The organism is Paraburkholderia dinghuensis (assembly GCF_003837865.1).
Lineage (GTDB): Bacteria > Pseudomonadota > Gammaproteobacteria > Burkholderiales > Burkholderiaceae > Paraburkholderia > Paraburkholderia dinghuensis.
Window position 1 is genome coordinate 57,672 of record NZ_RQIS01000009.1, and the last position, 56,597, is coordinate 114,268.

Consider the following 56,597-nt stretch of genomic DNA (forward strand, 5'->3'; position numbering starts at 1 on the left):
CGTTGTTCGTGCCTTCACGTTCGACGAGATAGGGCACGGCATCGAGGCGCAGCCCGTCGATCCCCATGTCGAGCCAGAAGCGCATGATCTGCAGCACTTCGCGCAGCACGGCGGGATTGTCGAAGTTCAGGTCGGGCTGGTGAGAGTAGAAGCGATGCCAGTAGTACGCGCCCGCGACGGGATCGTGGGTCCAGTTCGACGGCTCCGTATCGATGAAGATGATGCGCGTGCCGGCGTATTTCGCGTCGGTGTCGGACCACACGTAGTAGTTGCGATGATTCGAGCCCGGCCTCGACCGGCGCGCGCGCTGGAACCACGGGTGCTGATCGGACGTGTGGTTGATGACGAGTTCGGTGATCACGCGGATACCGCGTGCATGCGCTTCCTGGATGAAGCGGCGCACGTCCGCGAGCTGGCCGTAGTCGGGGTGGACGTTGCGGTAGTCGGCGATGTCGTAGCCGTCGTCGCGGCGCGGCGACGGGTAGAACGGCAGCAGCCAGATCGCGGTGACGCCCAGTCCTGCGATGTAGTCGAGCTTGGCGAGCAGGCCCGGAAAATCGCCTACGCCGTCGTTGTTCGCGTCGTAGAACGATTTCACGTGCACCTGGTAGATCACGGCGTCCTTGTACCAGAGCGGATCGTCGGAGAGGAACGACGGCTTGCCGCGCCGCTGCGTCGCGGCAAGCCCACCAGCTTCGCCAGGCTCGCCGGGTGCCGTGGAGTCGTGCGTGACTTCGCGTGCGGACGGTGCGTGAGTGGGGGAATCGCGTTTCATGTCGCACCTGCGAGCGGGAAATCCGTGTCCAGTTCGGGGTGGCCCGCGACGTGCGCGTCGGGCGATTCGGGGAGCGGCTCGTCGCGCGGCAGGCCGCGTGCGGGCTCGATGCGCCAGATCGCAAAGGGCCGCGTGTGCGGATCGAGGTGCAGATGCTGCCAGCGGCCGTGCCATTCGAAGCGCTGGCCCGTCAATTCGTCGGTGACGGCGAGCGTTGCACCATCGTCGATCCGCCAATGGTGGAACGTGTGCCACGACAGCTCGAAATCGGCGCGCTGTTCGCCGTAGGGATCGAGGCTGATTGCGACGACTATGACGTTGTCGCGTGCGGGCGTGGCCTTTTCGAAGCAGAGAATCTGATCGTTGTGCGCGTCGAGGAATGTGACGCCGAGATGCGTCTGCAGTGCCGGATTCGCGCGGCGGATGCGATTGAGCGCGGTGATTTCGCCGACGATGTGGCCATGGCGGTTCCAGTCCCATGCGCGCAACTGATATTTTTCGGAGTCCATATATTCTTCGCTGTCAGGCAGTGCTCGGCCCTCGCAAAGTTCGAAACCGCAGTAGACGCCCCACACGCCGGAAAGTGTCGCGGCAAGCGCGGCACGGATCATGAAACTTGCGCGCGCGCCCGTTTGAAGATGGCGCGGATTGATATCCGGTGTGTTGACGAAGAAGTTCGGGCGGTAGAAGTCGCGTACCGCCGTCTGGGTGAGTTCGGTGAGGTATTCGGTGAAATCGCGCTTCGACTCGCGCCAGGTGAAATACGTGTACGACTGCGAGAAGCCGAGTTTCGCGAGCCGATACATGAGGCGCGGCCGCGTGAAGGCTTCGGAGAGGAAGACCACGTCGGGATGGCGCGCGCGCACGTCAGCAATCATCCATTCCCAGAACGGCAGCGGCTTCGTATGCGGGTTGTCGACACGGAAAATACGCACCCCCGCATCGACCCAGAACAGGATCGCGTCGCGCAGCGCGAGCCACAGGCCCGGCTTCGAATCGTGCGCGTAGAACTCGGGATTGACGATGTCCTGGTACTTCTTCGGCGGATTTTCCGCGTAACGCAGCGTGCCGTCGGGACGCCACGCGAACCAGCCCGGATGCGCCTGCAGCCACGGGTGATCGGGAGAGCATTGGACGGCGAAATCGAGTGCGATTTCCAGGCCGTGCTCGTGCGCGGCGGCCAGCATGCGGCGGAAATCGTCGAGCGTGCCGAGTTGCGGGTGTATCGCCGTGTGTCCGCCAGCGGCCGCGCCGATCGCATACGGGCTGCCGACATCGGTTGGTCCCGCCGTGAGCGTGTTGTTGCGGCCCTTGCGGTTGGCAAGGCCGATCGGGTGGATCGGCGGGAAGTACAGCACGTCGAAGCCCATGTCGCGAATGCGCGGCAGCTTCGCGATGACGTCGTCGAAGGTGCCGTGGCGCGCTTCGTCGTCGCTCATGGAACGCGGGAAGATTTCGTACCAGCTCGCGAAACGCGCGGCGCGGCGTTCGGCATCGACGCGGCGCACGTGAGCGTCGCGCGAGAGGAATGGCCGATGACGCGCGGCGCGCACAGCGGCGGCCGTCGCGGGGGCCGCGAGCAGGGCGCAGCGCGTGTCCGTGTCCGCGCCGATGAAACGCTTCACGATCGCGTCGAGTGACGCGTTCAACGCGGTGTCACCGCCGTTCGCTTCATCCGGTGTGTCGGAGGTTTCGGCCGTCGCCAGCACGAGCGCGAGAAGACGGCTCGCTTCTTCCATCTCCAGATCGACGTTCTGGTTCACCGCGCGCTTCTTTTGAACGTGATCGACCAGCGAAGCGAAGTCGTCGCGCCACGCGACGACGACGAATTCGTGGCGCCCGATGCGATCGAGCGGGAAGTGTCCGCTCCACATGTCGGTGCCAGGCGGCAGCACGGGTGCCATCGGCGACTCGTGCCACGCGGTTTCGTCGGCGGCGCGCCACAGCACCGCCGCGTCGATGCGGTCGTGGCCATCGGCGAAGATCGCCGCGCACACGTCGACACGCTCGCCCACGATGCGCTTCGCCACGAAGCGGCCTTCGTCGACCGAAGGCGTCACGCTTTCGATGGCGATGCGCGGGGCGAGGAGCGCATCGGCCACGGTCTTGTGACCGCTCGTGCGGCCCTTGGCGATGTCCTCGCGAGGCGCGAGCAAGACCGCCGGCGCTGCGAGCGCGCGGAACATCCAGCACGCGCCCCCGGGCAGCGCGAAATGGTCCGGCACCGCGCTGGCGTCGCGCGCGGGCGCGCCGTGCGCGCCGCGTAATGTTTCGGCGTCGAGCGGTGAAAAGCGCGTGAAGCCGCCGGGCACGGCGTCGAGCAGATGCGCCATGTTCACGCGCACGGGTGCGGCGAGCGCGGGGTTGATGAGCGTGAGCACGGCATCTTCGGCGTCGCGCAGGTCCGCGCGGTCACCACGCAACAGCGCGACAACGGGCGCGCCCGGTCCGTTCATCGCGCGCAGTTCGCCATTGCACTGCAAGACCCACGTCTCGCGCTGCAACGCGTTGGCGTGCGCAATGTCGGCGGAGAGATCGAACGGTGCACGCGCCCTGGCCGCTTCGAAGTCCGCCGGGGCGCCGCCCGCGTGCTCGACGGATTCGGCCACGCCGTATTCGAAGCCCATCGGCACGAGCCATCCCGTGCCGAGTGCGGCGGCCGCGCGCAACATGCGCCGGTACGCGCGCTCGATCGCGCGCGCATCGGCGGCGCCCTCCTGGTCGTGTATGAAGCGCTTGCCGTAGGGCGCCTCGGGAAACGCCACTGGCGAGCCCACGCGACGCAGTACGTCGTGCTCCTCGAGCATCCAGCTCGACGCAAAGTCCCACCAGCGCAGCGACGTGAATGCCGCATCGAATCCCGCGCCTTCCAGCCCGGCGATGGCCGGGCGCGCGAGCCCGGGTGTCGCGGCGAGCCAGCGTGCGTCGCGATGGCGTTCGCGGACGACATCGAAGATGCCGCGCAGGACGTTCGCTGGCGTGCGATGTGGCGACTCGATACGAAAGCCGCCGAGCCCCGACTGCACCAGTTCGATCATGCGCTGCGACCACCACGCGGCGAGCGGCGCGCCCGCGCGCTCGAAGTCGGCGTAGGCGACATGCGCGTCGCTATGGCCGTGGCGCGGATCGAGCCGCGCATCTTCCGGCTCGAACGGATGAAACCATTCGCGATGCGCAGCGTAGAGCACGCCGTCGGCGGCGGCGCGGTCGAGCGTGAGATCGGCGAGCAGCGTGATGCCACGTTCGCGTGCGGATTGCGCGAGCGTGCGCAACGCAACGTCTGCGGATTGTGACGTTTCGAAGGCGGGATTCAGACGCGCATGATCGGCGACGATGCGGCCGTCGCCTGAAACGCCCGGCGCGAACAACGCACCGATCAGCACATGATCGAAACCGAGGGACGCCGCGTGCGCGAAGACGGCTGGCCACGCGTCGAGCGGACCGACATGGACGGAATGGACGAAGTAGATCCGCGGCGCATAGGCTTGAGGCGCTTCCATCGGTCGTCTTCCAGATACGTCGGGCAAGTGGATGCGGGCTTGCTGCGATCACGTTGCCCGGAAAGTGCCGGAGCGTGCCGCGCTGCGCTCGTGGCGGCGCGTCCTGTTCAATGTAGTGCAGAAGCAGGCCGGAACCAAACTGCGAACGCAGCCAGGCGTCTTGCGGGCAGGTTCAGCAAGGGCCATGCCCGAAGTTGGGGCGAGGACCGTCGCGATGGACGCGACCTGGAAGGTTTGCGGCGGGGAACGGTGGCGGGGTCAGTTTCCAACCATGCTCGCGGCGATGTTCACGCACAGGCCGAGCACGGCGACGTTGAAATAGAACGAGAGGACGGATTGTGCGAGGACGCTGCGTCGCGCGCTGCGTCCTCGCATGCCGATGTCGGCGGTCTGCGACGCAACGGCGATCGTGAACGAGAAGTACAGGAAGTCCCAGTAGTTGGGCGTGAGGTCGCGATCGGGGAAGACGAGCGCGGGCGCGCCCGGTTCGGAGTCGTAGTAAACGCGTGCGTAGTGCAACGTAAAGATGGTCGGAATCAGGAACCACGCGCCGACCAGCGTGAGGCCCGTGATGACCGAATGCAGCACCTTGGATGCGATGCCGAGGTCCTTCGTCGTGCCGAGTTCGAGCACGATGGCGACGATGCTCGCAACAGCCGCCACGCAGATCACGAACAGGACCGTGACCGCGTTTTCGTCGTCGCGCTGCGCGTGGCTGCGCACGCCTTCTTCGGTGGTGAAGGCCATGTGAAACCAGATGAGGACGAGATACACCCAGACCGCGGCGTCCCAGCCGAGCAGGACGCGCGCGGTAGGCGTGAGCCGGGCCGGCGACAGCAGGGCGACCAGAAGGCCGGCGGCGAGGCCGAGCATCATGTGTGGACGGTTGCGAAGCACCTGCGGGATGAGGTTCATGTCGTCGGAATCTGAAGCGTGGGCGGGGTGGCGGCGATTTTACCGCGCGCATCCGGTGATGCGGAGCGATATGTCCTGCTGTGTGGCTCGTCGGATCAGGAAAGGCTATATTGCTTGCGCGGCGGGCCATCGTCGCCTTTCACCCCGGAAAGGTGGCCCGCGTTCTGCAACACGATCGCAAACTTCATTCGCATCGCCCCGGACCCGGCGCGCCATCCCGTTGCCGGTTTGCATGAAACTCGTCTGGAGTACGCATGACAAATGTGATGCAGGACGGGATGCTTCAATCATCGGGCGCGCGGCCCGGCCGCCGGCAGTTCGTGATCGGCGCCTGCGCGGCTGCCGCAGTGCTTGCTTTCGCCGTGGCCGGTCGCTCCGGTTCGCCGCTGGGCTTCGGTCGCGTTCTTGCGGCGACGCCTGCCGATAGTGGCTACGACGCGTTTCTCGTGCTCTCGCAGCGCCTCACTGGACGCTCGACTTTCGACCAGCCGCTCGGCCAGCGCGTCTATGTGGCACTCGCGCGCGCGAACAGTCAGTTCGGGCAGAACGTCGGCGCACTCAATAGCTGGCTCCAGAACCACGGCGGCGTCCCATCGGACACCGTGACAGAAGCGCTCAAGAGCGACCAGCCGGAGCTTGCGACGACGGTCGGCAACATCATGCGCGCGTGGTATCTCGGTCTCGTGGGCGACTCGCCCCACGTTCAGGTGGTGGCCTACGAAAAAGCGCTGATGTTCGACCCGGTCAGCGACGTGCTGACCGTTCCGTCGTATTGCCGCGACGTACCGTTCTATTGGACGAAAAAGCCCGGCATCGGTCAGGCGCCGGCGTAGTTCGGCTGCTGACGCAAGACCACGCGTGTGAAGTCTCCCGCACAGCGGCTGACGTCGTGTCCCTGCGACGCGGCGCCAGTGCGCCAGCATCACAAGTCATCAAGCCGCGCACGGTCCCTGCGATGAAAGCCAGAACAAGAGGACGACAATGGCGATAGAAAATTCTGCCGACGTAGTCGTGGTCGGCTCGGGTGTGGCGGGCAGTCTGGTCGCGCATCAGATGGCCGAGGCGGGCGCTTCAGTGATTCTGCTCGAAGCGGGTCCGCGGCTTGCGCGCTGGCAGATCGTCGAGAACTTCCGCAACTCGCCCGCGAAGGCCGACTTCGCGACACCGTATCCTTCGGCCCCCTACGCGCCGCATCCGGAGTATTCGCCGCCCAACGACTATCTGGTCCAGAAGGGCGAGTACCCGTACAACTCGCAATATCTGCGGCTCGTGGGTGGCACGACGTGGCACTGGGCCGCCGCCGCGTGGCGTCTTCTGCCTTCCGACTTTCGCCTGAAAACGCAGTACGGCGTCGGCCGTGACTGGCCGTATCCCTACGAGACGCTGGAGCCGTGGTATCAGCTTGCCGAGGTCGAACTGGGCGTGTCCGGGCCCAACGCGCCATACGATCTCGGCTCGCCACGCTCGCAGCCTTACCCGATGGCCATGCTGCCGCTCTCGTACATGGACCAGCGCTTTTCGGACGTGCTCAATGCGAACGGCTTTCACGTCGTTCCCGAACCGGTCGCGCGCAACAGCCGTCCCTACGATGCGCGTCCCACCTGCTGCGGCAACAACAACTGCATGCCGATCTGCCCGATCGCAGCGATGTACAGCGGCGTGATCCACGCCGACAAGGCGGAGCGCGCGGGCGCGAAGCTCGTCCCGCAGGCGGTGGTCTATCGCATCGAGGCGAATAGCAACGGGCAGATCACCGCCGTCCACTGCAAGAGCCCCGATGGCAACAGTACGCGCGTGACAGGCAAGATTTTCGTGCTTGCCGCGAATGGCATCGAAACGCCCAAGCTCATGCTGATATCGACGAGCGATGCGTTCCCGCGTGGCATCGGCAACCGTTCCGATCAGGTGGGACGCAACCTGATGGATCACCCGGGCACGGGCGTCACGTTCCTCGCCAACGAGCCGTTGTGGCCCGGACGCGGTCCGATGGAAATGACGTCGGTGGTGAACTTCCGCGATGGTGCGTTCCGTTCCGAATACGCGTCGAAGAAGCTGCATCTCTCGAACGGCGTGAACACGATGGCCGTCGCCGCCGCGCTCATCAAGAACGGCCTGACCGGCGCCGAACTCGACAGGCAGATCCGCGAGCGCGCGTCGCGCACGCTCACCATCAACAGCTTCCATGAGCATCTTCCCGAGCCGCAGAATCGCGTGCTGCCCTCAGGCGAGCACAAGGACGCGCTCGGCATTGCGCAGCCCGAGATCCACTACTCGATCAACGATTACGTGAAAAAGAGCGCGGCCAACACGCACGATCTGTACGCGCAAATTGCGCAGCTTTTTGGCGGCACTGAAGTTGCGTTCGACGACACGTTCGCGCCGAACAACCACATCATGGGCACGACGATCATGGGGACGAGCGCCGCGGACTCGGTCGTCGACGCCGACTGCCGCACCCACGATCACTCGAACCTGTTCATCGCGAGCAGCGCGGTGATGCCGAGCGCGGCATCGGTGAACTGCACGCTGACGATTGCGGCGTTGTCGCTGAAGCTTGCCAACAAGCTGCGGCACGAGCTGTGACGCGCAACGGCCGGCCGGAGACAGACGATGAGCGAACGAAAGGCCCCGCGCATACGTACCGATGCGCCAGCCCGCGCGAAGCCCATGCGCAGCACGCGTGCGGCGTTTTCGACGATCTTCTTCTGCGCGTTCGCGCTTTATATCGCCTGGCATGCGTCCCACCACAGCCCGTCTGGTCCGCTCGATGAACTGCCGCTGCCTGCGGCGCACGGCGATGAGTCGAACGCAGGGGCCGCTGCCACGGAGGCGAACGCGCCGGAACTCGTGAAGCGCGGCCAATATCTCGCGCGCCTCGGCGACTGCGCGGCGTGTCACACGTCCGACAAAAGCCGCCCATTTGCGGGCGGTCGTGCGATTCCGACGCCCTTCGGCGCGATCTACTCGCCGAACATCACACCCGATCCCGACACGGGCATCGGCCAGTGGACCGATGCCGACTTCGTGCGTGCGATGCATGAGGGCATCGGCAAGGGCGGGCAGCGGCTCTATCCTGCGTTTCCGTACGTCGCGTTCACGCGCGTCACCGAGCGCGACGTGCTCGCGATCCGCGCCTACCTGAACACGGTCGCGCCGGTCCACTACAAGCCGCCGCCCAACGAACTGCGCTTCCCGTTCAACTGGCGCTGGCTGATGATCGCCTGGAACCTTTTCAACTTCGACGAAGGGCGCTTCGTGCCCGATCCGCAGAAAAGTGCCGAATTCAACCGCGGCGCGTATCTGGTCGAAGGACTCGCGCATTGCGAGGAGTGCCACACACCGCGCAACTTCATGCAAGGTTTGCGCAAGAACGAGCGGTTCGCGGGCGCGACGCAGGCTGGTTGGCAGGCGTACAACATCACGCCGGACCCCTTGAGCGGCATCGGGGGCTGGAGCGACGCTGCGCTCCGCGCCTATCTCGTGACGGGCGCCGCGGACGGCCACGGCAGCGCGGCTGGCCCGATGGCCGAAGTCGTGCAGAACTCGACGCAATATCTCACCGACGTAGACGTGCGTTCGATCACGACCTATCTGCGTGTGCAGCGGCCGATCCGGGGTGGCGTGACGCGTGCGCGCGACACATGGGGCCAGCCCGTCGCCGACGACGTGACGACGCTGCGCGGCACGTCGATCACGAGCGTGAACGGTGCGCAGCTTTTCGTCGCGAACTGCGCGAGCTGCCACAACTGGACAGGCGCGGGAGTGGGCGCGAGTGCGCCGGGCGCGTATCCGTCGCTGGTTCATAACAGCGTGGTGGGGGCCGCGAGCCCGAATAACCTGGCGATGGTGATTCTGCACGGCGTCACGCGCAACACGTTGCAGGCCGATGTACTGATGCCCGCGTTCGACAGCGAACTGACCAACGATCAGATCGCGGCGATCTCGAACTACGTGACGAAACAATTCGGCGATCCGCATGCGACGATCACGCCTGACCAGGTCGGCGCGCTGCGTGCCGCACAGCAGTAAGGTTGCTGAAATAAGCCGCGAACGCTCGTGCGGCGAGAGCGGCGCGTCGCGCATACGGGAGTCGCGTGCCGGACTATTATGAGGAAATGACACGCGTTACTGTTCCTGTCGTGCAGCATCACGAGAGCAACCGTGCCGGCCGCGATTTTGTGATCGGCGACCTGCACGGCTGCGTGGATGCGCTGCGTTATCTGCTCCGCGAGGCCGGCTTCGACCCGTCGCGCGACCGTCTTTTTTCCGTCGGCGATCTCGTCGACCGCGGCGACCAGAGCGAGGAGGCGCTTGCGCTCATCGACGAGCCGTGGTTCTTTCCGGTGCTCGGCAATCACGAAGACACGATGTGCGGCGTCGCCGAAGGACGCCTGCCGCGCTACCGCTGGTACGGCATCGGCGGCGCCTGGGCCGAGAAACTGGCCGACGGCGAACTCGTGCGCGAGGCGGAGCGGTTGCGCCGGTTGCCGCTCGTGCGCGTGGTGGGCGCGGGCGCTGAGCGCTTCAACGTGCTGCACGCGGAATTCTTCGGCGACGACAACGACCTCGACGCAGGCCGTTTCAACGACGCCGTGCGCGAACGGATGCTGTGGGGCCGCGAACTTGCCCTCGGCACGGTCAAGCCACCGAAGCGGGCGCTCTCGCTCACGTACTGCGGGCATACGCCCGTGCACGAGGTGAAGCAGATCGGCTCGCAGATGTTCATCGATACCGGCGCATTCATCCCTGAGGGCCGGCTCACGATGGTCGAGGCGCTCACGACGCGGAGCTGGTCCGTGTCCACGATCGACGCGCGAAAAGCGGGCGCGGCGGACTTCGCGCTGCCCTGAACGCGCCGTTCGGCGCGGCTCAGCGCAGTTCACACTCCCGGCTTCAAACGATTCGGTTCAACTCGAACACCATGTCGATGGTGTGACCGTTCCAGTTGTATTCCAGATACGCGGCGTGATGGCACGCGCGCACGAGCGACGTGCGCAGCGCCGCGAGACATTCGCCGCCTGCATCGCGCACGGACGGATACGCGATGCCGGGCGCCCCCGCCTCGCGTGCCGCGCGGCCGAGCGCCTGGCCCGCCGAGTAGTCGTCCGGAGAGAGCACCGCGGGATTGAGCGCGGGATCGCCGCGCAGATCGACCACGTCGCCTTCAGCCGCGACGGTGTAGAGACGCATCTGCTGACGCAGCGGCGGCTCGTCGGTCGCGGCGAGAAAACGCCCGGCGTGATAGCGCGTCTCCGCGATCGCGGTTTCGCGCGAGCGCGCGCAATAGAACACGCCATAGGTGCCGTCCGAAAAGCGGCTGCCCAGCGGATTCAGGTGGGTGAACGCCGCCATGATCGGTCCGTAGCCGGGCCCGAAGCGGCGCTCCTCGCGCGGCACGAGATCGAGGTCACCGGTTTCAGTGCGCAGGCGGTCGTTGGTCAGCGCTTCGAGCGCGTAGAGGGCGTCGAAGTCCTCTGGCGACGCTACGCGGTCGAACAGATTCACGGCGGGAAAGCGCGTGGGAATCACACGGTACGCGGGCGTCCACGCGAGCGGCGCGCTGCGCCAGCGGTCTTGCCAGTTCGCCTGCGTCACGCCCATGAGCCCCGCATCGCATCGAGATACTGACGCACGGCCACGAGATCGCTGATATTGCCCGCCAGCATGCGGTCGAGCGCGCGCCGGCCGCCAAACGGCGGCGCGCTGTTGGGACGCTTGACCCAGGCATCGGCGGCGGTGGGCTGCGGCAGCAGGATCTGCAGCGCCTTGTAGATGCCGAGCAGCAGCGACAGGCGCTCGAGCGTGTCGCGGCCAAGGCGCGCGCTTTCCGGCGCGTGCTTCCACTTGAAGAACGTCGAGCGGCCCGGCGAACCGAGCAGCACGATCTGCTCGTCGACGCCCAGATCCCAGTCGTGCGCGATTTTGAAGAAGGCGCGCAGGCCGGCAGCGGACATCTCCGTGACCGAGGGTTCTGCACCTGGTCGTCGAGCAGGCGTAGCTGACGAAGCGGCGGACGCGTGCGGCATGATTGAGTCCTAATATGAACTTTTGATAAATATTAGTCCATATATGGATTATTGCAAGGTTGGGATGGGTATAATCGCCGCCCTTAGCTGACGGATTTTGACGGGTGTTCAGGAGGGGCGTCGTGCGGGCAGTAGCAGTGTTGGTCGCGGCAATGTGGATGTCGACGGCGATGGCAGCCGGGCAGGTCAAGGAGACCTGGAACCCGCCTGAGTCTCGCCACGGGGTGGCGCATGCAGGCAAGCATGGCGCGCAGGTGCATGCACGGAATGGCAGTGCGCATCACGTGACGCATAGCGACCGCAGCCATGGCGGGAAGTCGGCCGGCAAGGCGAAGAGCAAGGCAGCAGGTACCGCCACGACGGCTGCGAAGAAGGCGGGCGGGCACAAGTCACCGGGTTCCGGAGAGCGACGCGCCTCGGCCGCGCACGGCGATCCGCAATCTCGCAAGGCTCACGCCGTCGCACGGCACGCCGAGCCTCACGCGAGCGCGACCCGGGCGAGCGTACAAGACGCGCCGCAAGTCCACGCCAACAGGGCGCGTTCAACCCGGCAACAACCGGCTGCGAGTCCGGCGCATTCCGTGCCCTCACACGCGCTGGCTACTAACGCGTCGAAGCCTGCTGAAGCGCTCCCGGCGCATCATGACAAGGTTGTCGCCCAGACGCCTTCCGCACCGGCTGTTCAGCCGCATGGTCCCGCGATCGCGCAACCGCAGGCACTGCCGCCGATTCTGCACTGACGATACGAGCGCCGGCGCGCGCTCACCCTGCCTCCAGACCGGCCGCAAACAACTGCAGCGTGGCCGCTGAACGCGGCTCACGCAAGCGCGAGTACATCAGCACGCGCGAAGCGGGCAGCGTGGGCAATCCGAACCGCGCGCCGACGTCGACGAGCCCACGGGGCGCAACGCGCCGCGCGAGCGGCGAAATCGCCAGCCCCGCCTCCAGCGCCGCGCCGATCGCGGCCACCCCACCGCCCACGAACACCTCGCTCCAGCCGATTTGCGCAGCGTCGAGCGCGCGGATGGCGGTCGCACGTACGGCACACGGCCCCGCAAGCAGGGCGAGCGGCAGCGGCGTGCGGCCGGGTTGCCACTGGAACCCGGGCGCCGCGAGCCAGACGAGCGGCTCGGCGAAGAGCGGCTGGGCGTCGGCACGCGGCATCTCGCTTTCCTCCTGACGCACGATCACCGCGTCGAGCCGCCGCTCGTCGTACTGCGCCACTAGCGCTGCCGAGAGGCCAAGATGCAGTTCGATCACGAGTCCCGGATCATGGGCGCGCAAGCTCGCAAGCTGACGCGCGAGCTGCGCGTCGGCGACGTGCTCGCTCAGGCCTAGCGAGAGCCGCCGCTCATTGTCGGCTAGCGTGCCGAGCGCTCGCTCGTGCGCGCCCAGTAGATCGCGTGCTGCGCCGAGGAACGCGAGTCCATCCGCCGAAAGCCGCACGACGCGCGGCGTCCGTTCGAGCAATCGCCTTCCGAGGTGGCCCTCGAGGCGCTTGAGCTTGAGACTGACGGCCGATTGCGTGGTGTCGAGCGCGTCGGCGGCGCGCGTGAAGCTGCGCAGCTCGGCGACCAGGACAAAGGCTCGCACCGCATCGAGGTCGAGTGTTTTCATTTCTTATGTAAATGGATGAAATAGCAAATCATGGCTGTTTATTATGATAGTGCTCGCCTAAGCTCCTGTCATGTTCCGTTACCCGAAGGAGAACGACATGCCATTTACCCGGATCGCTGTTCGCACGGGCAAGTCAGCCGAATATCGCCAGGCGCTGGCGCAAGGCGTGCACCGCGCGCTCATGGAAGTGTTCAAGGCGCCCGAGGACGACATCTTCATGCTCGTGAACGAGCACGACGCCGATAACTTTTTCTTCGGCCGGCATTACCTCGGCATTGAGCGCAGCGACGACCTCGTGATGATCCAGATCGCGGTGAGCAACACGCGCGGACAGGACCAGAAAAAAGCGCTCTTTGCGCAGATCGCGCGCAATCTCGCGGAAAGTTCGGGCGTGCGGCCCGAGGACGTGTTCGTCAATCTCGTGGACGTGGCGCGGGAGAATTGGTCTTTCGGTAATGGCATTGCGCAATATGCGACGTGAGCGTGAGTGGGGCGCTGCATCGTCGATGCTTCGCAGTTGCGATTGGCTCAGTCGATCGAAATGGTTGACCGTGGCCGGGCGGCCAGTCGCGCCGCTCGTGTGTGTCACCCCGCGGCGGGCGACGAGTTTGCGGTAGCGGTGTCCTCATGTGACCGATGAGGCCACGCCCAGCGAATTCGCCACAGCAGGCGACGCCACGCTGGAGCAAGGGGTCTATGTAGCGCCGGGCTTCATGTTTTCGAACTCGAATCGATTCGATCGCTTCCTGCGCATCAATTGCGGCACGCCGCATTGCGAGGAACTCGAAAGCGCTATGGCGACCGTTGCGTCCATTGTGCGGCGACTCGCCCGGGCCTGGAAGGTGTTATGCACTTTTGTTAAGGGCTGCAAAGTGGGCAAGCATAAGCACGGAGAACACGACGAAATGCAGACCAGCCAAGGTTTCGGGCAAACGCTCGTAGTCTCCTGGTCTGGCGGCGGAAGCGGTTGAGCCAGCCGAAGCTACGCTCCACCACCCAACGACGCGGCAGCAGTACAAAGCCTTTTTTCGCCTCCGGCAACCTGACCACCTGAAGCTCGATGCCTTCGTCGTGCGCGGCCTCTGCAGGCTCTTCGCCGGTATAGCCCTGGTCAGCGAACGCGATTCTCACTGTCTGCCCTGTGGCCTGCTGGACCTGTCGCGCCAGTTCCCCGACCTGTGCACGCTCCTGTTCATTGCGGGTTAGCGACGCTAATTAAATAACATTCCTAACCACCAGCGATGAACGTGGCGTAGTTATCTGCATTGTTCAACGCGGCCTTGGCGTTATCCAGTGCGAGGTATTGGTCGTGGTCAGCGCCGTACGTATTGTCCGCGGTGTTGCCGATGGTGCTGAAGTGACTTAGCTCGTGAACAAACGTGTGTTCGATTGTATTTGGGCCATATCCGTGACTATAGCCATCGCTAAAGATGCTTGGCGAAATAAAGATCTGTCCATCCCGATAGCGAAACACGTGTGCTAAAGAACCAGGCGATGAATCAGCCGTCACTGTGTACTGGTTGTGTGCGAGCGCATGCTGCATTTTGCTCAATACCTGTTTCACGTGCTCTACGTTTTCAGGTTCCGGTGCTCCGAACCAGCGTACAAAATCGCGGTCGGGACCATGCGTGACGAGCTTGTCGAGTTTTTCGTCAATCATGCGCCTGGCGTTCTGATACGCCTTTCGCAGCGTCTCTTGTTGCGCGGCGTTAAAACCCTCGAAAACTGGCTCGCGTGGTCGTGCGGAAGGTAATGTCGCCGCGCCGAGATTGCCCAGAATATTGCTGCTATTGCCTCCCAGATCCGCCCCTCCAGGGGCATTGCTTCTTCCACTGTTTGTGGAAGTGTGCTGGGCAATGCCATCGTTGATGCGGTAGATATGATTGCCATCCCGGCCCCTGATGCCTCGCAGGTGATTTCCCGCGATATCCCATGTATCGCGTGTGGCGTTACCCGTCTTGTGCCATGCGTCGCGTATGTGGTTACCTGCAGTGCCCCATGTGTCGCGTGTGATGTTACCTGCTTTATCCCATGATTCGTGTATGTGGTTACCCGCCTTATCCCACGTATCTCGTGTTGAGTTGCCCGCTTTATCCCACGATTCGTGTATGTGATTACCCGCCTTATCCCATGTGTCGAGCAGTATGTTGCCCGCCTTGTCCCGCGTGCCGCGTATATGCTTGCCCGCCTTGTCCCACGTATCGCGTATTGCGTTACCCGTTTTGTCCACGGAGTCGCGAATGCTGCAATCGCTGGTCTCTGTATCGCGTAGATCGTCTGCCTCAGGCACTCCGGCACGGGGTTGCGGACAAGAAACGGCCGCCCCGGTTGTAGGTCCGCGTTCAACTGCCGAACGGCCTCGAGGTTCGTTCGCTCCGGCACGATCAGCTTGCAGCAGTGTCGGACCGCTATTTCCGGGACTGCACACGGAATGAAAACTGGAGGGAGGGTAGATGTCCATAGGTTTTCCGATCAAGTAGCTGTAATTTGCGCGCGACAGGAACACGGAGGTAACGCTCCGGTATGTCTTTCGCCCGGTTACATCGGGGCAACTGCTTGCGGTGCATGTGACGCCGGCCAATGAACAGGAGCGTGCACAGGTCAGGGAACTGGCGCGACAGGTCCAGCAGGCCACGGGGCAGACAGTGAGAATCGCGTTCGCTGACCAGGGCTACACCGGCGAAGCGCCCGCAGAGGCCGCGCGCGACGAAGGCATCGAGCTTCAGGTGGTCAGGTTGCCGGAGGCGAAAAAAGGCTTTGTACTGTTGCCGCGTCGTTGGGTGGTGGAGTGCAGCTTCGGCTGGTTCAACCGCTTCTTTAACAACGACCGCTGCGAAGCGCGATGGACGAGTCATGCCGTCCATTGGCTTGTGCCGTTGCCGATGCGGCGTTCCAGTCATATTCAACCGCGCGGAATTCGACTTTCCAGTCCAGTCCGGTTTTGACCACAAAGGCATATCGCGCGTGGGGCGAACCCATTTCCACGCGATGAGGAAAGGGCTGGTCATCGTCGTACGCCTGAAGGCCGACACTGCCTGGATTCACGATCAGTCGCCCGTCATCGAGTTTCATCGAGCGCTGCACGTGAGTGTGACCGCAAAGAATCAGCTTCGAAGCCGTATCCCCTGCGCGAAGTTTGACTTCATCGTGCGTCGCCTTCCTGCATCCGGCGTCCGCTACGGTTTCCAGAAAGTAGGTCAGATCATCTTTCGGCGTTCCGTGGACGAGGAGAATATTTTCGTCAAGCGACAACGTGTCAGGCAATCCGGCGATCCAGGCCAATTGATCCGGACGCAGGCAATCGAGCGCCCAGCGGTCGGACAGACGCATACGCTCGCGATCGACCGTCAGCACTTGTCTTTCATGATTACCACGGATAGTCGGAAAATCGAGAGCCATTAATCGATCTGCGGTCTCGCGTGGATGCAACGCACCGGAAAGAATGTCGCCGAGATTGACGATCAGGTCTGCGCCAGCGGAGCGAATATCTTCCAGCACGGCGTCTAGCGCAGCGAGGTTACCGTGAATGTCGGATAACACAGCGATTTTCATGGCGATAACGGGTGTAGTCGAAGGCAGCCGTATTGCTGCAAAAACCCGGGGGTTAGCTGGCGAGTCGACTGAAACGCTGCTCGATCACTTCCGTGCCCCATTGCGTACCCGCAAATTCATCGGTCAGCGTAAAACCGGACAGCTCGTACAAATGGCGTGCGGCATCCAGTCCCTTGAATGTCCAAAGGTACGTCTCGCGAAACGGCTGCTCGTCCACGAAGCGCATTGCTCGCGTCATGAGTTGCCGACCAATGCCCGTGCCGCGCAATGAATCGTCGACGATGAACCAGCGCAAACGTGCGATTCCAGACACGACGTCTCCATCGATGGCGAGAGAAGCGAGCGCGCGACCGTTCTCGAGATAAAGCCAAAGCGCTTTGCCGTCGGCGGGGAGTGCGTCCGCGAATTCCGCGAGTTCAGTTGCGACCTTCTTCTCGAAGTACGAACCAAACCCCCAGTGCTCTGAACAAAAACGCGCATGCAGGCTCGCAATATCGCCGATGCAACCGGGTCGATAACCTTCGACAATAGGCGTCGCATCCAGCTTCGTGCCGGTCGCCGCGATGTCGTTGTCTTTCGCCAAGGCATCGGCGTACAGCGCGAGGGAGCGAAGCAGGGCTTGCTGGTCGGAGGGAATCATGCGTCGGAGGGCGTTGGACACCTGATCCGTAGCGAACTGGTCAATCTTCTTGCGGAGTTTCTTTCCTTCAGCCGTCAGGTACAACTCGGACGCTCTCGCATCGTCGCTGGATACGCGACGCTCCACGTATCCGGCCGCTTCAAGGCGCCCAACTTGCCGGCTCGTATTCGATTTATCCAGACGCAGGATGTTTCCCAGTTCCTTCGCGCTAATGCCTGGCCTCATGCCAATTTCAAGGACAGCGTGAACTGCCGAAGGTGCCAGGTCACTATTGGCAAGGGTCGCGCGCATGAAGCCCAGTTCGCGAACCAGCTTGCGGGAGAAATCGCGGAGTTCGAGGATTGTCGTGTCGCGGGGCTTCGCGGGAGCATCAATGAGATCCATGGCTCGTCCAGAAAAGTTGCGATTCGCAAGTAATATTAGTTGCGATGCGCAACTCGGTCAAGGCGGGTTTTACCGGCGTGTGAATCCACCGCATGACGCTGTTCGCGTCGTTGAGGATGTGGGGTCCGGAGCACTCTGACGAGTACCGTTTTGACAATTCCAGGTATTCTTCAACTCGATACTTGCGTACTGCCTCATTCGCACGCCAGGCGAAAAGCACATCATTGCTTGCTCGTCTGCACTCGTCGACGCATACCATTTTCCCCTGCCAGGCTGGCAGAGCCCAAAGGAGGCAGCATGAAGACAAGCGGCGCGGGCGGAATAATCAGAGCAATGTCCTTTGCGGCCATCGCGAGTTGTGCAACGTATGCGAACGCTCAAACGGATGCGAGCACCCCGGCCGGGGCGGCCGTGCAAAGGGTGGCTTCGACGTCGCCGCCTGGCACCAGGCCGGACACGTCGATCATTCGCGACGTTCGCCGTGCCCTCAGGCGCGTACCGGATCTGGATGATTCAGAGATTCACATCAGGGCGCGTCTCGGCGTCGTGACGCTCACCGGGTGGGTGCCGGAGAGCTGGCAGATCTCGCGCGCTGGCATCGCAGCGAGAAACGTGCTCGGAGTGAGGGCCGTGTCGAACAGATTGAAAGCGCGCGATGAGGATTCAGCGAGTTGAGCAACGTCCTGTTGCATCGATCGGTTGAACCCACGGAACGATGGAATCGATCGAGGACCCGTATTGCAGTGATCGCGAATAGCGGTGCGGGAGACCGATTCACATCAGGCCTTAACAGAGGCTTAAGAACAGCGTTAAACGAAAAAAATATACTTCTCAAGCGTTATAAATTGAGGCCGATAGATAGAACGCAGTACCCACATCTTCTATCGGGAGAATCAGATGTCCATTCAGGCCATTACTCAAAATACCGCACAGGCGACAGGTCAGTCCGTCACGTCGAGTTCGGGTTCGGCGTCGACGGCTGCAACGTCCGGCACCAGCTCTTCTTCGAAGACGGGATCGAGCACCAGCGCGCCCACGTCATCGACTACGGTCAGCATTAGCAGCGCTGCGCGTGCGTTACTGGCGGAAGCCACGGAGACCTCCGTTCAAACCGCGCAGGAAGCCGCAAAGGGGGATCGGCAGGCGCAGCGTCTGCTTGCAAAGGAGACGGCTAACAAGGTGCAGTAAGCGCGCAGGACTGAACGGCACAGGGTGTCTGCAATCGTCGATAGCAGAATAGATTTCCAGACCTGTGCTCCAGTCGTTGTGGTGCCCGCCGTTACGGCGGGTACCCATCAACGCTTGAACATAGCCTTCGTTGTATCGAGTTCGATTGGCGAGGACGAATGCTGGTGGACGATCTTCCACGCGTCGTCCTTCTGCCTGAGCGTTACGGTCAGCCGGTTGTCCATTGAACGCAAAACCGCGCCGTCGTCGGTAACAGCTTTGTACGTCACGAAGGCGTGAACAGCGGCGAGGTCCTGCGAGGTGATCGTCTGCACTTCGCTGAAATCCACGATTACGCTTTCTGCGCCCAGCGAACCGAACCAGCCCGCCACCATGCTGCGCCACGCCGTGATGCCGTTGTATGACCAGACACCCCACATGTCGAAGACCGATACGTCCCGGTCGTACAGGTCGACAAAACCCTCGACGTCTTTTGCGAAAACCGCGGCTTTGTAGTCGTGCAGGACCTGCAGGATTGGATCGGCGAGTTTGTCCACAGTGTTTTCTCCTGGATCAGATTGCGATGGCGGTTAGAACCCGGTTGGCACAGCAAACGTTCGTCAAGCGCAAATCAGACTACTGCAAAACACGGCTTAACGCTCGCTTTGGCGATGTGGCGCATGAACAGTCCTCGTGTCGAAATGCAATTTCCGGGTGACTGCTTATGCATGACTCATACTGCAGGCGCTTGCAGGCGCAATTAGCTGAATCGCCGTTCAGGTCGCGGACGTTACTGCAGGCAGGCGATACTTTCCGCTCGACAAAACGGCATCGGGAAGTCAGGCACGCGGAATCAGCGTGAACGTGACTGGGTCAGCGATCAGGTCGAACCATGGGCTGGAGAACAGCGTGTCGGTGTTGGGCGCGGTTATCAGACCGACCGAGACATCGGCGACATGCAGGCGAGCGTAGAGGACGTTGGATTCGGCGCCTTTCGCCAGTGTAAGTGCCCGCGTGGCCTCCATTGTCAGGAGCGGCAGTACGTACAGGTAAGCGTCGTGGGCCGTCGCGCTCGACGCACCCAGCTTCAGGCAATCGCGCCGTTTCATGGCAAAACACCGGCGAGCGCCGACGATCGCAGTACGCGATCGGGTGGCCCGGTCGCAGCAAGAATTCAGACGCGCCGCATGCGCTTGGGCACGCGGCGCCAGTGCGCGCTACAGCGCGCGGCTCACGAGCAACGGATCGACGGATCCGATCGCTTTGCTATCGCGGCTGGTGTAGGGCAGCTTGTGCAGCACGTAGCGCATTGCGTTCAGGCGTGCGCGTTTCTTGCAGTCCGAGCGGATCACGGTCCAGGGCGCGTCCGCGGTGTCGGTCTGCGAGAACATCGCTTCCTTGGCCACCGTGTACTCGTCCCACTTGTCGAGCGACGCCAGATCGACGGGGCTCAACTTCCACTGCTTCAGCGGATGAACTTTGCGCTCCTTGAAGCGGCGTCGCTGCTCCGCGCGACTTACCGAGAACCAGAACTTGATCAGATGGATGCCGCTGCGGATCAACTGGCGCTCGAATTCCGGTGCATGCTGCATGAACTCGGTGTATTCGGTGGGCGTGCAGAAGCCCATCACGCGCTCGACACCCGCGCGGTTGTACCAGGAGCGGTCGAACAGCACGATCTCGCCCGCCGAAGGCAGGTGCTGCACATAGCGCTGGAAGTACCACTGGCCGCGTTCGACCTCGGTGGGTTTCTCCAGGGCGACGACGCGCGCGCCGCGCGGGTTCAGGTGTTCCATGAACCGCTTGATGGTGCCGCCCTTGCCGGCCGCGTCGCGGCCCTCGAACAGGATGACTACGCGCGCACCGGTTTCCCGCACCCACGCTTGCAGTTTGAGCAGTTCAACCTGCAGTCGGTATTTCTGGCGTTCGTACGCGCGTCGTGACATCAGGTTGCGGTACGGATAGTTGCCTTCGCGCCAGCCCGCCGCGAGCTCGTCGTCGGGATGGCGCGAGCGTCCGTTGATCAAGTCGGCAGGATTACCCTCGAGAATCAGGCTGCGCAACCGGGCGGCTTCGTCCGGCGACATGCCTTTCATCAGCGCCGTGATCGAATCGAGCACCGACGTGGATGGCGTGTGCGCTGTGTTCTCCGCTGCGACGACATCCCCCATCGCGCCTGCATTAACCTGCGTGGCCGCTTCCACAGCATCCTCGACCGCGTCCTTTTCGACTTCCTGTGCCGTGACGGACACGAGCCGCCCACCTGGGCTGGTGTTTCGCTGCGCGCGCACGATGGTGGGCTCGTTGGGCTCTTTCGAGGAAGAGGATGTTTCCGTGGCAAGTTTTGGCATAGGTATTTTTTTTAAGATTACGGAAAGGCAAGGAAGCCTGGTGGCGTCGTGGTCCCTTCGTTGTTGCAGGCGTCGATGGTTGGCACGGGAGCGGCAAATCCGCCCTTCAATGCCAGCCACCGCGCCGGCTACCGCGCCAGTGGCCCTGCTGGCGCGGTACAGGAGCGCGCCAGCGCATGCTCATGCGCTGGCGGCGACCATGTAGTACGTGCACCGTGCTCCGACGCACGGCGAAATTCAGACGTTCGAAGCTTTGCGGAGGATCTGGTAGAGCGAGTCTTTGAGCTGAAGTTTTTCCTTCTTCAGGTTCTCGATCGTCATGCCGTCGGCCGGGACGATACCGGCCTCCATGTTTTTGATCTGCTGATCGAGATCGTTGTGGCGATCGAAGATTCGTGCGAAATGCTCGTCCTCGATTTTGAGGCGAGAAATCAGGTCTCTGTATTCGGGAAACACTCGATACTCCTTGCAAACATCAGATTTGTAGGAACAATACTGTAAGCATTTTTTCATTGCCGCCAAATTGCTGACTTGATAATAGTCAAGATGTCAGGGTACGGAAGAGTCAGTGCGCGTAATCGACGTGTGCGCCACCCAGAGCTGTCAGACGGCCGTATAGTATTGGGGACAGTAAGTCTGATTTATGTCAGTGTCACGCCGTTTCGATTTTCCCCGGTCCTTGTTTGGCGCGTCCTTTCGTTCGTGGAGCGTTCATGGTTCGTGTTCTCGAAATCGCGCTGGAAATCGTCCTTTCCGCGTCGCGTGACCGGATCGCCGATGACCGGCATTCCCGTGACCGAACCACTACGGCCCTCGCGAAGACACTTGCTGATGCGCTGCCGCAACTCATTGCGGTGTCGTGTGAAAAAGAGCGCGTGACGACAATCACGTTCGATCAGGATGCCAGATTGACTCGCGCGGGCTGGCGGGTTGCCGTCGAGACCCGCGGCGACCGGCAACAGGTCGTCGTGTCGAATCGTCAGCGTTGTACGCCGGGCATCACGACGCTCACGTCCATCTTCGAGGCGCCGCTCGACGCGAGCGGGTTCGCCACTTCACTGTTCGACACGGCACCCGAGCCATTTCGGGAAGTGCTGGCCGCAGCAGGCGTGCCCGTGCCAGCCGCCGAGCTGCACGGCGAGCGCAGTTGCTGGCGGTGGACGCGGGATGGTATCGACGCCGAACTCATACTGGACGCCGGTCTTCACGATCCGAACCATGCGGGCGACGAGTCTCCGTGGCCGAACGAGCTTCGCGTGCGCGTGCCGTGGCCCGAGGGGAGCGATGACGCACCGATCGTGGACACCTTGTTCGCCTGCGCACACGATCTCGTCGATGCGCTTCCTTCCAGCGTGTGCGCCTTCGTCCGTATGACCGATGCACTGGAGCGTGCGGCCGGGCGCCACGAGCGCGGCCTCGCCGGTGACGACGAAGCCGTGCGTGCGGAACCCGTCGACCTGGGCGGCGTAACCACCGCCGACGCCGCGCTCGTGGTGATCGGCCGCAACATCAGCGCGCAGTGGTTCGGCAACGACGCGTTCGTGCACGATTCGGCCAGGACCGAGTTCATCCATCAGATGCGCGTCGCGCAGCGGCGGCTGAGCACCGCGATGCGGATCTTTTCGCACTGGCAGGACGCGATGTGGGCCGAACGTATCAAACCGGATCTGAAGTGGCTGGGCGGCCTGCTGGGCGACGCACGCGATCTCGACGTGTTCGTCGAGTCGACCCTGGCCGCGCTCGCCGCCGCCGACACCGATGCCGCGCGCTGGGACGCCGTGCGCGAAGAGGCCGAAACAGCGCGGCGCGCGGCGCGTGAGCGGGTGCGCGAGGCACTGGCTTCGCCGCGCTATGCGCACGTCGCGCTGGCGTGGCTGCAATGGCTGGCGGCGCTGGCGCGACGCACGCGCGCAGACGCCGGGAACGCCCGCCCGCTGCATGCGCATGCGGCCAGGCGCGTGCGCCGCTATTACTCGCGCCTTGCCAGGACGCAGAAGCTCACGGCAATCGACGAGTCGAGCCGCCATCTCGCGCGTATCAACGCCAAGTATCTGCGTTACACGCTGGAGTTTTTCGAGTCGATCACCTCGCGTCGCACGCGCACGGAGACCGTGCGCACGCTCACCCGTCTGCAGACGGTTCTGGGTGACGGCAACGACGCGGCCGTTGCGCTGCGCTTTCTTCAGATGATGGAGGTCGAGCCGTATCAGATCGGGTTCGCGCGTGGGTGGTGCGAAGCCGTCAAGCGCTACACGGCGCGCGAAGGCGAGCGACTGCTGCGCGAACTGCACAAGCCGAAAGTCTCCGGCGGCTGAGTCGTTGTTGCCCGTCCTCTCTATAATCGAACGCCCAATCCCCATCAGCCCTGCATCACGCCATACCGCGATGAATCCTTCCTCACAGTCCTCTTCAGACACCGGGGCTTCCGCGCATGACCTCGGCGTCGGCGGTTCGGTCTGGCTTCAGTCCGGCCAGCAGATGCTCGGCGGCGCTACGCGTATCGCGCTGCTCGCTGCGATCGGCGAAACGGGCTCGATCACGGGCGCCGCGAAGGCGGTCGGTATGAGCTACAAAGGCGCGTGGGACGCCATCGACGCAATGAACAATCTCGCCGGCGTTCCGCTCGTCGAGCGGGCGGCTGGCGGCAAGGGCGGCGGCGGAACGACCCTGACGCCGCGCGCACTGCGCCTCATCGACACCTGGCGTGCGATCGAACGCGAGCATCGGCGTTTCCTCGAACGGGCGGCTGCGGCCAGCGGGCTCGGCGGAGCCGATTCCACGCAGGCGTTCGACAGCGACTGGGCACTGCTCAGCCGCTTCAGCCTGCGCACGAGCGCACGCAATCAGCTCTACGGCACCGTGGCGGCCATCGAGTACGGCGAGGTGAACGACGAGGTGTCGATGACACTGCCGGGCGGCCAGACGGTGGTGGCGGTCGTGACGCGCGAGAGTACGGAGGCGCTCGGGCTGGCCGTTGGCGCGGCAGCGGTTGCGCTCGTCAAGGCTTCGTCAGTTGTGCTGGTTGCAGGGGAGGAGGCCGCAACGCGGCTTTCGGCGCGCAACCGTCTCGCGGGTGCGGTCGGCCACGTGCGGCGCGGCGCGGTGAACGCCGAGGTGACGCTCGATCTCCCGGGCGGCACGGTGATCGCAGCCGTGGTGACCGATGCGAGTGTCGACGCGCTCGGCCTGGTCGCCGGCGTAGCCGCGACGGCCGTATTCAAGGCTTCGAGTGTGATTCTGGGTGTGAGCGGCTGAGTCCGCTCTCAGGCGTGACTCGGCACGGGAAGCGTAACCGTTCTGTGGGTCTGCGAGATCGGCGACGCCGGTGAGTGCGGCACGCGGTTGGCCTTCCAGCGGGCGCGCACATACGGCCGCTCGTGACCGGAGACCGTTAGTGCGATATCCGTGACCCAGCGATGCGTCGGCACGCGCACATCGTGCAACGCGAACGTCAGCGCGGCGAGACTCAACGCGACCACCGACGCCGTCAGCCGGCCCGTCTGCGCGTTCCACCAGTAGCCAATGAACACCAGCGCCGTCAACGCACCGACCAGGCAACCGGTAACGGACTCGGACGGCGAATGCGCTTCCAGCACGACGCGCGAGCATCCCACCGCAACCCCCACAGCCAAGCCGATGAGGACACCTGCGATCCGCACCGGCGTGCGCACGCCTTGCAGCATCAGGAAAAACGCAACCGGATAGACGGCGGTGGACAGCATGGCGTGGCCGCTGAAGCCAGTGAAGTCGAGATCGCGCACGCCCACGCCCCAGCCGAGGAACGCCACCTTCGTGGCGGTCACGAGAACGACGGCCCCACCAAGCAGCAGCAACCAGCTTGCCGCCATGCGCCAGGAGTAGCCGGTCACAAGCCAGAGGGCGATCGCGAGCGCGAGCGGCAGGGTGAGGCCCGCGCCGCCGAGGTTCGTGATCGCATACCACAGGTGAACGGGTAGGTCTGGCATGAGTCAGCGCCGTCACGGCGCATTGGAAAGGGTTACTTGTTTAACGCACGAGCGCGCGGAGGGACAGACACGCACGCCTCATATTTTTGAAGTATAGCCGCGCGCGACGGGCGCGGCGGTTCGGGTCCCGCCAGGGTCCAGGATGCACTGCACGATTGTCCGTCAGGGTTTGCGTACACAGATCTGCAACCTCGTCTGTTTGATGCTATGGTGCAATGCACAACGAAGCGGCGCGGTGGATTGCCGCACCGTATCCGACCCTCTTTCACGAGGACGACGATGACGAATAATCTGACGAAGTTGTGGGCCACTAGCGTGCGACGTCTGCTCGCCACCCAGACCCGGGCTGCCCGCGCTGTAATGCGCGAGGCGGACCGGCATACGAAACATCCCCAACCACCGTGGCGGGACGCGCAAACCGGGACAGCGCCAGCGCCTGGCAAGGGCGCCGCGCCTGCGGCGGCCGCCTCCGCCGTAGCGCCGCATCAGGCGACATCCCGAGTGACACCCCAGGCGACGCCTGCGCGCGAATCTCGCGTAGGCCCGCGTGCGGCTGCCTGGGCCGCCGGCGAGTGGCGTCGCGCCGAGCACATCGTGCCAGCCACGCCGCAACGCGCATCGCGCGCACTACATCACGGTCTCTACCTGCCGGCGAATCGTCACACGGCGGGGATGCCGCTCGTCGTCATGCTGCACGGCTGCAAGCAGTCGATGGACACGTTCGCCGAAGGCACGCGCATGAACCTGCTCGCCGACCGGTACGGCTTTGCCGTGGTGTATCCCGAACAGTCCGAATTCGCGCACCCGCACCAATGCTGGCAGTGGTACGACGCGCGCGACGAGGCTGGCGGCGGCGAGGCGGCGGCGGTCGTCTCGCTCGTCGATGCGCTCGTCGACGAGTATGGTTTCGACGCTTCGCGCGTCTATCTCGCGGGGTTGTCGGCGGGTGCCGGTCTCGCGGCGCTGCTGGCCGTTCGCGCGCCCGGGCGGTTTGCGGCGGTCGCGCTGCATTCGGGCCCGGCATTCGGAGAGGCCAGATCGGGTGTCACCGCGCTCGATGTCATGCGGCGGGGGCTTCACACGGACCCGGTCGAACTGCTCGAACGGCATCTCGGCGACGAGGCGCATCCTGGCATGCCCGCGATCGTCGTGCAGGGCGACGACGACGCCGTGGTTGCGCCGATCAACGCCGAGCAGCTTACGGTGCAATTTCTGCGACTGAATGGCCTCGCCGACTCGGACGGAGTACGGCCTGACGTCAGGTCGCGCGAATCGGAGCGGGAGGGGTTCGTCGTGCAGGACTACGCGCGCCGGGGCGCGAACGTGGTGCGCCTGTGCCGTGTGGCGAATCTCGATCACGCATGGAGCGGCGGCGACGACGCCGTGCCCTTCCATTCGGCGATGGGGCCGGACGCCAGCGCGATGATCTGGAGCTTTTTCGAAGGCCACCGCCGTGAAGCGGCCAACGATGCCTGGTGCGTCGAAGTGGCCAAGGGTGCGAGCTAGGCCGCGGCCGATTCGAAGTGTTATTCGACTCCGATGGCTGACAGATGATTAGGGTTTACCCTATAATTCTGTCATCCCGTCGGGGTGAATATCTTTTCGAAGCAGGTCCGAATCATGCAATTCCTGAGCCGTCTTTTCCTGTCCATCATGAAGCCTTCCGACGTGGTCGAAAGAGAGCGCGAAGAGGCCTACCTTGCAGACGCGGTCGATATCTACGATCTGGAATTCCGACTGCGCAAGCTAGACCGCGAGAAGGCGACGCGTCATCCGGCCTGGATGAGCCAGCGCTGATTCCGGTGCCTGGATGGCACACACGTGGCCCGTATGGCCCATTCGGCGCCGGCCTGACGCTGTTGGCCGCGTGGCCTTGCGAGCGACCTGAGAGAGCGCGAACGGCGCGCATGGCGCCGCCCGAACGGGGACTTTAGCGGCTGGGGTCGGCTGGATCGCCGGCCTGCTGCTCCTGGACACCGAAGCAGCCGCGATAAGTGGCGTAGAACGAGCAGTACAGCATCGTCACCACGACGATGAGCGCCGCCATCAGCAGAGCCGGGGCGAATTCGCCCGCGCCGAGCGCCTGCGCCAGCAGCGTGAGCACGAGCGAAACGCTGATCGACACCGCCATCCACAACGCCCAATACACCACGAAGGCGCCCTTGTTGCGCCAGCAGCTCACCACGCTGAAGAACATCGCCTTGGCCGGCGGCACGTCATGCCAGGCCGTCAGCACGGGGGCGAACCAGAACAGCATGGCTACCGGCACATACAACACCATCGACGCGAGCAGCGCGAGCGGCGTCTCGCTGTTTCCGAACGACTCGGCATCCATCGAACCGCCGATGGTCATCAACTGCAGCAGTGTGCCGCCATCCACGAGCGCCGATGCCGCGAGCACGAGCGCCATCGCCACCACATAAATGCCGCCGAGCGCGAAAAGGCGCTTCGTCGTCGTCTGGCCATACGTGCGGAAGCCGTCGACGAGAATGGTCGGAAAGACCGGCTTGCCTGCAATCGTGTCGCGGCAGGCTGCCATGAAACCGACCGCTACCCCAGGCACGAAGAGGAGCGGCAGCACGGCGCCCACGACCGGGATGGCGGAGATGAGCGTCCCCACCAGCAGATAGGTAAAGAACAGCGTGAGGAACGCTAGCGGGCTGCGGCGGAACAGCCAGATTCCCTGGCGGAACCAGACGTAACCCGTTTTCGCGGGAACTTCGATCAGTTGCATGAACCTGGCTCTGCGTGAAGGACATCGGAGGCATCGCCGGCGCGGCGCTCACGCAGGATGCGTTCGAAGTGGCCGGGATCGTGCGGCTTGAGCAGTTCCGCCGAGCGCGGCAGATAAAAATCATACAGACGCGACACCCAGAAGCGGTAAGCGCCTGCGCGCAGCATATCGTTCCAGTGGCGCACTTCCGCGGACGTGAACGGGCGCACGGTCTGGTAGGCGCGCAGCAACGCCACGGCGCGCGCGCGGTCCAGCTTGCCCGTCGCGAGGTCCACGCACCAGTCGTTCACGGTGACCGCCACGTCGAACAGCCACTTGTCGCAGCCCGCGAAATAGAAGTCGAAGAAGCCGCCGAGGCGTACCTCATGACCCGGCGCCGGATTGGCGTGCGCGAACAGGACGTTGTCGCGGAAGAGATCGCAGTGGCACGGGCCGCCCGGCAACGCGGCGTAATCGGGCGAGGCAAAGAGCGCGCGCTGGTGCGCCAGCTCGCCCGAAAGCAGGTCGCGCTGTGCTTCTTCGAGAAACGGCAGCACCGCGGGCACCGTTTCTTCCCACCACGGCAGGCTGCGCAGATTCGGCTGATCGCCCTTGAAGTCGCGGCCCGCGAGGTGCATGCGCGCGAGCATCTGGCCCACTTCCGTGCAGTGCTCCACGCCGGGCGCGAGTTCGGGAACGCCGTCGAGCTTCGTCACGATCGTCGCCGGCTTGCCGTGCAGCAGGCCGAAGAGGGCGCCGTCGCCGCGCGGCATGGGGTCGGGCACCGGCACACGATGCGACGCGAGGTGGCGCATCAGGTCGAGGTAGAACGGCAACTGGTCCGCCGACAGCTTTTCGAAGATCGTCAGGACGTATTCGCCGCGCGTCGTCGTCAGGAAGAAGTTGCTGTTTTCGATGCCGGACTGGATACCGCGGAATTCGACGACGTCGCCGAGATCGTAGTCGCGCATCCATGCGCCGAGCTGGGTTTCTGTGACAGCGGTGAAGACGGCCATGCGGGAAGTAGGTTGGTTGTGTAATCAGGCGGCCGGCGCTGGCACGTGCGGCCGACGTGTTTTATCGGACTTTCAGCAGACTTGTGGCCGGCTCGGGGGCGAAGGGCGCTTCATGACACCCAGCCCCTGGGTGCAGATTCGCAGCGAATCCGTTGCCCGGTGAAACGCGCCGACTGCCTGCGCGGGCAGTCGGCGCAGCGTATCAGATCAGTAGCGCAGATTGACCGACGGTAGCCGCGTGCTGGGCTTGCCGTTCGGGCGCACTTGCGGCGACGTATCCGCGGGCGCGCTCATCGAGTAGCGCGTACCAAGGTTCGAGCGCACGTTGATTTCGACGGGCTTGCCCTTGTCGCGGAACTCGGTGACTTCCGTCCCGGACGGGGTCACGAGGTGGAAACTCGGCGTGCGCGGCACGTTGATATCGACCTTCGACGTCACGTTCGCGGCCGGCTCGTTGTTGATTGCCGCGAGGTCCGGCAGACCGGCCCGTTCGTTCGCGGACTGGGCCTCGACGGCGGCTTTCGCGTCATCGGCGGGTGCGGCCACGGCGGCACCGCACATCGCGAGTGTGACCGCGGTAACAACGGGAAGGAGCGACTTCATGATGATTCTCCGGTTCGATCTTTGAATTTTAGCAAATCCGCCGCTGCCCCGTCCCTCGCCGCGAGGCGCCGCACGGCGGCTAGGGGCGCCGTCAGAAAGCCGGAGTTCCGTGGTAAGGTGATTTGATCGATCGGAGGCCAATGACGATGAACAACGACACCAACGCGCGGCCGCTCATGATGCCCGCACACGATTTCCCGACCGCGTCTTACGAGGACGCCGCCGATGCAGTCGCCCAGCTCTCCACGATCTACGAGGCGAATACGTCGTTCCTGCGCGATGCGTTCGCGCGCTACCGCCGCGGCGAGGCGCTGGAGCGCCACGTGCGCGCATGCTATCCGGCCGTGCGAATCCGCACCGAAGTCAACACGCACATCGATTCGCGCCGCTCGTACGGTTTCGTTGCGGGCCCCGGCGTGTTCGAAACGACCGTCACGCGGCCGGACCTCTTTAGCGACTACTACCGCGAGCAGTTGCGACTTCTCGCGAAGAACCATCACGTGTCGATCGACGTGGGCGTGTCGGATCAGCCCATTCCGATTCACTTCGCCTTTGCGGAGGGCATCCACCTCGAAGGCGATCTCGACCGCGAGCGCCTCGTGGCGATGCGCGACGTATTCGACACGCCGGACCTCGCGCTGCTCGACGACCGCATCGTCAACGGCACGTATGAGCCGGGCCCGGGCGAACCGCATCCGCTGGCGCTCTTCACCGCGCCGCGCGTCGATTTTTCGCTGCACCGGCTCAAGCACTACACGGCGACATCGCCCACGCACTTCCAGAACTACGTGCTCTACACGAATTACCAGTTCTACATCGACGAATTCGTGAAGCTCGGCCGCGCGATGATGGCGCGCACCGACGACGCCGACTTGCGCACCTATCGCAGCGAATACACCTCGTTCGTGGAGCCCGGCGATGTCGTGACGTACAACGCGAATCTCGGCAAACAGGACGACGAGGGCACACCGCCCGCGCGTCTGCCGCAGATGCCCGCGTATCACCTCAAGCGCGCGGACGGCAGCGGCATCACGATGGTCAACATCGGCGTGGGGCCGTCGAACGCGAAGACGATCACCGATCACATCGCGGTGCTGCGTCCGCACGCGTGGATCATGCTCGGCCATTGCGCGGGGCTGCGGAATACGCAGCGTCTGGGGGACTACGTGCTCGCTCACGGCTATGTGCGCGAGGATCATGTGCTCGATGCGGATCTGCCGCTATGGGTGCCGATTCCCGCACTCGCCGAAGTGCAGGTGGCATTGGAGCGCGCGGTCGCGCAGGTCACGCAGCTCGACGGCCCGGAGCTCAAGCGCGTGATGCGCACCGGCACGGTGGCGAGCGTCGACAACCGCAACTGGGAGTTGCGCGATCACCGCGAGCCGGTGATGCGTCTCTCGCAGAGCCGTGCGATTGCGCTCGATATGGAAAGCGCAACGATTGCGGCGAATGGTTTTCGCTTTCGGGTGCCGTACGGCACGCTGCTGTGCGTCTCGGACAAGCCGCTGCACGGCGAGCTGAAACTGCCCGGGATGGCCGATTCGTTTTACCGCGCGCAGGTGGACCAGCATCTGCAAATCGGTGTGAAGGCGATGGAGATTCTGAGGACCAATGGGCTGCATAAGCTGCATAGTCGTAAGCTGCGCAGCTTTGCGGAGGTGGCGTTTCAGTAGGGAACAGGAATGCTTTTGCTGGCGGGCGATTCCGTCATTTTGGATCGCCCATAGTGTGTGACTAAAACAGGACTGTCTCACTCCCGTGCCGCTTCGGCACGGGAGTGACACGTTCAATCTCCTGCGCCTTCATGTAGTGGACTGTCAATATCCTCTCAGGCTGCCATTTAATATTCAACGAGCGTTAACATCGCCACGCTGCAATTCTGGACGACCACTATTCTGCGACGAACCGTATATCCGATTCTAAGCCCCTTCTGATGCGAATCAGAAGGGGCTTCTGTTATAACGGCGGAAAAATACCAAAAATCAAACAAGGATTTAGATTTTTCCGGCATTCAAAGCCAAAGCCAATTCGCGAGCGACGGTCTTGGGATCTATTTCGGAAACATCTCCCGCACTTCTTATGAATTTGCAGTTAAAGTGCTGATTTTCAACACATCGTGCTCTCGGGTCGACTTCTGCGCTAAACAATGCCAATATAGGCGTGTTCGTCGTGTTCGTTACGTGCATCAAGCCCCCATCCGCCCCAAGAAAAAGCGTCGAATTCCCAATCACCTCACGCGTCTGGTGAAGCGTAAGCGTATCCACATATGAAATTAGATTAATGTTCTCGAATTTTTGACTAAGTAAGGTCTGCGCCTCGGACAAACCATTCCGCGACCCAATCAATACATATTTGTACTGCGATAATTTTTTGTCTTGATCCACCAGGTGCAATACTTCTGACCATCGCAGATATGTGCGATCCGCTTCCTTGCCCCCTATCGCAATAACGATCTGAGACAGCCCGGCTTTCTCTATCGGCGAGCCCATGACCACACGCGCTTCCGCTTGTAACTCTGCGCTGCTGCGACCAAGGCCAAGTATCCGCGACCACGAGTAATAGCTGAACTGTATTTTGTTGTAGAAACGCCGATCTATGAACCAGCCAACAAGACTAGTGAAAGATAGATCGCGCAAAGAGGATCGAGCCTTCTTTTTTATTACACGTCGGTTTAGCGTATTCAGAATTACAAACGCGTAATCTTTCGCCTGAACTTGATTGATATCCGTATAAATTCGACTAAACCATGGATCAGATTCAAACACCGGAAGGAGCGCCGGATCGAGCACCACGTCCATCTTTACCGAATGCTCCTCCAAAAGCGCACGTCCCGCCAAATCCATTAGGGCGTCGCCAAGATGGACTATGCCATCATAAACCAATAACAACCTTGATCCGGGCGGGAATCGTGGTATCTCATCAAGTTCATAGTAGATCCCCATCTGACGAGTACGAGTCATGGTGAAAATCTTATGAATCTGTGACTTCATGATCTTAAACCAAGCACGATTGTGTTTAGCAATCGGCTGCTGGAAGATCGAAGGATCCGGTACGGATAGAACTTTATCAACAAAAGATTTGAACTTCATAAAGAACCAGACCAATCTTCCTTAATAAGAGATGCAATCAGGTACTTGCCAGTCAGCACCTGAATGCTGATATTGAGCTATCGACGTCCAAAACGCAAAATGCAGAACGCGAACACGCGCCGATCCAGAAACTCGCGCTGCGGCAGGGCGTGCTCCATTTCGTCGAGAAATACACGCTTGCGTGTGCGCCAGTTGCTCAGGTCCAGGCCAAGGTCAGTTTGTTTCATACACTCGTTTTGTCCGGCAATGCGTCCGCCTGAGCGCCCGCTCGCCTGAGTGTTGAACATCATCGTTAGCGGAACCCTCCTGCTTGCCCAATGATTCCGGGGCATTGAAATATCCGACTATTGTAATACGGCGGTAACTTCGCCGATGAGACGGCATAAGGCATGAGTGGTGGCTACGTCGATATTTGCTTCGAACGCGGTTTGACGCAGTGAGCCACGCATTAATCGCCTAGCGTTCCTCATAAACATCGACAGGCCGGCGCTGCCGTTTCCGAACGCGCAGGACAACATGATCGCGTGCGTCATCAAAGCGCTCGCGACATGATGCTTTGACCACTGCGATAGCCGTCTAACATCCATTCAAAATACGGCGGAACCCCGCCCAGAGTCTGCTCAACATTTAAGCAGCTAGTTAGGCAAAATGGAATGATCGTGGCGATTTGGCACGAAAATACGTCAGCAAGCTGCGCAGCTTTGCGGAGGTGGCGTTTCAGTAGGAAACCCGCGTCAAGCGGGCGATTCGCTACACTCCTGGCGCCCTTGATCGTTTAGTTTGCGCTTTTCATCGGCGTTGGATTGATGCGCTCGACGTCTCGCGATTTCGTGTAGTGCTCACTCATCTACGCGGTCGTACGGCAGGCGAGCGCCTGGGCGGTGTCGGCCGTGACAGTCGGGCGCAGCGAAGGGGCAGTGCCGGCAATCCTGTTTGCGGCTGTTTCGTGCCAGCCAGGCCGTTCGTCGAGTGCGGTGTACGCCTTCAAGTTTCCACGCGTCGTAGATCATCTTTGCGAGTTCTGATGGCTAATGGGCGTTTTGGCCAGGTCGCGCCCCTGGGAGTAACGCATTTATCGTGTTGAAAGTATTTTGTGCCTTGATCCTGTAATACGCTCCGTCCGGGTGCAGGCAGTCAGGGAGGTGCTCGCGCCACTCGGGATAGGCTTCGTACTGCCGTACCAAAGGTAAAGCCTTCTCATTGGCAACTTTGCGCATTGCCGCGACGTACGCGGGTAGTTTCACCCGGTTCGCCAGACAGCTCGCGTTCGGTTCCTGCAGGACAACCCGCTTGCCGGCCGCGGCTGCGATGTCCACCAGTGCCGAGAGACTGTCGAAGAATTGATCTGGTGTGGATCGCACGGTGTCGTTCAGGCCGAACTGTAGCGTAACGATCTGGGCAGGGCTTTTAGCCACGACCTGGTCGAAGGGTGGATGCACGCCGTCCGTGCCCTCAAGCAGTTGCGTCGCCGTTGTGCCGCTTACCCCCTCGTTGATGACCAGAACATCCGGGGGAACCATCGTCTGCAACCATGCGGGCTCGCTTTGGTGCCGAGGCGCGCCATTGCCTTGCGTGGTGCTGTCGCCGTACATGGCAATGACGGTGGCGGGATGCGGGATCCAGGCCATGGGACCGGGGGCATGTCTCTCCCCGGGCCCATGGCAGCCCGCCAGGACTGTGAGACACGCTGAGACAAGGAGGCATTTCATTGTCTGATCCGCTCCACTTGGCGATGGGGCACTGCACCACATCGCTATGACCGGCTCAGTTCGGATCCGCTCATACTCAACGGCACACAGTCCGATCCGTGACAGGCTATCTCCGCGAGGTCAGGCGCAGGCGATCAAGCAGGTTACCTCGGTGTGCCCAGCAGGTTGTTTATTTCCTTCGCAATGGGACCATTTGCAGAATCAGAGATATGGTCGCTATAGCTGTACAGAAACTTGTCGCCGACTGTCATCGGGCAAACATCACGTTGCTTGTCGCAAAGGACGTCAGCAGGGTCGTAGACAAGTAACTCGGGGTGCCGCTGCTGAAGCTGATCGACCAGTGCCCGGTATTGCCGTGTCTCAATGATGTGAGTTTGATAGCTGATTGCACAGCGATCATTGGGGCTACGCGGTGTGATATTGAACGCACGACGCAGCAAGGCGGGCGCGAGCGCGCTCCGGTCTATGCATTGGGCTGGATCCTGCAACGTGGGATTGTCGATGAGCATGACAACGCGTTTTCCAGCTTGATGCAGTGCCGTGATAGTCGCATCAAGTCCTTGCATTGCCAGTGAGCCGTCTGTCGAGGTGCGGCCATCCGATTCATAGGTCGGTCCGATCAGGATACGGCCTGCTGTGGCGATGACTACGGTATGGATCGAGGGATTTCTCACCAGTGTGTCGAGGGCCACCCGTGCCTCTGAATTGCAGGCTTCCGGGTCGTCGTTATCATATGGAGTCTTGCGGGAGACGTGACTCAACGGGGCACAGCTGGGGCGGGAGAGCAGCATCCAGCTTTGACCGGGTGCGGACTCGCGCACGAGGCCCCAGTAGAGCGCTTCGGCTTTACTGTCACCCCATAGCGCGTATTGCGGTGTAGTGCGCCGGTCAGAATAACAAAAGCTGAGCACCTTTCGGCTGGCTGGGTCAATACCGCAGTTCTCAGTGACGAGTTCATGACCGGCACCGTGACTTGCGCTGTTGAGGTTCCATTCACTGAGGATCGTGCGCGCCCCGGCGATGTTCTTGTGACGAAGTGCCCAGCCGATGCTGCCAATAGCGAGCATCAGCATGCAAGGGACCGCGACCTTGAGCCAATGATCAGCGCCTTGCCGGATTGGCTTCTCAATCAGTGCGACGGTGCCCCAGGACAATAGCACGCTGATGGCCACGAGGCTCGCGCGCGTGGTTGGTGACGGGACGCCACCGACCTCGATGTTCGCAAAGGACAGCAGTGGCCAATGCCAGAGATAGAGCGGATAGCTGATCTTTCCGAGCCAGACTGCGGCCGGGTGAGAGAGCCAGCGGCGCGACGGTGCCGCTACGTCGTCACCGGCAAGTATCAGCAGGCAAGCGCTAAGCACTGGCGGAACCGACCAGATTCCGGGGAACACAAAGGAAGCGTTAAGCCACAGGTAGGCACCAGCGCATAGCACCAGTCCGGCGACGGCCAGCGTGAGGCTGCTGGCTCGCGGCGTTGCGGGCGCCCCGGCGGGGAACAGCGTCCAGACTGCCACGGCCGCACCAGCCAGCAGCTCCCAGGCGCGTCCGCCCGGCAGATAGAAGGCGGCGGACGGGTGTGACTGGACCAGCCAGAGATTCAGTGCGAACGATGCCGCGACACAAATGGTGAGCCATCGCCAGATGTGCCCCCGGCGGAAAGCCAGGGCCAGCAGCGGTGGCCAGACGATATAGAACTGCTCCTCGATGCCGAGCGACCACAGGTGCAAGAGCGGCTTCATCTCGGCCGCTTTGTCGAAATAGCCGGTCTCGCCCCACAGGGCCAAGTTCGACACGAAGCCCGCGCCCGCCATCAAATGCGTGCCAAGGTTTTTGAACTCGCCATTGAAGAGGCAGAACCAGCCTATGCCGAATGTGGCGATCATCACGAGCGCCAGCGCGGGGAAAATCCGCCGGATGCGCCGGGCGTAGAAGTGGGCGATGCTGTGCCTGCCCTGTTGCAGATCGGCAAGCAGGATACGCGTGATCAAGAAGCCCGAGATGACGAAGAACACGTCCACGCCGACGAATCCACCTGGCAGGAGTGTCGGGAAGGCGTGGAACAGGACCGTGCCGAGGACGGCCAGGCCGCGCAAGCCGTCAATGTCCGGGCGATAGAGCAGAGCTTGCAGCGTGCCGACTGGCAAGTTAGGTGTGTTCTTCATGCAGTGCAAAGCCTGCTGCCGCCAGGTCGGGAAGCGGTCAGTGGCAGTAGTCCGCATAGGGCATGCGGAAAATTTTTCTTATAGGTTCTTGTGGCCGTAGCGTGTTCGAACCCATCGCGGATATGGACAGGTTATCGACCGAAACACGGACCACCTTAATTTTTAAAACCTTGAAAATTAAGATATTGAACAGGTTTTGTCAAATTATTGAGATAACTCAGGCGCGTAGCCAATAGACGATCCACGCGCGGCGGCGAGGTTGGCTTCAGCATCCATGGCAGTCCGCGAAGCCGCTCGTTGCGATTGGCCGGGCGTTTTTACCGATCCTGAATGTCGAGGATCACTTCACTGAGCAGATGATCAAGTTCACTCCGGGGCGCGTTCGACGATCCGGTCGATGGTGTTTTGCTGGCGCGGCGCAGGTTCGTCCGCGAGACACAGCTTCGCGTCGAGTTCCCGGCAATGGCAGGCTCATACAGATGTTGAAGACGATGAAACGGCGGCGGCGCGTGTGATGATTCAGCGGATCTGATCTGCACGGAAAACCGTCGCGCGCAACCGCTGAATTTCCCACAGCAGTTCGAGCGCGATGGGCTCCGGTCGCCGCACCACACGATTTGTAGTCCGAATTATTCCCGCTGCCTGCAATCGAAACTCATCACTGCCCAAACCCCGTCAATCCAATCAGGCTACCCGCAGCAAGCAGCCACAGCGGATGGATCCTGGTGCGAAAGGCCAGCACCGCGCAAACACCGGTGATTACCCATGCGATCCAGACGGAATCGGACGCCCTCGCAATCAGCACGGCACTCGCAGCGACGAGTCCCGCGGTCACCGGCACGAGTCCGCGCTGCGCGATGCGTCGCCACGACCGGTCCTTGAAGCGATCCCACGCATGCAGCACAGCCGCTGTCACGAGCGACGACGGTCCGAACTTCGCCACCGACGTCACGAGCATGCCCGCCCAGCCGGCCACGTGCCAGCCGATCAGCGTCACGATCATCATGTTCGGACCGGGCGCGGCCTGGGCGAGTGCGAACAGCGCGCTGAATTCGCGGGCGGGCATCCAGTGATGCACGTCCACGACCTGGCGTTGCATCTCGGGCAGGATCGTGTTGCCGCCGCCGAAGGCGAGCAGCGAAAGCTGGCTGAAGATCGCGGCGAGTGCTGCGAGCGTGGCGCTCATTGCGTGCCTCCTGCGCGGCGGGCAGCACGAATCGCTAACGCTATCCCGATCGGCGTGAGCACGAGCATGGTGGGCAAGAGCGGCGTGCGCAGCATCGCAATTGCGATGAATCCGATCAGTGCGACAAAGGCAGCGGCCGGGTCGTGGCGCAACGGCAGGACGATCTTGACGGCCATCGCGATGAGCAGCCCCGCGGCTGCGGCGGCGAGGCCGACGAACAGGTGCTGCACGCGCGGATCGTTTTGAGTGCGCTCGTAGACTACGCCGAGCGCGATCACCACGATCGACGGTCCTGCGATCAACCCGAGCAATCCGGCGAGTGCGCCGCGCCAGCCGTGGAAACGCATGCCGATCGCGACGGAAAGATTGATGACATTGCCACCCGGCAGGAACTGGCACAGGCCGAGCAGATCGGTGAACTCGGCGGCACAGAGCCAGCGGCGCTGTTCGACGATAGCGCGTCGCGCGAGCGGCAGCGCGCCGCCGAATGATGTGAAGCCGAGGCCGAGAAAGCCGAGGAACAACTCGCGCACGGTGGGCGCGTGCAGGGCGGCGGCGGGCGCCGTGGAGGAAGACTGTGTCATGCCGGGGCGAGCGGTTAGAGAAGGCCCCGAGGGTAGCGCCGAACGGCGCCCTCACAAAGTGATTTTTATGGCAGCGTCTCGAGACCGCGATTCAGAAGGCGAGCGGCCCGGCGCGGCGCCCAGCGTGGGCGTGCGCCAGCCGCGGTGCTCCGTATGGTCAGAGGTAGAACCTCAGAGATAGAACATCCGGTCGTCGTCGTCGGATTCGACGCGCGCGGGCCGTTCCTTTTCGCCCTCTTCGCCGCTGTCCTCGTAGAACTTGAGGACCGCTTCGAGCACCTGATCCGGGTCGTCGATCACCTGCATGAGATCGATGTCTTCCGGATTGATCAGGCCCATCGGCACGAGCGCCGAGCGGAACCAGTCGAGCAGCCCCTTCCAGAACTGGGAGCCCACCAGAATGATCGGCACCTTGCGCGACTTGTTCGTCTGGATCAGCGTGAGCACTTCAGCGAGTTCGTCGAGCGTGCCGAAGCCGCCAGGCATCACGATCACAGCGTCGGAATTCTTGACGAACGTGACCTTGCGCGTGAAGAAATGGCGAAATCGCAGCGAGATGTCCTGCCACTGGTTGCCCGACTGCTCGTGCGGCAACTCGATGTTCAGGCCCACGGAAGGCGACTTGCCTGCGTGCGCCCCCTGGTTGGCCGCTTCCATGATGCCGGGGCCGCCGCCCGAGATCACGGCGAAGCCTGCATCCGACACCTTGCGGGCGATCTGCTTGGCGAGCTGGTAGTACTCCGAGTCCGGTTTCAGGCGCGCTGAACCGTAAATGCTGACCGCCGGACGGATCTCGGACAGGTACTCGGTTGCCTCGATAAACTCTGCCATAATCGTGAACATCTGCCACGACGCGCGCGCCTTCTTGGCTGTAGCGCGCTCTTGATCTGCGAGCGAACGCAGACTCGGAATCACTTTTCTCTTGTCCATAATGCCTGATGATCTTCGCCTGGAAACCAGGCCAAAAACTGAACTTGAAGGAAAGACCCTGTTGCTGGTCGATGGTTCGAGCTATCTCTATCGGGCCTACCATGCTATGCCGGATCTGCGCGGTCCTGGCGGAGAACCGACGGGTGCGCTATACGGGATCATCAACATGCTGCGCCGTATGCGCAAGGAAGTTACGGCAGAGTATAGCGCGTGCGTCTTCGACGCGAAGGGCAAGACATTCCGCGACGACTGGTATCCCGACTATAAGGCGAACCGCCCGTCCATGCCCGAACCGCTTGCAGCACAAATCGAGCCCATCCATACGGCGGTGCGCGCGCTTGGCTGGCCGTTGCTGATGATCGAACGTGTCGAGGCGGACGATGTGATCGGCACGCTCGCGCGCGAGGCGGAAAAGCACGGCATGAAGGTGATCGTGTCCACCGGCGACAAGGATCTCGCGCAGCTCGTCACCGACCACATCACGCTCATCAACACGATGACGAATGAAACGCTCGATCGCGAAGGTGTGATCGGCAAATTCGGCGTGCCGCCGGAGCGGATCGTCGATTATCTCTCGCTAATTGGCGACACCGTCGACAACGTGCCTGGCGTGAACAAGTGCGGCCCGAAGACAGCGGTCAAGTGGCTCACGGAATACGGCACGCTCGACGGCATCGTCGAACACGCAGACGAAATCAAGGGCGCCGTGGGTGGTTATCTGCGTGATGCGCTGGAGTTCCTGCCGATGGCGAAGAAGCTCGTCACGGTGGAAACCGCGTGCGATCTTTCGCAACATATCGAGTCGATCGAAGGTGCGCTTGCCACGCGCCCCGAAGCGCGCGAGGAACTGCGCGACATCTTCGCGCAACATGGGTTCAAGACGTGGTTGCGAGAAGTTAGCGAGGCCGGCGCGAATGACACCGTGCCGGCGGCGACGGGCGGCAACGTGAAGCCGCAAGACGCCGAAGTGCAGCCCAATCTGACGCTCGACGTACCACGCCACTACGAAACGATCCAGACGTGGGATCAGTTCGACGCGTGGCTGAAGAAAATTGAAGCGGTGGGCATCACGGCGTTCGACACCGAAACCACATCGCTCGATCCGATGGTCGCGAAGCTCGTTGGTGTGTCGTTCGCGACGGAGCCGGGGCACGCTGCGTATCTGCCCCTCGCGCATCGCGGACCGGACGCGCCGGAGCAATTGCCGATCGACGAAGTGCTCGCGCGCCTGAAACCGTGGCTCGAAAGCGCGCAGCACAAAAAAGTCGGCCAGCACATGAAGTACGACGAACAGGTGCTTGCGAACTACGGCATCGTCCTCGATGGTGTCGAGCACGACACGATGCTCGAATCCTACGTGCTCGAATCGCATCGCAGCCACGACATGGACAGCCTTGCGCTGCGCCATCTCGGCATCAAGACGATCAAGTACGAGGAAGTCGCGGGCAAGGGCGCACAGCAGATCGGCTTCGACCAGGTGCCGCTCGACAAAGCCGCCGAATACTCCGCCGAAGACGCCGACATCACACTGCAGTTGCATCTCGCGCTCTATCCGCAGGTCGCGGCGGAGAAGGGGCTCGACTACGTGTACCGCGAGATCGAGATGCCGACGTCGCGCGTGTTGCGCAAGATGGAGCGCAACGGTGTGCTGATCGACACCCAGCGGCTCGACAGGCAGAGCGCTGAAATCGCGGTGCGTCTCGTCGAACTCGAACAGGAAGCCTATGTGCTGGCGGGCGGAGAGTTCAACCTCGGCTCGCCCAAGCAGATCGGCCAGATCTTCTTCGAGAAGCTGCAGTTGCCGGTCGTGAAGAAAACGCCCAGCGGCGCTCCGTCCACCGACGAAGAAGTGCTGCAGAAGCTCGCGGAAGATTATCCGTTGCCGAAGCTGCTGCTCGAGCATCGCGGGCTTTCCAAGCTCAAGTCCACCTATACCGACAAGCTGCCGCGCATGGTCAACGCGCAAACGGGCCGCGTTCACACGAACTACGCGCAGGCCGTGGCGGTGACGGGGCGGCTTGCGTCGAACGATCCGAATCTGCAGAACATTCCGGTGCGCACGGGCGAAGGGCGGCGCATTCGCGAGGCGTTCATCGCGCCGCCGGGTCACAAGATCGTGTCCGCCGACTATTCGCAGATCGAGCTGCGCATCATGGCTCACATCTCCGGCGACGAATCGCTGCTCGCCGCCTTCGCACGCGGCGACGACATTCACCGCGCCACGGCCGCCGAAGTGTTTGGCGTGACGCCGATCGAAGTGAGCGCCGACCAGCGCCGCATCGCGAAGGTCATCAATTTCGGCCTGATTTACGGCATGAGCGCGTTTGGGCTTGCATCGAATCTCGGCATCACGCGCGACGCGGCGAAGCTCTATATCGACCGCTACTTCGCGCGCTATCCGGGCGTCGCGCGCTACATGGACGAGACGCGTATGGACGCGAAATCGCGTGGCTACGTCGAGACCGTGTTCGGCCGTCGCCTGTGGCTGCCCGAGATCAACGGCGGCAACGGTCCGCGCCGCCAGGCCGCCGAACGCGCGGCCATCAACGCGCCGATGCAGGGCACGGCAGCGGATCTCATCAAGCTGTCGATGATCGCCGTCGAGAAGTGGCTCGACGAGACGGGCATGCGCACGAAAATGGTCATGCAGGTGCACGACGAACTGGTGCTCGAAGTGCCCGACGACGAACTGGGCGAAGTGCGCAAGCGTCTGCCCGAACTGATGTGCTCGGTTGCCTCGCTCAAGGTGCCGCTCGTCGCCGAAGTGGGCGTGGGCGCGAACTGGGAAGAAGCGCACTGACAATCCCCGGATGCCCGAACGCGCTGCAGCGCGCGGGCACACTGCCGTAACGAACACGAAATACCCGCGCACGCAGTGGCGTAGAAGCGCGCGGCGCGCATGTCGTTCATGCGTGCTGCGGCGCTTCGCGCGGTGCGCTCCGTAAGCCGACAAACCACGGATGGCCGGTGCCCATGAGCGTCGGCGGATCCAACGATTTTCGACACGCACGGAGAGTCTATGCATCGCTTTATCGTTGTGGGAGGAGGAGCAGGCGGGCTGGAACTGGCGACACGCCTCGGCGACCGTTACGGCAAGGCGCGCAAGGGTGGCGAGCCGCGGGCGAGCGTCACGCTGGTCGACCGGTATCCCACGCATATCTGGAAGCCGCTGCTGCACGAAGTCGCGGCGGGCAGCCTCGATCCGTTCACCCAGGAGCTTCCGTATGCGGCGCAAGCGCGCTGGCATGGCTTCGCGTTTCAGCAAGGCGAGTTGATCGGACTCGACCGCGCGGCCAAACGCATCCAGCTCGGCGCGGTGAGGGACGACGACGGCGGCGAACTGCTGCCGCCGCGCGAACTCGACTACGACACGCTCGTGGTGGCAATCGGCAGCACGACGCACTTTTTCGGCGTGCCTGGCGCGGCTGAAAACTCGATCGCGCTCGATACCGTCGAGCAGGCCGAACGCTTTCGCAAGCGGCTCATCGCGGCGTGTGTGCGCGCAGAACATCAGGCACCGGAGTCCACGTCTGCAGGCGTCGCGACGAGCGGCGAACCGCGCGTGCAAGTCGCGATCATCGGCGCGGGGGCAACGGGCGTGGAGTTGTCGGCCGAACTGCGGAACACGGCAGAGGTGCTGTCCGCGTATGGGCTGCACAAGCTCGATCCGCGTCACGATGTCGGTATCGTGCTGATCGAAGCGGGGCCGCGCATCCTGCCCGCGCTGAGCGAGCGTGTGTCGACGGCGACGGAGGATCTGCTGAAGAAAATCGGCGTGCAGTTGTACATTGCCGAGCGCGTGACGGAGGTGGCACCGGGCGTCGTGCGTATGGCAAGCGGCAAGTCCGTGCGCGCCGACCTCACGGTCTGGGCGGCGGGCATCACCGCGCCATCGGTGCTTGCGCAACTCGATGGCCTTGCGGTCAACAAACTCGGCCAGCTGATCGTGCGCCGCACGCTGCAGACCGAAACTGACGACAGCATTTTCGCGTTCGGCGACTGCGCGGCCTGCCCGTGGCCCGGCAACGAGCGCAACGTGCCGCCGCGCGCGCAGTCCGCGCATCAACAAGCTACGTTCCTGTTCCGTTCGTCCGGCAACCTGCTCGATGGAGAGCCGCTACCGGAGTTCACGTATCGCGACTTCGGTTCGCTCGTATCGCTCGGTCACTTCAGTGCGGTCGGCAATCTGATGGGCGGCGTGATCGGCGGGAGCATGCTGATCGAGGGACTCTTCGCGCGCTTCATGTACATGTCGCTGTACCGTTTGCACATCGCCGCGTTGCACGGTTACGCACGCATGGTGCTCGACACGTTTGCTCACTGGCTGCGCCGCACCACGCTGCCGCGCGTGAAGCTGCATTGACCGCTGCATTGACCATTACGCCCGCGCGCGTCGTGAGGCGCGGGCGTCATCGCCTGGTTTGACGGCCCGGTTTTTGCGCGCTGGTGTCAACGCCCGGCGTCACCGATCAACGAGGAGAGTTTCATGCTGAAGCCCGAAATCGATTCCCTTGTCCCACACGTACCGTTCGACCGCCGCACCTTCCTGAAGGCCGCGCTCGGAACCGGATTCGCCGCAGCCGTGCTGCCGGTTTCCGCACAGACCATCCATACCGATGCCGAAGGACTCGACGCGGGCGAAGTCGGCTTCGAATCGAACGGCACGCTGATCCCCGCGTATCGCGCGCAGCCGCGCGGCAAGACGCATCTGCCAGTGATCGTGGTGGTGCATGAGGCTTTTGGCGTGCACGAGCATATCGCCGACGTGTGCCGCCGCTTCGCGAAGCTCGGCTATCTTGCGGTCGCGCCCGATCTCTTCGTGCGCGAAGGCGATGCGTCGGCCTATCCGACGATTCAGCAGATCGACCAGAATATTTTGAGCAAGGTGCCGGACGCGCAGGCGATGTCCGACCTCGACGCAACCGTCGCGTGGGCCGGGCAGCACGGTGGTGACCCAAAGCGTCTGGGTATCAACGGATTCTGCTGGGGTGGCCGCATCGCGTGGCTTTACGCCGAGCACAATCCGCGGATGAGAGCGGCGGTGTCGTGGTACGGGCGCGTGGCGGGGCAGCACACGCAGACCATGCCGGAGAATCCGCTCGATCTCGCGGGCGAGCTACAGGTGCCGGTCCTTGGTCTCTATGGCCGCCAGGACCAGGGCATTCCGCAGGACACCCTCGCGCAGATGAAGCAGGCCATCGCACAAGGGCCGCAGGGCGGACGCGGCTCGGAATTCGTCGTGTACGACGACGCGGGTCATGCCTTCTTCGCGGACTATCGTCCGAGCTATCGCAAGGCCGACGCCGAGGATGCCTGGCGCCGCACGCTCGCGTGGTTCAGCGGGCACGGCGTCGCGTGAGGCGGCGCCGCAGCGGGGGACCGGAAGCTGCTCAGGGATTCGGCCCCGTCGCAACCGGACGCGACGGGTCGGCGCACCATTCGCTCCACGATCCGGCGTAGAGCGCCGCACCGTGCAGCCCCGCGATCTCCATCGCGAGCATGTTGTGGCACGCCGTCACGCCTGAGCCGCATTGCAGCACGACATGCTCGGGCGTCTTGCCCCCGATCACCGCAGCAAAGTCTTCGCGCAGCGTGTGCGCCGGCTTGAAGCGGCCATCGGCGGTGAGGTTGTCCTTGAAGAAGCGGTTGCGCGCGCCAGGGATATGGCCGCCGACTGGATCGATCGTCTCGTTCTCGCCGCGATAGCGGTCGGCTGCGCGGGCGTCGATGACGACAAGTTCGTGCGTCGAGAGATTGCGTACAACGGCCTGCACATCGATCGTCACCTGAAGTGGTGCGCCGGCCGTGAAGTTGCCCTTCGTGGGCTGCGGCGCGGCGTCCGTCGACAGAGCGAAGCCAGCCGCTTCCCACGCTTGCAGACCGCCGTCGAGTACGGCCACCGAATCGTGGCCGAGCCAGCGCAGCAGCCACCACAGACGCGCCGCATATGAGCCGCCTTGCGCGTCGTAAGCGACGACCTGCTGGCCTTCGTTCAGGCCGCGGGCCGCGAGCGTGTTCACGAGCGCCGCACGATCGGGCAGCGGATGGCGGCCGTTCTTGCCGGTCTTCGCGCCGGAAAGGTCGCGATCGAGGTGCAAATACTGCGCGCCGGGAATGTGGCCGGCCGCGAAAGCGGATTCGCCCGCAGCGGGGTCGGCGAGGTCGAAGCGGCAATCGAACACGAGGACACTGCCGGGCGCGGCGGCGAGGCGTTCGTGCAGATTGGCGGCGGAGATCAGCGTGGTGTAGTGCGAATGGGGCATGTCGACGGCTCCTGATCAGGTGCGACCGGCCGCGTTGCGCAGGACCGGCCCGATGTCGTCAGTCTAAACAAAAAAACGGGCCGAAGCCCGTCTTTCCTTGATGCCCATTTGCCCCTTGCGGCCGAAGCCGGCGCGCTCAATCAGTGAGGTTCAACTCGCGGCGCAGGAACTCGTGGAAGTGCTGCATGCCGTCTTCCATCGGGCTCTGATAGGGGCCGACCTCCGACACGCCACGATCGAACAGCGTGCGGCGGCCAGCGTCCATGCGTTCGGCGATCTCGTCGTCTTCGATGGCGGTTTCCATATAGGCGGCGCGCTCGGCCTCGACGAACTCGCGTTCGAACAGCGTGATTTCCTCGGGGTAGTAGAACTCGACGATGTTCGTCGTCTTCTGCGTGCCCTGCGGAACCAGCCACGACACGACGAGCACGTGCGGATACCACTCGATCATGAGATTCGGGTAGTACACCATCCAGATCGCGCCGAATTCCGGCGGCACGCCATTGCGGAAACGCAGGACCTCGTCGTGCCACTTGCGGTAAATCGGGCTGCCCGGCTTGCCGAGGCGGTTGTGCACGCCCACGGTCTGCACGCTATACCACTCGCCGAACTCCCACTTCAGGTCGTCGCACGACACGAAGTTGCCGAGTCCCGGATGGAACGGCACGACGTGGTAGTCCTCGAGATAGACCTCGATGAAGGTCTTCCAGTTGTAGTTGCACTCGTGGATCTCGACGTGATCGAACATATAGTCCGAGAAGTCGAGATGCTGCGCCGGGCCAAGGCGTGCAAGGTCGCGCGCGACGTCGCGCCCGCCGGCCTCGAAAAGCAGGCCGTTCCATTTCTGCAGCGGCGTGCTGGTCAGGTTCAGGCAGGGTTTGTCTGCGAAGTGAGGCGCGCCGAGCAGCTCGCCCTTGAGGTCATACGTCCAGCGATGGAGCGGACAGACGATATTGTCGGCGTTGCCGCGGCCGTTGAGCATGATGGCCTGGCGGTGGCGGCAAACGTTCGAGAGCAACTCGACCTCGTTGTGCCTGTTGCGCACCAGCACGCGACCCTCATTCTCGCTGGGCAGGGCAAAATAATTCCCCGCCTCCGGCACCATCAACTCGTGCCCGATATAACGGGGACCTTTCTGGAAGAGTGTTTCGATTTCGCGCGTAAGAAGCGCATCGTCAAAATAAGCGGCGACTGGCAGCTGGCTGTGGATGGACTGCAGCTGCAATGCATTGCTCAGATTGGACATTCCCACTCCCGATGAAGACGTGAAAGCAGTGAACAACCCAACCATCGAAGATTCGATTTAGGGAATCGGAAATTATAGCCGCATAGTTCCCCGGCGGGTAGATAAGTCACTGATTTTTGTCAAAATTGCATCGGCGATACGCTTTTGCTGCACGGTTAGTGCGCCGTTGACGTCATTTTCGTTCAGGATCGCATCGTGGATTCTTGCGTGACGCCAAGGGGATGCGAGCCGGCGAGCGGGTCGGACCGGTCGCTTTTGCCGTAGAATGTCCGCCTTGTTTCAATATTGCGACGACTCATGGCGAAATCCGCATCGAAAGACGGTGCCGCGGACGCTGCGGCAGCGGCCGAAGGCGCCAGTGATAGCAGCGGTGGCAAGGGTGACGCTCTGGCGCAGCCCGAGAGCTACGAGGCCGCACTGGCAGAGCTCGACACCCTCGTGGCGCGCATGGAAGCCGGGAGCCTGAGCCTCGAGGAATCGCTGGCCGCCTACCGGCGCGGTGCCGTGCTGGTGAAGTTCTGCCAGCAACAGCTGGAAAAGGTTGAACAACAGGTGCGCGTGCTCGACGGCGAAACGCTTCGGCCTGTGCCCCTCAATACGACAAGCTCCGCTTCGGGCGGGGACGACGATCTATGACATTTGAACAATGGACCCGGCTGGTGCTGGACCGGGTCGAAACCGCGCTCGAACACTATTTGCCGGCAGCCACCGTGCTGCCTGCGGGGTTGCATGACGCCATGCGTTATGCGGTGCTCGGCGGCGGCAAGCGCGTGCGGCCGCTCCTGTGCCACGCAGCGGGCGAGCTGACTAGTGCGACGCCCGAGGCGCTCGACGCGGCAGCCTGCGCGCTGGAGATGATCCACGTCTATTCGCTCGTACACGACGACATGCCGTGCATGGACGACGACGATCTGCGCCGCGGCAAGCCGACGGTCCATGTGAAGTACGACGAGCCGACCGCGCTGCTGGTCGGCGACGCGCTGCAGTCGCAAGCTTTCATCACGCTGACGTCGGATGTGCTGGATGCACCGCGTCAGGCCGCGCTCGTGCGCGAACTCGCGCTGGCGAGCGGCTCGATTGGCATGGCGGGTGGCCAGGCCATCGACCTCGCGAGCGTGGGCCGTGCACTCACACGCGCAGAACTCGAAACGATGCACCAGCTGAAGACCGGTGCGCTGTTGCGCGCGTCGGTCCGCATGGGCGCGGTGGCCGGCGAAACGCCGTCCGCCGACACGCTGCGCGCGCTCGACGTGTACGCGGGTGCCGTGGGTCTCGCCTTCCAGGTGGTGGACGACATCCTCGACGTCACCGCCGACTCGGCGACGCTTGGCAAGACCGCTGGCAAGGACGCGAAGGATGGCAAGCCGACCTATGTGTCGATCATCGGTCTGGACGCATCGCGCGCGCTCGCACAGCAATTGCGCAGCGATGCTCATGCCGCACTCGAACCGTTCGGTGCGCGCGCACAGCGCCTCGCAGAACTCGCTGACCTGGTTGTCAACCGGCTCAGTTGACTGTGCTTGATTGCGCCAACCCGCCCACGCGCATGAAAGGGGAGTAATGCGCGACAGAAGTGCGGGAGCGCCCGTTTTCCTACAATGGAACGATGATGTACGACTTGCTGAAAACCATTGACGACCCGGCAGATTTGCGCCGCCTCGATCGCCGACAGTTGCAACCGCTTGCGGACGAACTGCGCGCCTTTGTTCTCGACAGCGTCTCGCAGACGGGCGGCCACCTGTCGTCCAACCTTGGTACGGTCGAACTGACGATCGCGCTGCACTACGTGTTCGACACGCCGCGCGATCGCATCGTCTGGGACGTCGGCCATCAGACCTATCCGCACAAGATTCTGACCGGCCGCCGCGACCAGATGCACTCGTTGCGCCAGCTCGGTGGCATCTCGGGTTTCCCGCGCCGCGACGAGTCGGAGTACGACACCTTCGGCACCGCGCACTCGAGCACGTCGATTTCGGCGGCGCTCGGCATGGCGGTTGCGAGCAAGCTCAAGGGCGAAAACGCCATGGGCATCGCTGTGATCGGTGACGGGGCGATGACGGCCGGCATGGCCTTCGAGGCGTTGAACAACGCGGGTGTCGAAGACGATGTGCCGTTGCTCGTCATTCTCAACGACAACGACATGTCGATCTCGCCGCCGGTCGGCGCGCTGAATCGCCACCTCGCGCGCCTGATGTCGGGCCGCTTCTACGCCGCCGCGCGTGCGGGCGTGGAGCGTGTGCTGCGCCATGCGCCGCCGGTGCTCGACCTTGCGCGCAAGCTCGAAGAGCACGCGAAGGGCATGATCGTGCCGGCCACGCTGTTCGAGGAGTTCGGCTTCAACTACATCGGGCCGATCGACGGCCACGATCTCGATTCGCTGATCCCGACGCTGCAGAACATCAAGGAACTGCGGGGCCCACAGTTCCTGCACGTCGTGACGAAGAAAGGCCAGGGCTACAAGCTCGCCGAAGCCGATCCGGTCCTGTACCACGGCCCCGGCAAGTTCAATCCGGCGGAAGGCATCAAGCCGTCGACGACGCCCGCGAAGAAGACCTACACGCAGGTCTTCGGCGAATGGCTGTGCGACGCCGCCGAACTGGACGCGCGCGTGATCGGCATTACGCCGGCGATGCGCGAAGGCTCGGGTCTTGTCGAGTTCGAAAAGCGTTTCCCGGATCGTTACTTCGATGTCGGTATCGCCGAGCAGCACGCGGTGACGTTCGCCGGCGGTCTCGCGGCTGAGGGCCTCAAGCCCGTCGTCGCGATCTATTCGACCTTCCTGCAGCGTGCCTACGACCAGCTGATTCACGACGTTGCGTTGCAGAACTTGCCGGTGGTGTTCGCGATCGACCGCGCGGGCCTCGTCGGCGCGGACGGCGCGACGCACGCGGGCGCTTATGACCTCGCGTTCATGCGCTGCATCCCGAACATGATGATCATGGCCGCGTCCGACGAAAACGAGTGCCGCCAGATGCTCTATACGGCGCTTCAGCAGGACTGTCCGACGGCCGTGCGCTATCCGCGCGGTGCGGGCACGGGTGTCGCGACCGTCAAGCAGATGGCCGCGCTGCCTGTGGGCAAGGGCGAAATCCGTCGCGAGAGCAACGCACCCGCGGGCAAGCGCATCGCGATCCTCGCGTTCGGCACGATGGTGCCGCCGTCGCTCGCAGCGGCGGCCGAACTCGACGCCACCGTCGCGAACATGCGTTTCGTGAAGCCGCTCGATACGGAACTCGTGCGCAAGCTCGCTGAGACGCACGATTACCTCGTGACCGTCGAAGAAGGCTGCATCATGGGCGGCGCGGGCTCGGCCTGCGTGGAAGCCCTGCTTGAATGTGGGGTTATCAAGCCCGTACTACAATTGGGCCTCCCCGACCGCTTCATCGACCACGGCGATCCGGCGAAGCTGCTGGCAAGCGCGGGGCTCGACGCGGCAGGGATTGCAAAGTCGATTCGCGAGCGCTTCCTCGATCACGCGGTGAACGCATCCGGCAAGTCTGTGATGCGCGTCGCGTAAGCGGCGCGTGCCGCGCCGGCCGGGCTCATGCCCGACGCCGGCGGCCGCGACTACCCACTTTAAGTATGTAACGGCGGTTGGGTTATCGACCCTGACCCGCCGTCAAGCGCCGGCTTATGCCGGCGCTTGTCATTGTGCGCCGTGTTGTGCGCACCCCGAAGGATAAGAACATGAACCAGATGACCCCGGCTTTCCTTATGCCGGACGTGCAAAGCTCCGTCGACGTGCGCCAGATTCCGATCCAGCGCGTGGGCGTGAAGGCCGTGCGCCATCCGTTGACCGTGAAGACCGGTAACGGTGACGTGCAGCCGACGGTCGGCACATGGAACCTCGACGTGCATCTGAGCGCCGACCAGAAGGGCACGCATATGTCGCGCTTCGTGGCGCTGCTCGAAGAGAACAAGACGCCGCTCGAACCGGCGACGTTCCGCGCGCTGCTTGCAGAGATGCTAGTGAGGCTGGAATCGCAGGCGGGTCGCATCGAGGTCTCTTTCCCGTACTTCGTGAAGAAGGTGGCGCCGGTGTCGGGTGTGGCGAGTTTGCTCGACTACGAAGTGACGCTCACGGGTGATGCGCGCAACGGCGTGACGCGCGTGTTTCTGAAGGTGCTCGTGCCGGTGACCAGCCTGTGCCCGTGCTCGAAGAAGATTTCCGAGTACGGGGCGCACAACCAGCGCTCGCATGTGACGATCAATGCAGAACTCGCGGGCGACCTGCCGGTGGAAGATCTGATCCGCATCGCCGAGGAAGAGGCGTCGTGTGAACTGTGGGGCCTGCTCAAGCGTCCGGACGAGAAGTACGTGACCGAGCGCGCGTACGAGAATCCGAAGTTCGTCGAGGACCTCGTGCGCGACGTGGCGGTACGCCTGAACTCGGATCCGCGAATCGCAGCCTATGTGCTGGAAGCCGAGAACTTCGAGTCGATCCACAATCACAGCGCGTATGCCGTGATCGAGCACGACAAGCGCCAACGCGGGTGATCGCTGCGGGATAACCGCGCAGACATTTCAAATGTCTCAACCGGTTTGCCCTGCGCGGCTTTCGCCGCGAGGGCAAACTCGCGATTTCCCTCGCCTGGAGGTAATGCGACGCGACGAAACCATCTTCGTCTGCGCAAATTGATTCGGATGCCGTACGACGCTCAGCGTGCGAGCGTCGACAGATCCCAGCGCGGCTTGACGGTGAACGCGTAGTCGCGCGTCGCCTGCTCCGGCCAGCGTTCGAGCCGCATCGCACCCGCGAGCGCGATCATCGCGCCGTTGTCGGTGCACAGCGAGAGGTCCGGGTAATGCACTTCGAAGCCGCGCTTTTGTGCGGCTGCCGAAAGCGTCTCGCGCAATTGCCGGTTCGCGCCCACGCCGCCCGCCACGACGAGGCGCTTGAGCTTCGTGCGTTTGAGCGCGGCGATGGACTTCGCGGCCAGTACCTCGACGGCCGCGTCGACGAAGCCGCGCGCGATATCCGCCTTGCCCTGTTCGCAGATGTTCGTGCCGATCCGCTTCACCTGCGTGAGCACGGCAGTCTTGAGTCCGCTGAAGCTGAAGTCGAGATCGCCCGAGTGCAGCATTGGCCGCGGCAGCTCGACGGCGTCCGGCGTGCCGAACTCCGCGAGCCGCGACACTTCCGGCCCACCCGGATACCCGAGTCCCAGCAGCTTGGCGGTCTTGTCGAAGGCTTCGCCGGCGGCATCGTCGAGCGTTTCGCCGAGCGTCTCGTATTCGCCCACGTCGGTCACGCGCATCAGTTGCGTGTGGCCGCCCGAAACGAGCAGCGCGACGAACGGAAACGGCGGTGGCGCGTCGACGAGCAGCGGCGAGAGCAGATGCCCTTCGAGGTGGTGGATGCCGACGGTCGGCAGGTTCCACGCCATCGCAAGTGCGTTCGCAATGCTCGCGCCGACGAGCAGTGCGCCCGCGAGACCCGGTCCTTGCGTGTAGGCGATGGCGTCGATGTCACCACGCGCCGCGCCGCTCTTGCCGAGCACTTCTTCGAGCAGCGGCAGCGCACGGCGGATATGGTCGCGCGAGGCGAGTTCGGGCACGACGCCGCCGTACTCACGATGCATGGCGATCTGCGAGTGCAACGCGTGGGCGAGCAGGCCGCGCTCGGTGTCATAGAGCGCGAGGCCGGTTTCGTCGCAGGAGCTTTCGATGCCAAGAACAAGCATGGTGGAGCGTGCAACGGTGCCGGTTGGACGCGCTGGTCCGGCCAATAACCGCTGCAAATTCGAAGTCGTGGGGAATCTTGAAAGTATAGCAGTGCGGTCGAGCGCCGGCTGACCCGCCCGTGGCCGGCCGCGAGCCCTGCGACGGGCCGCCCCGGACAGGTAGAATGCGCGCCATGGAATCATTCGACATCGCCGTGATCGGCGCAGGGGCTGCCGGCATGATGTGCGCGGCGGTCGCCGGGCAGCAGGGGCGCCGCGTGGCGCTGATCGATCACGCGCCGCGCCTCGCGGAAAAGATCCGCATTTCGGGCGGGGGGCGCTGCAACTTCACGAATCTGCATGCCGGTCCGGCCAACTATCTCTCGAACAATCCGCATTTCTGCCGCTCGGCGCTTGCGCGCTATACGCCGCGCGATTTCCTCGCGCTCCTGCGCCAGCATCGCGTGACCTGGCACGAAAAACACAAGGGCCAGCTTTTCTGCGACCAGTCGAGCGACGCGATTATCGACGTCCTGCGCGCAGAGTGCGACGCGGGGCGCGTGGCCTGGCGCCGGCCGCTGCCGGTCGAAACGGTGAGCCACGCGGACGGTGCAGGCTTCACCCTCGGCACGCCGCAGGGCACGATCGCCGCGCGCTCGCTCGTGATCGCGACCGGCGGACTGTCGATTCCGGCGATCGGTGCGACCGATTTTGCGTACCGCGTCGCGAAGCAGTTTGGCCACAAGCTCGTCGACACGCGTCCGGCCCTCGTGCCGCTGACGTTCGCCCAGCAGGACTGGGCGCCTTACGCGACGCTCTCGGGCGTATCGCTCGAAGTCAACGTTGCGACCGGCGAGCGCAAGACGGGCGGCGCATTCGACGAAGACCTCCTCTTCACGCATCGCGGGCTGTCCGGTCCGGGCGTGCTCCAGATTTCGAGCTACTGGCAGCCGGGGCAGCCGATCCGCGTCAACCTGCTACCGGACCGTGACGCCGCGGCCGCGTTGATAGAGGGCAAGAGCGCCACCAGACGCCAGATCGGCAACCTGCTCGCCGAGTGGGTGCCTGCGCGACTCGCGCATGTCTGGCTCGAGGCCCATCAGGTGGCCCACGAAGCGCGCCTCGCGGATTTGCCGGACAAGACGCTGCGCCGCGTCGGCGAGGGGCTTTCGCAATGGACGCTCACGCCCACCGGTACCGAAGGCTACAAGAAGGCCGAGGTGACGCGCGGTGGCGTCGATACGCGCGAGTTGTCGTCGGCCACGATGATGAGCCAGCGCGTTCCGGGGCTGTACTTTATCGGCGAGGCCGTGGACGTCACTGGCTGGCTCGGCGGCTACAATTTCCAGTGGGCCTGGGCCTCGGGAGTGGCGGCTGGAGAGGCTGCATCCGCGTTCGTGGGGGCACTCTAAAGCAGGGCTTGACGTCCTGCCGTCTTTGTGAAATCCGTCTGCTATACTCGATTCTCTTTACCCCTGATCCGTTATTGGAAAATGACGACCATCCGTGTAAAAGAAAACGAACCGTTTGAAGTAGCCATGCGCCGCTTCAAGCGCACGATCGAGAAAAACGGTCTGTTGACTGAGCTTCGTGCGCGCGAGTTTTACGAAAAACCAACGGCTGAACGCAAGCGCAAGAAGGCTGCAGCGGTCAAGCGCCACTTCAAGCGCCTGCGCAGCCAGATGCTCCCGAAGAAGATGTACTGATTCCGGCGTCGCCACGGCTTGCTTTCGGGCTTACCCGCGGACTTACCCCGTGGGTTCAACCGCAGCACTTTGTGCAGCCGGTAGTATTACCGCCGGCCCGGTAGTCCGTGTGAAGCTAGCGTGGCCGCCCCTCTGGTGTGGTCGCAACCGCCGAGAATATGCGCCGACCCGCCTGGAAGCGTTTCCAGGCGGGTTTTTGTATTTGATATGATGTATGCGCGCTGAGCAAGGTATGCGGCCCCATCGCCTGGGTTGTTCCCAGGTATTTGAAACCCCAACGTATTTCAGGTGAATGATGAGCCTCAAAGACCGGATCAACGACGACATGAAAGCCGCGATGCGCGCGCGTGAGGCCGAGCGCCTCGCCACGATTCGTCTGCTGCTCGCCGCGATCAAGCAACGTGAAGTCGATGAGCGTGTGACGCTCGACGACGCAGGCATCACGGCTGTCATCGACAAGATGATCAAGCAGCGCAAGGATTCGATCAGCCAGTTCGAGGCTGCCGGCCGAACGGACCTCGTCGACAAGGAAAACGCCGAACTGAAGGTGCTCGCCGACTACATGCCCGAGCAGCTCTCGGAAGCCGAGATTGCGGCCGAAGTCGCGGCCGCCGTGGCTCAGGTCGGTGCCGCTGGCCCGCAGGACATGGGCAAGGTCATGGGTGTGCTGAAGCCGAAGCTGGCCGGCCGCGCCGACATGACGGCCGTGTCGGGGCTGGTCAAGGCGGCGCTCTCGAAGTAACGGCGTGCGGCTCGCACACGGCGCGGCCAGGCGTTCCTGGCCGTTTCGCCCTCCCGGCAACGGGCCGCAGGCCTTTGCCGCTCACGCAGCCGGAGTGCATCCGTCCCGATGATTCCGCATTCGTTCCTGCAGGATTTGCTGAACCGCGTCGATATCGTCGACGTGGTGGGGCGCTACGTGCAGCTCAAAAAGGGCGGCGCGAATTTCATGGGCCTCTGCCCGTTCCACAACGAAAAAAGTCCTTCGTTTACGGTTAGTCCAACGAAGCAGTTCTATCACTGCTTCGGTTGCGGCGCGCACGGCACCGCCATCGGCTTCCTGATGGAGCACGCCGGGCTTACGTTCCCCGAGGCCGTCAACGAACTCGCGCAATCGGTCGGGCTGACGGTGCCGCAGGAACCGTCGCCGGTACGCGGCGGCGGAGCGGGGAGCTCAGGCTACGCGTCGGGGCCGTCGAAGGCCGTCGCAACGGCGCTGTCCGACCTCATGCAGACAGCGTGCGATTACTACCGCAGGCAGCTGCGCAGCGCGCCCAATGCGATCCAGTATCTGAAAAAGCGCGGCCTCACCGGCGAAATTGCGGCACGTTTCGGTCTCGGGTATGCGCCCGATGGATGGCAGAACCTGGAGTCCGCGTTTACCAGTTACCGGGACGACGCACTGGTCGAAGCCGGGCTCGTGATCGTTAGCGAAAAACAGGACGCACAGGGACAGGCGCGCCGCTACGACCGATTCCGCGACCGGATCATGTTCCCGATCCGTAACGTCAAGGGTCAGGTGATCGGATTCGGCGGGCGGGTGCTCGACGGCGGCGAACCCAAGTATTTGAATTCGCCGGAAACGCCACTATTTAACAAGGGCAGCGAACTGTATGGGCTGTTCGAGGCGCGTCTGGCGATCCGCGAGCAGCATTACGTGCTGGTGGTCGAGGGGTACATGGACGTGGTGGCGCTCGCGCAGCTTGGATTCGAGAACGCCGTTGCGACGCTCGGAACCGCGTGCACGCCGATCCACGTGCAGAAGCTCCTGCGTCAAACCGACACGGTGATCTTCAGCTTCGACGGCGACTCGGCGGGCCGCCGCGCCGCGCGGCGCGCGCTCGACGCGTGCCTGCCCCATGCGGCGGACAACCGGACCATCCGGTTCCTCTTCCTGCCGACGGAGCACGATCCGGACAGCTATGTCCGCGAATTCGGCGCCGAGGCGTTCAAGGAGCAGGTCGATCGCGCGATGCCGCTGTCGCAGTTCATGTTGAATGAAGTGCTGACGGGCAAAGAGCTGGACCAGCCGGAGGGCCGCGCGCGCGCACTTTTCGACGCCAAGCCGCTATTGCAGGCGCTGCCGGCGAACGCATTGCGTGCGCAGATCATGCACATGTTCGCGGACCGGCTCGACGTGCCGTTCGAGGAAGTGGCGGCGCTGTGCGAGGTGGACGCGCGAATCGCCCGGGCGGCGCGTTCAGCACCCGCGCGCAAGGATCGGCACCTCGTGACCGGGATCGAACGCAAGGCGCTGCGCAACCTCGTGATGCATCCGCGGATCGTGGCGCAGCTCGAGGACGAGGCAGAACAGGCGCTGATCACGCTCACGCGGCACGGCGAACTGTTCGAGGAAGTGACGACGCACGCCCGGGCGCTGGGCGACGCGGCGGAGTTCCAACTGCTTTCCGACCTCTTGAGAAACGGGGCTAACGCCCCGACTTTTGAAGAGATTTTTCGGGAAATTCTGGACTATGATGAAAACGTCCGGGATTTGCTGATGAAAAATCCGGAAGACGGCGCGGTGGCTGAAGAACGGCGCGAGCAGGAACGGCTCTTGAGTGAGGAGCTGATGGCAGCGATCCTCAAGATGCGGTACGACGCCTGCTGCGACCGGCTCGACGTGCTTTCACGGCAATCGCGGCATACGCCGGAAGAACTGGCGGAACTGATGAAACTGAATCAGACGCGGGCTGACATGAAACGTCAGCTCGGCTTGTAAGGGAAGGGTCGCCTGGGAGGCCAGGTGACACGCGTGCTATAATAATAGGTTTTCAGCAGTTTGTTTTTGTTTTTTTCCGGGCGGATACCCAGTTCCCAGCAAGGACGGAA

General features: G+C 63.2%; 50 protein-coding genes and 3 pseudogenes (1 of these 53 only partly in view). 24 read left to right on the forward strand and 29 right to left on the reverse strand.

Translation table 11 applies throughout. The features are described from left to right. The 3 genes from treS to D1Y85_RS13685 all read right to left on the reverse strand — a co-directional run. A protein-coding gene (gene treS, locus D1Y85_RS13675; protein WP_124151606.1) for a maltose alpha-D-glucosyltransferase crosses the window boundary here: on the reverse strand, positions 1-775 show its 5' portion. 2,687 nt of this gene lie to the left of the window's left edge; the window shows 775 of its 3,462 coding nt (coding positions 1-775); the start codon lies at positions 773-775; its stop codon lies beyond the left edge, outside the window. Beyond that, positions 772-4,275, reverse strand: coding sequence for an alpha-1,4-glucan--maltose-1-phosphate maltosyltransferase (locus D1Y85_RS13680; RefSeq protein ID WP_124151607.1), 3,504 nt, complete (start codon positions 4,273-4,275; stop codon positions 772-774). Before D1Y85_RS13680 ends, treS begins: the two co-directional genes overlap by 4 nt. A 258-nt stretch (positions 4,276-4,533) precedes the next feature. Next, complete coding sequence (locus D1Y85_RS13685) at positions 4,534-5,190, reverse strand: DUF1345 domain-containing protein (protein ID WP_124151608.1); 657 nt, start codon at positions 5,188-5,190, stop codon at positions 4,534-4,536. A 254-nt stretch (positions 5,191-5,444) separates the two neighbouring features. On the opposite strand from D1Y85_RS13685, the gene D1Y85_RS13690 reads away from it, so the two are divergent. The 4 genes from D1Y85_RS13690 to D1Y85_RS13705 all read left to right on the forward strand — a co-directional run bounded on the left by D1Y85_RS13690 (position 5,445) and on the right by D1Y85_RS13705 (position 10,040). Beyond that, entirely contained in the window at positions 5,445-6,023 is a 579-nt protein-coding gene (locus D1Y85_RS13690; RefSeq protein WP_124151609.1) for a sugar dehydrogenase complex small subunit, read from the forward strand. Between the two features lie 148 nt (positions 6,024-6,171). Beyond that, entirely contained in the window at positions 6,172-7,773 is a 1,602-nt protein-coding gene (locus D1Y85_RS13695) for a GMC family oxidoreductase (protein WP_124151610.1), read from the forward strand. A 27-nt stretch (positions 7,774-7,800) separates the two neighbouring features. Beyond that, positions 7,801-9,219, forward strand: a complete 1,419-nt coding sequence (locus D1Y85_RS13700) for a c-type cytochrome (protein ID WP_425466932.1) — start codon at positions 7,801-7,803, stop codon at positions 9,217-9,219. Between the two features lie 86 nt (positions 9,220-9,305). Beyond that, positions 9,306-10,040 carry a metallophosphoesterase gene (locus tag D1Y85_RS13705; RefSeq protein ID WP_124151611.1) on the forward strand — a complete coding sequence of 245 codons (735 nt, stop codon included), beginning with the start codon at positions 9,306-9,308 and terminating at the stop codon, positions 10,038-10,040. Between the two features lie 43 nt (positions 10,041-10,083). Here D1Y85_RS13705 and D1Y85_RS13710 read toward each other — a convergent pair whose 3' ends face one another. Continuing rightward, positions 10,084-10,785, reverse strand: a complete 702-nt coding sequence (locus D1Y85_RS13710) for an RES family NAD+ phosphorylase (protein ID WP_124151764.1) — start codon at positions 10,783-10,785, stop codon at positions 10,084-10,086. After that, the gene (locus D1Y85_RS13715; RefSeq protein WP_124151612.1) at positions 10,782-11,216 is read right to left on the reverse strand and encodes an MbcA/ParS/Xre antitoxin family protein; all 435 of its coding nucleotides are present in this window, start codon (positions 11,214-11,216) and stop codon (positions 10,782-10,784) included. The genes D1Y85_RS13710 and D1Y85_RS13715 overlap by 4 nt, the downstream gene beginning before the upstream one ends. Positions 11,217-11,338: 122 nt before the next feature. Between D1Y85_RS13715 and D1Y85_RS13720 the strand changes: the two genes are divergently transcribed. Further along, complete coding sequence (locus tag D1Y85_RS13720) at positions 11,339-11,956, forward strand: hypothetical protein (RefSeq protein WP_124151613.1); 618 nt, start codon at positions 11,339-11,341, stop codon at positions 11,954-11,956. A gap of 22 nt (positions 11,957-11,978) precedes the next feature. On the opposite strand, the gene D1Y85_RS13725 is transcribed toward D1Y85_RS13720, so the two are convergent. Then, on the reverse strand, positions 11,979-12,833 hold the full coding sequence (locus D1Y85_RS13725) for a LysR family transcriptional regulator (protein ID WP_124151614.1): 855 nt from the start codon (positions 12,831-12,833) through the stop codon (positions 11,979-11,981). A gap of 97 nt (positions 12,834-12,930) precedes the next feature. On the opposite strand from D1Y85_RS13725, the gene D1Y85_RS13730 reads away from it, so the two are divergent. Beyond that, positions 12,931-13,314 (forward strand): tautomerase family protein, encoded by a 384-nt coding sequence (locus D1Y85_RS13730; protein ID WP_124151615.1) that lies wholly within the window; start codon positions 12,931-12,933, stop codon positions 13,312-13,314. A gap of 364 nt (positions 13,315-13,678) precedes the next feature. On the opposite strand, the pseudogene D1Y85_RS13735 reads toward D1Y85_RS13730, so the two are convergent. Together D1Y85_RS13735 and D1Y85_RS13740 are read right to left on the reverse strand one after the other, a co-directional pair. Beyond that, positions 13,679-14,030 (reverse strand): annotated as a pseudogene (locus D1Y85_RS13735) (transposase); the annotation flags it as partial. Positions 14,031-14,061: 31 nt separating this feature from the next. Next, the gene (locus D1Y85_RS13740) at positions 14,062-15,063 is read right to left on the reverse strand and encodes a M35 family metalloendopeptidase (protein WP_185218979.1); all 1,002 of its coding nucleotides are present in this window, start codon (positions 15,061-15,063) and stop codon (positions 14,062-14,064) included. Between the two features lie 310 nt (positions 15,064-15,373). Between D1Y85_RS13740 and D1Y85_RS13745 the strand changes: the two are divergent. Next, positions 15,374-15,649: pseudogene (locus tag D1Y85_RS13745) on the forward strand (transposase); the annotation flags it as partial. 1 nt (position 15,650) lies between these two features. On the opposite strand, the gene D1Y85_RS13750 reads toward D1Y85_RS13745, so the two are convergent. Together D1Y85_RS13750 and D1Y85_RS13755 are read right to left on the reverse strand one after the other, a co-directional pair. Continuing rightward, positions 15,651-16,385: a metallophosphoesterase family protein gene (locus D1Y85_RS13750; RefSeq protein WP_124151617.1), complete on the reverse strand. Its 735-nt coding sequence runs from the start codon at positions 16,383-16,385 to the stop codon at positions 15,651-15,653. 52 nt (positions 16,386-16,437) lie between these two features. After that, positions 16,438-17,409 carry a bifunctional helix-turn-helix transcriptional regulator/GNAT family N-acetyltransferase gene (locus tag D1Y85_RS13755; RefSeq protein ID WP_124151618.1) on the reverse strand — a complete coding sequence of 324 codons (972 nt, stop codon included), beginning with the start codon at positions 17,407-17,409 and terminating at the stop codon, positions 16,438-16,440. A 333-nt stretch (positions 17,410-17,742) separates the two neighbouring features. On the opposite strand from D1Y85_RS13755, the gene D1Y85_RS13760 reads away from it, so the two are divergent. Then, on the forward strand, positions 17,743-18,084 hold the full coding sequence (locus D1Y85_RS13760) for a BON domain-containing protein (protein WP_246024912.1): 342 nt from the start codon (positions 17,743-17,745) through the stop codon (positions 18,082-18,084). Between the two features lie 266 nt (positions 18,085-18,350). Here D1Y85_RS13760 and D1Y85_RS27040 read toward each other — a convergent pair whose 3' ends face one another. The 5 genes from D1Y85_RS27040 to D1Y85_RS13780 all read right to left on the reverse strand — a co-directional run bounded on the left by D1Y85_RS27040 (position 18,351) and on the right by D1Y85_RS13780 (position 21,383). Then, positions 18,351-18,503 (reverse strand): hypothetical protein, encoded by a 153-nt coding sequence (locus tag D1Y85_RS27040; RefSeq protein ID WP_185218980.1) that lies wholly within the window; start codon positions 18,501-18,503, stop codon positions 18,351-18,353. Positions 18,504-18,704: 201 nt separating this feature from the next. After that, positions 18,705-19,133: a YybH family protein gene (locus D1Y85_RS13765; RefSeq protein ID WP_124151620.1), complete on the reverse strand. Its 429-nt coding sequence runs from the start codon at positions 19,131-19,133 to the stop codon at positions 18,705-18,707. A 282-nt stretch (positions 19,134-19,415) separates the two neighbouring features. Further along, positions 19,416-19,685, reverse strand: a complete 270-nt coding sequence (locus D1Y85_RS13770; protein WP_124151621.1) for a hypothetical protein — start codon at positions 19,683-19,685, stop codon at positions 19,416-19,418. Positions 19,686-19,793: 108 nt separating this feature from the next. Next, positions 19,794-20,927, reverse strand: a complete 1,134-nt coding sequence (gene ppk2, locus D1Y85_RS13775) for a polyphosphate kinase 2 (protein ID WP_124151622.1) — start codon at positions 20,925-20,927, stop codon at positions 19,794-19,796. A 237-nt stretch (positions 20,928-21,164) separates the two neighbouring features. Beyond that, entirely contained in the window at positions 21,165-21,383 is a 219-nt protein-coding gene (locus tag D1Y85_RS13780; RefSeq protein ID WP_124151623.1) for an HP1242/YdcH family protein, read from the reverse strand. A gap of 257 nt (positions 21,384-21,640) precedes the next feature. Here D1Y85_RS13780 and D1Y85_RS13785 point away from each other — a divergent pair, with 257 nt between their 5' ends. Both D1Y85_RS13785 and D1Y85_RS13790 read left to right on the forward strand, forming a co-directional pair. Further along, positions 21,641-23,242 (forward strand): CHAD domain-containing protein, encoded by a 1,602-nt coding sequence (locus tag D1Y85_RS13785; protein WP_124151624.1) that lies wholly within the window; start codon positions 21,641-21,643, stop codon positions 23,240-23,242. 70 nt (positions 23,243-23,312) lie between these two features. Beyond that, positions 23,313-24,182 (forward strand): TOBE domain-containing protein, encoded by an 870-nt coding sequence (locus D1Y85_RS13790; protein ID WP_124151625.1) that lies wholly within the window; start codon positions 23,313-23,315, stop codon positions 24,180-24,182. Between the two features lie 8 nt (positions 24,183-24,190). Here D1Y85_RS13790 and D1Y85_RS13795 read toward each other — a convergent pair whose 3' ends face one another. Then, entirely contained in the window at positions 24,191-24,892 is a 702-nt protein-coding gene (locus tag D1Y85_RS13795) for a phosphatase PAP2 family protein (RefSeq protein ID WP_124151626.1), read from the reverse strand. Positions 24,893-25,171: 279 nt separating this feature from the next. Between D1Y85_RS13795 and D1Y85_RS13800 the strand changes: the two genes are divergently transcribed. After that, positions 25,172-26,398, forward strand: coding sequence for an extracellular catalytic domain type 1 short-chain-length polyhydroxyalkanoate depolymerase (locus D1Y85_RS13800; protein WP_124151627.1), 1,227 nt, complete (start codon positions 25,172-25,174; stop codon positions 26,396-26,398). Between the two features lie 114 nt (positions 26,399-26,512). Then, positions 26,513-26,689 carry a DUF3563 family protein gene (locus D1Y85_RS13805; RefSeq protein WP_124151628.1) on the forward strand — a complete coding sequence of 59 codons (177 nt, stop codon included), beginning with the start codon at positions 26,513-26,515 and terminating at the stop codon, positions 26,687-26,689. Between the two features lie 133 nt (positions 26,690-26,822). On the opposite strand, the gene D1Y85_RS13810 is transcribed toward D1Y85_RS13805, so the two are convergent. From D1Y85_RS13810 to D1Y85_RS13820, 3 genes are all read right to left on the reverse strand, one after another. Next, positions 26,823-27,626 (reverse strand): BPSS1780 family membrane protein, encoded by an 804-nt coding sequence (locus tag D1Y85_RS13810; protein WP_124151629.1) that lies wholly within the window; start codon positions 27,624-27,626, stop codon positions 26,823-26,825. After that, entirely contained in the window at positions 27,617-28,621 is a 1,005-nt protein-coding gene (locus D1Y85_RS13815; protein ID WP_124151630.1) for a homoserine kinase, read from the reverse strand. Before D1Y85_RS13815 ends, D1Y85_RS13810 begins: the two co-directional genes overlap by 10 nt. A 207-nt stretch (positions 28,622-28,828) precedes the next feature. Continuing rightward, positions 28,829-29,224, reverse strand: coding sequence for a hypothetical protein (locus D1Y85_RS13820; RefSeq protein ID WP_124151631.1), 396 nt, complete (start codon positions 29,222-29,224; stop codon positions 28,829-28,831). Between the two features lie 146 nt (positions 29,225-29,370). Between D1Y85_RS13820 and D1Y85_RS13825 the strand changes: the two genes are divergently transcribed. Continuing rightward, positions 29,371-30,897 (forward strand): AMP nucleosidase, encoded by a 1,527-nt coding sequence (locus D1Y85_RS13825; RefSeq protein WP_124151632.1) that lies wholly within the window; start codon positions 29,371-29,373, stop codon positions 30,895-30,897. A gap of 321 nt (positions 30,898-31,218) precedes the next feature. Here the strand turns inward: D1Y85_RS13825 and D1Y85_RS13830 are convergent, their stop codons facing one another. The 7 genes and pseudogenes from D1Y85_RS13830 to D1Y85_RS13860 form a co-directional block, all read right to left on the reverse strand. Continuing rightward, entirely contained in the window at positions 31,219-32,313 is a 1,095-nt protein-coding gene (locus D1Y85_RS13830) for a glycosyltransferase family 9 protein (protein WP_124151633.1), read from the reverse strand. A gap of 125 nt (positions 32,314-32,438) precedes the next feature. Then, positions 32,439-32,540 (reverse strand): annotated as a pseudogene (locus D1Y85_RS13835) (IS5/IS1182 family transposase); the annotation flags it as partial. A gap of 801 nt (positions 32,541-33,341) precedes the next feature. Further along, the gene (locus D1Y85_RS13840; protein WP_185218981.1) at positions 33,342-33,941 is read right to left on the reverse strand and encodes an SGNH/GDSL hydrolase family protein; all 600 of its coding nucleotides are present in this window, start codon (positions 33,939-33,941) and stop codon (positions 33,342-33,344) included. A 224-nt stretch (positions 33,942-34,165) separates the two neighbouring features. Then, entirely contained in the window at positions 34,166-36,187 is a 2,022-nt protein-coding gene (locus D1Y85_RS13845) for an acyltransferase family protein (RefSeq protein WP_124151635.1), read from the reverse strand. Positions 36,188-36,845: 658 nt separating this feature from the next. Continuing rightward, the gene (locus D1Y85_RS13850) at positions 36,846-37,373 is read right to left on the reverse strand and encodes a chromate transporter (RefSeq protein ID WP_124151636.1); all 528 of its coding nucleotides are present in this window, start codon (positions 37,371-37,373) and stop codon (positions 36,846-36,848) included. After that, positions 37,370-37,957 (reverse strand): chromate transporter, encoded by a 588-nt coding sequence (locus tag D1Y85_RS13855; protein ID WP_124151637.1) that lies wholly within the window; start codon positions 37,955-37,957, stop codon positions 37,370-37,372. Before D1Y85_RS13855 ends, D1Y85_RS13850 begins: the two co-directional genes overlap by 4 nt. A 171-nt stretch (positions 37,958-38,128) precedes the next feature. After that, positions 38,129-38,887: an LOG family protein gene (locus tag D1Y85_RS13860; protein WP_124151638.1), complete on the reverse strand. Its 759-nt coding sequence runs from the start codon at positions 38,885-38,887 to the stop codon at positions 38,129-38,131. A 1-nt stretch (position 38,888) separates the two neighbouring features. Here D1Y85_RS13860 and polA point away from each other — a divergent pair, with 1 nt between their 5' ends. From polA to D1Y85_RS13875, 3 genes are all read left to right on the forward strand, one after another. Next, the gene (gene polA, locus D1Y85_RS13865; protein WP_124151765.1) at positions 38,889-41,687 is read left to right on the forward strand and encodes a DNA polymerase I; all 2,799 of its coding nucleotides are present in this window, start codon (positions 38,889-38,891) and stop codon (positions 41,685-41,687) included. A gap of 219 nt (positions 41,688-41,906) precedes the next feature. Continuing rightward, positions 41,907-43,250 (forward strand): NAD(P)/FAD-dependent oxidoreductase, encoded by a 1,344-nt coding sequence (locus D1Y85_RS13870; protein WP_124151639.1) that lies wholly within the window; start codon positions 41,907-41,909, stop codon positions 43,248-43,250. A 123-nt stretch (positions 43,251-43,373) separates the two neighbouring features. Then, on the forward strand, positions 43,374-44,246 hold the full coding sequence (locus D1Y85_RS13875) for a dienelactone hydrolase family protein (protein ID WP_124151640.1): 873 nt from the start codon (positions 43,374-43,376) through the stop codon (positions 44,244-44,246). Positions 44,247-44,277: 31 nt separating this feature from the next. Here D1Y85_RS13875 and D1Y85_RS13880 read toward each other — a convergent pair whose 3' ends face one another. Together D1Y85_RS13880 and D1Y85_RS13885 are read right to left on the reverse strand one after the other, a co-directional pair. Further along, positions 44,278-45,150, reverse strand: coding sequence for a sulfurtransferase (locus D1Y85_RS13880; protein ID WP_124151641.1), 873 nt, complete (start codon positions 45,148-45,150; stop codon positions 44,278-44,280). A gap of 136 nt (positions 45,151-45,286) precedes the next feature. Further along, entirely contained in the window at positions 45,287-46,396 is a 1,110-nt protein-coding gene (locus tag D1Y85_RS13885) for an aromatic ring-hydroxylating oxygenase subunit alpha (RefSeq protein WP_124151642.1), read from the reverse strand. Positions 46,397-46,693: 297 nt separating this feature from the next. On the opposite strand from D1Y85_RS13885, the gene D1Y85_RS13890 reads away from it, so the two are divergent. From D1Y85_RS13890 to folE2, 4 genes are all read left to right on the forward strand, one after another. Next, complete coding sequence (locus tag D1Y85_RS13890; protein WP_124151643.1) at positions 46,694-47,032, forward strand: exodeoxyribonuclease VII small subunit; 339 nt, start codon at positions 46,694-46,696, stop codon at positions 47,030-47,032. Then, entirely contained in the window at positions 47,029-47,910 is an 882-nt protein-coding gene (locus D1Y85_RS13895; protein WP_124151644.1) for a polyprenyl synthetase family protein, read from the forward strand. The genes D1Y85_RS13890 and D1Y85_RS13895 overlap by 4 nt, the downstream gene beginning before the upstream one ends. A gap of 95 nt (positions 47,911-48,005) precedes the next feature. After that, the gene (gene dxs, locus D1Y85_RS13900) at positions 48,006-49,913 is read left to right on the forward strand and encodes a 1-deoxy-D-xylulose-5-phosphate synthase (RefSeq protein WP_124151645.1); all 1,908 of its coding nucleotides are present in this window, start codon (positions 48,006-48,008) and stop codon (positions 49,911-49,913) included. Between the two features lie 170 nt (positions 49,914-50,083). After that, positions 50,084-50,893, forward strand: coding sequence for a GTP cyclohydrolase FolE2 (folE2, locus tag D1Y85_RS13905; RefSeq protein ID WP_124151646.1), 810 nt, complete (start codon positions 50,084-50,086; stop codon positions 50,891-50,893). Positions 50,894-51,054: 161 nt separating this feature from the next. Here the strand turns inward: folE2 and tsaD are convergent, their stop codons facing one another. Continuing rightward, entirely contained in the window at positions 51,055-52,080 is a 1,026-nt protein-coding gene (gene tsaD / locus D1Y85_RS13910) for a tRNA (adenosine(37)-N6)-threonylcarbamoyltransferase complex transferase subunit TsaD (protein WP_124151647.1), read from the reverse strand. A 173-nt stretch (positions 52,081-52,253) separates the two neighbouring features. Here tsaD and D1Y85_RS13915 point away from each other — a divergent pair, with 173 nt between their 5' ends. From D1Y85_RS13915 to dnaG, 4 genes are all read left to right on the forward strand, one after another. Further along, the gene (locus D1Y85_RS13915; protein ID WP_124151648.1) at positions 52,254-53,471 is read left to right on the forward strand and encodes a BaiN/RdsA family NAD(P)/FAD-dependent oxidoreductase; all 1,218 of its coding nucleotides are present in this window, start codon (positions 52,254-52,256) and stop codon (positions 53,469-53,471) included. 81 nt (positions 53,472-53,552) lie between these two features. Continuing rightward, positions 53,553-53,765: a 30S ribosomal protein S21 gene (gene rpsU, locus D1Y85_RS13920; RefSeq protein WP_065059953.1), complete on the forward strand. Its 213-nt coding sequence runs from the start codon at positions 53,553-53,555 to the stop codon at positions 53,763-53,765. 295 nt (positions 53,766-54,060) lie between these two features. After that, the gene (locus D1Y85_RS13925) at positions 54,061-54,507 is read left to right on the forward strand and encodes a GatB/YqeY domain-containing protein (protein ID WP_124151649.1); all 447 of its coding nucleotides are present in this window, start codon (positions 54,061-54,063) and stop codon (positions 54,505-54,507) included. Positions 54,508-54,615: 108 nt separating this feature from the next. Beyond that, the gene (gene dnaG, locus D1Y85_RS13930; protein ID WP_124151650.1) at positions 54,616-56,487 is read left to right on the forward strand and encodes a DNA primase; all 1,872 of its coding nucleotides are present in this window, start codon (positions 54,616-54,618) and stop codon (positions 56,485-56,487) included. Positions 56,488-56,597: the final 110 nt, after the last annotated feature.

What these genes read in the sequence shown, in the direction of transcription:
- D1Y85_RS13875 (WP_124151640.1), top strand. Translation starts at nt 43,374, where the DNA reads ATGCTGAAGCCCGAAATCGATTCCCTTGTCCCACACGTACCGTTCGAC.
- ppk2 (WP_124151622.1), bottom strand. Translation starts at nt 20,927, where the DNA reads ATGCCAAAACTTGCCACGGAAACATCCTCTTCCTCGAAAGAGCCCAAC.
- D1Y85_RS13845 (WP_124151635.1), bottom strand. Translation starts at nt 36,187, where the DNA reads ATGAAGAACACACCTAACTTGCCAGTCGGCACGCTGCAAGCTCTGCTC.
- D1Y85_RS13795 (WP_124151626.1), bottom strand. Translation starts at nt 24,892, where the DNA reads ATGCCAGACCTACCCGTTCACCTGTGGTATGCGATCACGAACCTCGGC.
- D1Y85_RS13755 (WP_124151618.1), bottom strand. Translation starts at nt 17,409, where the DNA reads ATGGATCTCATTGATGCTCCCGCGAAGCCCCGCGACACGACAATCCTC.
- D1Y85_RS13750 (WP_124151617.1), bottom strand. Translation starts at nt 16,385, where the DNA reads ATGAAAATCGCTGTGTTATCCGACATTCACGGTAACCTCGCTGCGCTA.
- D1Y85_RS13815 (WP_124151630.1), bottom strand. Translation starts at nt 28,621, where the DNA reads ATGGCCGTCTTCACCGCTGTCACAGAAACCCAGCTCGGCGCATGGATG.
- D1Y85_RS13760 (WP_246024912.1), top strand. Translation starts at nt 17,743, where the DNA reads ATGTCCTTTGCGGCCATCGCGAGTTGTGCAACGTATGCGAACGCTCAA.
- dxs (WP_124151645.1), top strand. Translation starts at nt 48,006, where the DNA reads ATGTACGACTTGCTGAAAACCATTGACGACCCGGCAGATTTGCGCCGC.
- folE2 (WP_124151646.1), top strand. Translation starts at nt 50,084, where the DNA reads ATGAACCAGATGACCCCGGCTTTCCTTATGCCGGACGTGCAAAGCTCC.
- D1Y85_RS13870 (WP_124151639.1), top strand. Translation starts at nt 41,907, where the DNA reads ATGCATCGCTTTATCGTTGTGGGAGGAGGAGCAGGCGGGCTGGAACTG.
- D1Y85_RS13700 (WP_425466932.1), top strand. Translation starts at nt 7,801, where the DNA reads ATGAGCGAACGAAAGGCCCCGCGCATACGTACCGATGCGCCAGCCCGC.
- tsaD (WP_124151647.1), bottom strand. Translation starts at nt 52,080, where the DNA reads ATGCTTGTTCTTGGCATCGAAAGCTCCTGCGACGAAACCGGCCTCGCG.
- D1Y85_RS13800 (WP_124151627.1), top strand. Translation starts at nt 25,172, where the DNA reads ATGACGAATAATCTGACGAAGTTGTGGGCCACTAGCGTGCGACGTCTG.
- D1Y85_RS13820 (WP_124151631.1), bottom strand. Translation starts at nt 29,224, where the DNA reads ATGAAGTCGCTCCTTCCCGTTGTTACCGCGGTCACACTCGCGATGTGC.
- D1Y85_RS13690 (WP_124151609.1), top strand. Translation starts at nt 5,445, where the DNA reads ATGACAAATGTGATGCAGGACGGGATGCTTCAATCATCGGGCGCGCGG.
- D1Y85_RS13825 (WP_124151632.1), top strand. Translation starts at nt 29,371, where the DNA reads ATGAACAACGACACCAACGCGCGGCCGCTCATGATGCCCGCACACGAT.
- D1Y85_RS13695 (WP_124151610.1), top strand. Translation starts at nt 6,172, where the DNA reads ATGGCGATAGAAAATTCTGCCGACGTAGTCGTGGTCGGCTCGGGTGTG.
- rpsU (WP_065059953.1), top strand. Translation starts at nt 53,553, where the DNA reads ATGACGACCATCCGTGTAAAAGAAAACGAACCGTTTGAAGTAGCCATG.
- D1Y85_RS13855 (WP_124151637.1), bottom strand. Translation starts at nt 37,957, where the DNA reads ATGACACAGTCTTCCTCCACGGCGCCCGCCGCCGCCCTGCACGCGCCC.
- D1Y85_RS13830 (WP_124151633.1), bottom strand. Translation starts at nt 32,313, where the DNA reads ATGAAGTTCAAATCTTTTGTTGATAAAGTTCTATCCGTACCGGATCCT.
- D1Y85_RS13840 (WP_185218981.1), bottom strand. Translation starts at nt 33,941, where the DNA reads ATGGCCTGGATCCCGCATCCCGCCACCGTCATTGCCATGTACGGCGAC.
- D1Y85_RS13790 (WP_124151625.1), top strand. Translation starts at nt 23,313, where the DNA reads ATGAATCCTTCCTCACAGTCCTCTTCAGACACCGGGGCTTCCGCGCAT.
- D1Y85_RS13805 (WP_124151628.1), top strand. Translation starts at nt 26,513, where the DNA reads ATGCAATTCCTGAGCCGTCTTTTCCTGTCCATCATGAAGCCTTCCGAC.
- D1Y85_RS13880 (WP_124151641.1), bottom strand. Translation starts at nt 45,150, where the DNA reads ATGCCCCATTCGCACTACACCACGCTGATCTCCGCCGCCAATCTGCAC.
- D1Y85_RS13895 (WP_124151644.1), top strand. Translation starts at nt 47,029, where the DNA reads ATGACATTTGAACAATGGACCCGGCTGGTGCTGGACCGGGTCGAAACC.
- D1Y85_RS13785 (WP_124151624.1), top strand. Translation starts at nt 21,641, where the DNA reads ATGGTTCGTGTTCTCGAAATCGCGCTGGAAATCGTCCTTTCCGCGTCG.
- D1Y85_RS13890 (WP_124151643.1), top strand. Translation starts at nt 46,694, where the DNA reads ATGGCGAAATCCGCATCGAAAGACGGTGCCGCGGACGCTGCGGCAGCG.
- D1Y85_RS13715 (WP_124151612.1), bottom strand. Translation starts at nt 11,216, where the DNA reads ATGCCGCACGCGTCCGCCGCTTCGTCAGCTACGCCTGCTCGACGACCA.
- dnaG (WP_124151650.1), top strand. Translation starts at nt 54,616, where the DNA reads ATGATTCCGCATTCGTTCCTGCAGGATTTGCTGAACCGCGTCGATATC.
- D1Y85_RS13860 (WP_124151638.1), bottom strand. Translation starts at nt 38,887, where the DNA reads ATGGACAAGAGAAAAGTGATTCCGAGTCTGCGTTCGCTCGCAGATCAA.
- D1Y85_RS13680 (WP_124151607.1), bottom strand. Translation starts at nt 4,275, where the DNA reads ATGGAAGCGCCTCAAGCCTATGCGCCGCGGATCTACTTCGTCCATTCC.
- D1Y85_RS13885 (WP_124151642.1), bottom strand. Translation starts at nt 46,396, where the DNA reads ATGTCCAATCTGAGCAATGCATTGCAGCTGCAGTCCATCCACAGCCAG.
- D1Y85_RS13685 (WP_124151608.1), bottom strand. Translation starts at nt 5,190, where the DNA reads ATGAACCTCATCCCGCAGGTGCTTCGCAACCGTCCACACATGATGCTC.
- D1Y85_RS13705 (WP_124151611.1), top strand. Translation starts at nt 9,306, where the DNA reads ATGACACGCGTTACTGTTCCTGTCGTGCAGCATCACGAGAGCAACCGT.
- D1Y85_RS13915 (WP_124151648.1), top strand. Translation starts at nt 52,254, where the DNA reads ATGGAATCATTCGACATCGCCGTGATCGGCGCAGGGGCTGCCGGCATG.
- D1Y85_RS13925 (WP_124151649.1), top strand. Translation starts at nt 54,061, where the DNA reads ATGAGCCTCAAAGACCGGATCAACGACGACATGAAAGCCGCGATGCGC.
- polA (WP_124151765.1), top strand. Translation starts at nt 38,889, where the DNA reads ATGCCTGATGATCTTCGCCTGGAAACCAGGCCAAAAACTGAACTTGAA.
- D1Y85_RS13770 (WP_124151621.1), bottom strand. Translation starts at nt 19,685, where the DNA reads ATGAAACGGCGCGATTGCCTGAAGCTGGGTGCGTCGAGCGCGACGGCC.
- D1Y85_RS13810 (WP_124151629.1), bottom strand. Translation starts at nt 27,626, where the DNA reads ATGCAACTGATCGAAGTTCCCGCGAAAACGGGTTACGTCTGGTTCCGC.
- D1Y85_RS13725 (WP_124151614.1), bottom strand. Translation starts at nt 12,833, where the DNA reads ATGAAAACACTCGACCTCGATGCGGTGCGAGCCTTTGTCCTGGTCGCC.
- D1Y85_RS13850 (WP_124151636.1), bottom strand. Translation starts at nt 37,373, where the DNA reads ATGAGCGCCACGCTCGCAGCACTCGCCGCGATCTTCAGCCAGCTTTCG.
- D1Y85_RS13730 (WP_124151615.1), top strand. Translation starts at nt 12,931, where the DNA reads ATGCCATTTACCCGGATCGCTGTTCGCACGGGCAAGTCAGCCGAATAT.